This window comes from Thermostichus sp. OS-CIW-26, assembly GCF_054058395.1.
On sequence record NZ_JBSSAG010000023.1, the window covers coordinates 1 to 42,464 of the forward strand.

Annotated in this window: 35 protein-coding genes, 1 tRNA gene and 1 pseudogene; 11 read left to right on the forward strand and 26 right to left on the reverse strand. The window is 59.3% G+C overall.

Annotation, left to right across the window (positions count from 1 at the left end; all coding sequences use genetic code 11):
• Positions 1-54 precede the first annotated feature (54 nt).
• On the forward strand, positions 55-582 hold the full coding sequence (locus ACVW0C_RS09770) for an RNA-guided endonuclease InsQ/TnpB family protein (protein ID WP_457385207.1): 528 nt from the start codon (positions 55-57) through the stop codon (positions 580-582).
• Positions 583-633: 51 nt separating this feature from the next.
• Complete coding sequence (gatA, locus tag ACVW0C_RS09775) at positions 634-2,166, forward strand: Asp-tRNA(Asn)/Glu-tRNA(Gln) amidotransferase subunit GatA (protein ID WP_457385176.1); 1,533 nt, start codon at positions 634-636, stop codon at positions 2,164-2,166.
• A 17-nt stretch (positions 2,167-2,183) separates the two neighbouring features.
• Here gatA and psb28 read toward each other — a convergent pair whose 3' ends face one another.
• The 5 genes from psb28 to gyrA all read right to left on the reverse strand — a co-directional run bounded on the left by psb28 (position 2,184) and on the right by gyrA (position 8,437).
• Positions 2,184-2,498: a photosystem II reaction center protein Psb28 gene (gene psb28 / locus ACVW0C_RS09780; protein ID WP_011433213.1), complete on the reverse strand. Its 315-nt coding sequence runs from the start codon at positions 2,496-2,498 to the stop codon at positions 2,184-2,186.
• A 31-nt stretch (positions 2,499-2,529) separates the two neighbouring features.
• The gene (locus ACVW0C_RS09785; protein ID WP_457385178.1) at positions 2,530-3,747 is read right to left on the reverse strand and encodes a glycerate kinase family protein; all 1,218 of its coding nucleotides are present in this window, start codon (positions 3,745-3,747) and stop codon (positions 2,530-2,532) included.
• A 288-nt stretch (positions 3,748-4,035) separates the two neighbouring features.
• Positions 4,036-4,407, reverse strand: coding sequence for a DUF760 domain-containing protein (locus tag ACVW0C_RS09790; protein WP_011433215.1), 372 nt, complete (start codon positions 4,405-4,407; stop codon positions 4,036-4,038).
• A gap of 205 nt (positions 4,408-4,612) precedes the next feature.
• Positions 4,613-5,848 (reverse strand): RNA-guided endonuclease InsQ/TnpB family protein, encoded by a 1,236-nt coding sequence (locus ACVW0C_RS09795; protein ID WP_457385180.1) that lies wholly within the window; start codon positions 5,846-5,848, stop codon positions 4,613-4,615.
• A gap of 39 nt (positions 5,849-5,887) precedes the next feature.
• A complete protein-coding gene (gyrA, locus tag ACVW0C_RS09800) occupies positions 5,888-8,437 on the reverse strand; it encodes a DNA gyrase subunit A (protein WP_457385182.1) in 2,550 nt (849 codons plus the stop codon).
• 409 nt (positions 8,438-8,846) lie between these two features.
• On the opposite strand from gyrA, the gene ACVW0C_RS09805 reads away from it, so the two are divergent.
• The 3 genes from ACVW0C_RS09805 (at position 8,847) to ACVW0C_RS09815 (ending at position 11,819) form a co-directional block, all read left to right on the forward strand.
• Complete coding sequence (locus tag ACVW0C_RS09805; RefSeq protein WP_255344550.1) at positions 8,847-9,113, forward strand: hypothetical protein; 267 nt, start codon at positions 8,847-8,849, stop codon at positions 9,111-9,113.
• A gap of 90 nt (positions 9,114-9,203) precedes the next feature.
• Positions 9,204-10,910, forward strand: a complete 1,707-nt coding sequence (locus ACVW0C_RS09810; protein ID WP_457385184.1) for a SulP family inorganic anion transporter — start codon at positions 9,204-9,206, stop codon at positions 10,908-10,910.
• Positions 10,911-10,979: 69 nt separating this feature from the next.
• Positions 10,980-11,819 carry a DUF6671 family protein gene (locus ACVW0C_RS09815; RefSeq protein WP_457385186.1) on the forward strand — a complete coding sequence of 280 codons (840 nt, stop codon included), beginning with the start codon at positions 10,980-10,982 and terminating at the stop codon, positions 11,817-11,819.
• Between the two features lie 127 nt (positions 11,820-11,946).
• Here ACVW0C_RS09815 and ACVW0C_RS09820 read toward each other — a convergent pair whose 3' ends face one another.
• The 6 genes from ACVW0C_RS09820 to groES all read right to left on the reverse strand — a co-directional run bounded on the left by ACVW0C_RS09820 (position 11,947) and on the right by groES (position 18,367).
• On the reverse strand, positions 11,947-13,527 hold the full coding sequence (locus ACVW0C_RS09820; RefSeq protein WP_457385187.1) for an iron uptake porin: 1,581 nt from the start codon (positions 13,525-13,527) through the stop codon (positions 11,947-11,949).
• Between the two features lie 299 nt (positions 13,528-13,826).
• A tRNA-Val gene (locus ACVW0C_RS09825) sits at positions 13,827-13,898 on the reverse strand.
• Positions 13,899-13,938: 40 nt separating this feature from the next.
• Positions 13,939-15,102 carry a GuaB3 family IMP dehydrogenase-related protein gene (locus ACVW0C_RS09830; protein WP_457385189.1) on the reverse strand — a complete coding sequence of 388 codons (1,164 nt, stop codon included), beginning with the start codon at positions 15,100-15,102 and terminating at the stop codon, positions 13,939-13,941.
• Between the two features lie 101 nt (positions 15,103-15,203).
• Positions 15,204-15,998 (reverse strand): DUF429 domain-containing protein, encoded by a 795-nt coding sequence (locus ACVW0C_RS09835; RefSeq protein ID WP_457385191.1) that lies wholly within the window; start codon positions 15,996-15,998, stop codon positions 15,204-15,206.
• Between the two features lie 332 nt (positions 15,999-16,330).
• Entirely contained in the window at positions 16,331-17,965 is a 1,635-nt protein-coding gene (groL, locus tag ACVW0C_RS09840) for a chaperonin GroEL (RefSeq protein WP_011433224.1), read from the reverse strand.
• Between the two features lie 90 nt (positions 17,966-18,055).
• Complete coding sequence (gene groES, locus ACVW0C_RS09845) at positions 18,056-18,367, reverse strand: co-chaperone GroES (protein WP_414380983.1); 312 nt, start codon at positions 18,365-18,367, stop codon at positions 18,056-18,058.
• A gap of 244 nt (positions 18,368-18,611) precedes the next feature.
• On the opposite strand from groES, the gene ACVW0C_RS09850 reads away from it, so the two are divergent.
• Positions 18,612-19,424: a PhzF family phenazine biosynthesis protein gene (locus tag ACVW0C_RS09850; protein ID WP_457385209.1), complete on the forward strand. Its 813-nt coding sequence runs from the start codon at positions 18,612-18,614 to the stop codon at positions 19,422-19,424.
• 161 nt (positions 19,425-19,585) lie between these two features.
• Here the strand turns inward: ACVW0C_RS09850 and ACVW0C_RS09855 are convergent, their stop codons facing one another.
• Together ACVW0C_RS09855 and ACVW0C_RS09860 are read right to left on the reverse strand one after the other, a co-directional pair.
• On the reverse strand, positions 19,586-20,569 hold the full coding sequence (locus ACVW0C_RS09855) for an apocytochrome f (protein WP_457385192.1): 984 nt from the start codon (positions 20,567-20,569) through the stop codon (positions 19,586-19,588).
• Between the two features lie 122 nt (positions 20,570-20,691).
• The gene (locus ACVW0C_RS09860; RefSeq protein ID WP_414351678.1) at positions 20,692-21,210 is read right to left on the reverse strand and encodes a cytochrome b6-f complex iron-sulfur subunit; all 519 of its coding nucleotides are present in this window, start codon (positions 21,208-21,210) and stop codon (positions 20,692-20,694) included.
• Between the two features lie 183 nt (positions 21,211-21,393).
• Here ACVW0C_RS09860 and ACVW0C_RS09865 point away from each other — a divergent pair, with 183 nt between their 5' ends.
• Positions 21,394-21,711, forward strand: a complete 318-nt coding sequence (locus ACVW0C_RS09865; protein ID WP_011433229.1) for a DUF3067 family protein — start codon at positions 21,394-21,396, stop codon at positions 21,709-21,711.
• A gap of 123 nt (positions 21,712-21,834) precedes the next feature.
• On the opposite strand, the gene ACVW0C_RS09870 is transcribed toward ACVW0C_RS09865, so the two are convergent.
• The 4 genes from ACVW0C_RS09870 to ACVW0C_RS09885 form a co-directional block, all read right to left on the reverse strand.
• Positions 21,835-23,175 carry a hypothetical protein gene (locus ACVW0C_RS09870; protein ID WP_457385193.1) on the reverse strand — a complete coding sequence of 447 codons (1,341 nt, stop codon included), beginning with the start codon at positions 23,173-23,175 and terminating at the stop codon, positions 21,835-21,837.
• A 413-nt stretch (positions 23,176-23,588) separates the two neighbouring features.
• On the reverse strand, positions 23,589-24,101 hold the full coding sequence (locus ACVW0C_RS09875) for a hypothetical protein (RefSeq protein WP_457385195.1): 513 nt from the start codon (positions 24,099-24,101) through the stop codon (positions 23,589-23,591).
• Between the two features lie 16 nt (positions 24,102-24,117).
• On the reverse strand, positions 24,118-24,672 hold the full coding sequence (locus ACVW0C_RS09880; RefSeq protein WP_414400675.1) for a phycobiliprotein lyase: 555 nt from the start codon (positions 24,670-24,672) through the stop codon (positions 24,118-24,120).
• 154 nt (positions 24,673-24,826) lie between these two features.
• On the reverse strand, positions 24,827-26,104 hold the full coding sequence (locus ACVW0C_RS09885; RefSeq protein WP_457385197.1) for a S41 family peptidase: 1,278 nt from the start codon (positions 26,102-26,104) through the stop codon (positions 24,827-24,829).
• 199 nt (positions 26,105-26,303) lie between these two features.
• On the opposite strand from ACVW0C_RS09885, the gene petB reads away from it, so the two are divergent.
• The 3 genes from petB to leuB all read left to right on the forward strand — a co-directional run bounded on the left by petB (position 26,304) and on the right by leuB (position 28,885).
• Entirely contained in the window at positions 26,304-26,951 is a 648-nt protein-coding gene (gene petB, locus ACVW0C_RS09890) for a cytochrome b6 (RefSeq protein WP_457385199.1), read from the forward strand.
• 98 nt (positions 26,952-27,049) lie between these two features.
• Positions 27,050-27,562 (forward strand): cytochrome b6-f complex subunit IV, encoded by a 513-nt coding sequence (petD, locus tag ACVW0C_RS09895; RefSeq protein ID WP_011433236.1) that lies wholly within the window; start codon positions 27,050-27,052, stop codon positions 27,560-27,562.
• 207 nt (positions 27,563-27,769) lie between these two features.
• Complete coding sequence (gene leuB / locus ACVW0C_RS09900; RefSeq protein WP_414399133.1) at positions 27,770-28,885, forward strand: 3-isopropylmalate dehydrogenase; 1,116 nt, start codon at positions 27,770-27,772, stop codon at positions 28,883-28,885.
• An 81-nt stretch (positions 28,886-28,966) separates the two neighbouring features.
• Here the strand turns inward: leuB and dusB are convergent, their stop codons facing one another.
• From dusB to ACVW0C_RS09930, 6 genes and pseudogenes are all read right to left on the reverse strand, one after another.
• Positions 28,967-30,052, reverse strand: coding sequence for a tRNA dihydrouridine synthase DusB (gene dusB, locus ACVW0C_RS09905; RefSeq protein ID WP_414375158.1), 1,086 nt, complete (start codon positions 30,050-30,052; stop codon positions 28,967-28,969).
• Between the two features lie 16 nt (positions 30,053-30,068).
• On the reverse strand, positions 30,069-30,284 hold the full coding sequence (gene rpsR, locus ACVW0C_RS09910) for a 30S ribosomal protein S18 (RefSeq protein ID WP_011433239.1): 216 nt from the start codon (positions 30,282-30,284) through the stop codon (positions 30,069-30,071).
• A 29-nt stretch (positions 30,285-30,313) separates the two neighbouring features.
• The gene (rpmG, locus tag ACVW0C_RS09915; RefSeq protein WP_011433240.1) at positions 30,314-30,508 is read right to left on the reverse strand and encodes a 50S ribosomal protein L33; all 195 of its coding nucleotides are present in this window, start codon (positions 30,506-30,508) and stop codon (positions 30,314-30,316) included.
• Positions 30,509-30,600: 92 nt separating this feature from the next.
• Positions 30,601-31,464, reverse strand: coding sequence for an RDD family protein (locus tag ACVW0C_RS09920; protein WP_457385200.1), 864 nt, complete (start codon positions 31,462-31,464; stop codon positions 30,601-30,603).
• Between the two features lie 29 nt (positions 31,465-31,493).
• Positions 31,494-32,480: a ribonuclease Z gene (gene rnz, locus ACVW0C_RS09925; protein ID WP_457385202.1), complete on the reverse strand. Its 987-nt coding sequence runs from the start codon at positions 32,478-32,480 to the stop codon at positions 31,494-31,496.
• Between the two features lie 85 nt (positions 32,481-32,565).
• Positions 32,566-32,749: pseudogene (locus ACVW0C_RS09930) on the reverse strand (hypothetical protein); the annotation flags it as partial.
• 120 nt (positions 32,750-32,869) lie between these two features.
• Here ACVW0C_RS09930 and ACVW0C_RS09935 point away from each other — a divergent pair.
• Positions 32,870-33,226 (forward strand): HesB/IscA family protein, encoded by a 357-nt coding sequence (locus ACVW0C_RS09935; protein WP_457385211.1) that lies wholly within the window; start codon positions 32,870-32,872, stop codon positions 33,224-33,226.
• A 35-nt stretch (positions 33,227-33,261) separates the two neighbouring features.
• Here the strand turns inward: ACVW0C_RS09935 and ACVW0C_RS09940 are convergent, their stop codons facing one another.
• The 3 genes from ACVW0C_RS09940 to ACVW0C_RS09950 form a co-directional block, all read right to left on the reverse strand.
• The gene (locus ACVW0C_RS09940) at positions 33,262-34,494 is read right to left on the reverse strand and encodes a hybrid sensor histidine kinase/response regulator (protein WP_457385203.1); all 1,233 of its coding nucleotides are present in this window, start codon (positions 34,492-34,494) and stop codon (positions 33,262-33,264) included.
• A 337-nt stretch (positions 34,495-34,831) separates the two neighbouring features.
• The gene (locus ACVW0C_RS09945; RefSeq protein WP_457385205.1) at positions 34,832-39,154 is read right to left on the reverse strand and encodes a PAS domain S-box protein; all 4,323 of its coding nucleotides are present in this window, start codon (positions 39,152-39,154) and stop codon (positions 34,832-34,834) included.
• Between the two features lie 241 nt (positions 39,155-39,395).
• Positions 39,396-42,185, reverse strand: coding sequence for a cation-translocating P-type ATPase (locus ACVW0C_RS09950; protein ID WP_457385212.1), 2,790 nt, complete (start codon positions 42,183-42,185; stop codon positions 39,396-39,398).
• Between the last annotated feature and the right edge of the window lie 279 nt (positions 42,186-42,464).

A 42,464-nucleotide genomic window follows, 5' to 3' on the forward strand; every position in this document is an offset into this window, starting at 1 on the left:
CGAAAACAGAAGGGGTCACGAAACTGGGAGAAGGCACAAATCAAAGTTGCCAGAATGCACCATCGGATTGCGAACCGTCGTAAAGATTTCCACCTAAAGACGGCTCATAAGCTTTGTGACCAAGCGCAAACCATCTTTGCAGAAGACCTCAATGTCACAGGCTTGACAGGGGGAATGCTGCGAAAAGATTGTGTCGATGTCGCTTTTGGACAATTTCTGTCTCTGTTGGAATGGGTGTGCTGGAAACGTGGAGTGTACTTCGCTAAAGTCAACTCCAACGGGACTAGCCAAACCTGCCCAAGGTGTTTTGCCACTGTCAGTAAGGGGTTGAAGATTAGAGAGCATCATTGTCCTGAGTGTGGGTATCGAACTCATCGTGACCATGCAGCAGCAGAAATGGTTTTGCATCGTGGACTAGAGAATTTAGTAGCCCAGGGACTCTGGGGAACGGAAACAGCCTGCCAAGTCGTTCTGTCGGGGGTCTATGACCTAGATAAGTGGCGTGGGGCAGGAATGCCTGACCGCGAGGTTAGGAGGCCCGCGCTGTGCCGTAGGGTCAGCGTCGGGAGGATGTCACTCTAGAGGAACTTTGTCTGGCCTCACTGGCATTTGCCCTTCCCCACGAGTTTGCCTATGTCTGTCATCCGTGCCCTCCACAGGCAGTTGGTAACCAAAGAGCGCTCTGCCGAAGAGATCGCCCGCGAGTACCTGGAGCGCCTGGCCCAACTGGAGCCGCAGCTTAAAAGCTTTATTACTGTAACCGAAGAACTGGCTCTGCAACAGGCCAGGGCGGTGGACGCCCGCATTCGGGCCGGGGAGGCGATCGGCCCTTTGGCCGGGATCCCGCTTGCCGTGAAAGACAACCTCTGCACCCAAGGGATCCGCACCACCTGCGCTTCCCGGATGCTGGAGGGGTTCATTCCCCCCTACGAGTCAACAGTGACGGCGCGGCTGGCGGCTGCGGGCATGGTGACGGTGGGCAAGACCAACCTAGACGAGTTTGCCATGGGCAGCTCCACGGAAAACTCCGCCTTTCAGCGCACCGCCAATCCCTGGGATCTGACGCGGGTGCCAGGGGGATCCTCTGGGGGATCGGCGGCGGCGGTGGCTGCCGACCAAGCGGTGGTGGCCCTGGGCTCGGATACGGGGGGATCCATCCGCCAACCGGCAGCTTTTTGTGGGGTGGTGGGCCTGAAACCCACCTATGGGCTGGTGTCCCGCTACGGGCTGGTGGCTTTTGCCTCGTCTTTGGATCAGGTGGGGCCGTTTGGGCGCACGGTGGAGGATGTGGCCCTGCTGCTGCAGGGGATCGCCGGCCATGACCCGATGGACTCCACCAGCCTGAAGGTGGATATCCCGGACTATAGCCAGGCTCTGATCCCGGACATCAAGGGGTTCAAAATCGGGGTAATCCGCGACTTGCTGGGGGAAGGATGCGGCGAGGAGACCCGCGCTGCCGTGCAAACGGCCATTCAACATCTGCAGGAGCTGGGGGCCGAGATCCTGGAGATCGACTGCCCCAGTTTTCGCTACGGCCTTGCCACCTATTACATCATTGCCCCTTCGGAAGCCTCTGCCAATTTGGCCCGCTACGACGGGGTGAAATACGGCCTGCGGGAACCTGCCGACTCGCTGCTGTCGATGTATGGCAAGACCCGCGCCCATGGCTTTGGGCCGGAAGTGAAGCGGCGCATTATGATCGGCACCTATGCCCTCTCTTCGGGGTACTACGACGCCTACTACCTCAAGGCTCAGAAGGTGCGCACCCTCATCAAGCAGGACTTCCTCAAGGCTTTCGAGAAGGTGGATGTGCTGGTCAGCCCCACCACCCCCACCCCAGCCTTCAAGCTCGGCGAGCGGGAGGATCCCCTCAGCATGTACCTCTGCGACCTGATGACGATCCCGGTGAACCTGGCGGGTTTGCCGGGGCTGAGCCTGCCCTGCGGGTTTGCCGATGGGCTGCCCATTGGCCTGCAAATTGTGGGCAATGCCCTACAGGAGAGCAAGGTGCTGCGGGTGGCCTATGCCTATGAGCAAAGCACCGACTGGCACAAGCGACGGCCCCCGCTAGGGCAGCCCTCAGTTGAAGAGAGCCAGGGATCCGATCCCGGCCAACCTCAAGCCAAGCGCAGATCCGGCAAAAGGAGCAAAAAATCCAAAAGCTGAGGCGGGAAGGGCGGCAACTAGGCCATGCCCATCTGGTTGGCCGCTGAAAAGCGTTCCATAAAGCGCAGGAAGCGATCCCACTCTGCCTCGGTTTCCATGTCGTAGGTCACTTCCAGGGCTTTGAATTCCCCGTTCAGGAACTTGGCCCTGATGTTGCGGGTGGTCAGCTCCCCTTCCTCATCGATCATCCGCATGCCGAGGATGTTTTGCGTATCGGATTTTAGATCCTCGAAGCGGAAAATCGCGGATCCCCGGTTGCCGGTCTTGGATTTCAGCACCCGCACCTGGGTGGGCACCTCTTGGATGCCGGGGGAGAACTCGATACTGGCCATGATGTCCTACGAAACACGATTATTTAAGCCATTATAACCGGCCAATCCCCGCATCCTGCTCCAGAAAATCTCTCAGCTCCTGGGCCGTCATCTGCTCCAGGTGATGGCCGGCCTGCCGTTGGGCTTCTGCCACATCGGGGATCCGGTCGCACAGGGCGCCAACCCGAAGGGGAAGAGGCTGGGCTGCCAACCCAGCGCGCGCTGCCGGAGTCACCTGGCCACAGAGGATGAGCAGGGGTTTTTGGGCTTGGATAGCCTGCTCCAGCACGGCCCCCACCACCTTTCCCATCGTGCTTTGTTCGTCGAGGCAGCCCTCTCCGGTGACGACCAGATGGCAGCGGCGGATGCGCTCCGGCAGGGCCAATTGCCGCGCCAAGAGCTGGATCCCGGACTCCAGAGTGGCCTCCAAAAAAGCCACCAACCCTGCTCCCGCTCCCCCTGCGGCTCCGGCCCCCGGGATCCCGGCCACGGCCTGGCCCAAATCTCGCTCCACCACTTGAGCCCACTGCTGCAGCGCCTGCTCCAACTGCTGCACCTGGGAAGGGGTGGCGCCCTTCTGGGGGGCAAAGACGGCGGCGGCTCCCAACGGGCCAGTGAGGGGATTCTGCACATCGCAGAGGCCGCGGACCCGTTTCCCCTGCCAAACAGGCTGTTCGGGGGGCTCGATGCGCGCCAGCCGGGCCAGCTCCGCCCCACCCCAGCCGATGGGATCCCCAGCTCCATCCAACAGGCGATAGCCTAAGGCCTGCGCCATGCCCGCCCCTCCATCCACAGTGGCGGATCCCCCCAGTCCTATCCAGATCTCGGCAATAGGCTCTCGGCAGACGGCCCGCAGCAGCTCCCCCAGGCCGTAGGTGGTGGTGCGGGTGGGATCCCGCCGCTCCGGTGGCACCAAGGTCAGGCCGGCCACCTGGGCCAGCTCCAACAGGGCCAGCTCTCCCGCCACCCCATATTCCGCCCACACGGGATCCCCCAGGGGGCCGGTGACCCACAGACCCTTTTTCTCTCCCCCCAGCGTCGGCAGCAATACCTCTAGGGTGCCCTCTCCCCCATCGGCCAAGGGGATCCGCTCCACCTCGACTTCCGGCAGCACCTGTTGGATCCCGCGGGCCATGCTCTCTGCCGCCGCCGTGGCTGTTAGGGATCCCTTAAAACTATCCGGGCAAACCAAAATCCGCCGCGGTGGGCTGCTGAACTGGGATCCCTTTGCCTGGAAACCCGCATCCAGCATGGAACCTGATACATTCACGCTGAACTCTCCTGAACATGGTTCAGGAAAGAAGCGATCGCATCCTGCCTATCTCTGAGCAGGAAGGCGGTATCCCGCAAAGCCCTGAGGAATACCCCCCAAGCGCTTTCCCCCTTCACTTCCCGGCAACCGTTGCGGTGGACTCAAGGATCAGGGGGAAACTTGGTCTACTATATCCCTCTCAATGACTTTTGCCAAACCGCCTAAAGCTCAGTAAATTCAGCAAAGTTCAGGGTTTTGGGGGTTAGAGGCATGCTCCTCGGCGGCGCTAAAAGGTGGGTTGCAAGCCTAGCCCTCCTCCTCTGCTGGCGAAGGCTGATCCGCGCTGGCAGGCTGGGAGGCACTGCCCAAAGATTGCTCCAGGGCTAGGCGCTGCTCCATGACCCGCAGGAAATAGCCGCCCATCATCGCGCCGGAGAGCATTTTGGCCAAGCTCTCGCGGTTGGTGATGATCTGAACCCCGAATTGATCGGAGGGCAAGCTCCCCACCAAGCTGCGGATGTTGTGGCCCAAGATCTCCAGCACTTCCGGAGAAGAATTGCGGGCAATATCCTGAAAGACACTGGGATCCTGAGACTGCAAGTATTGCCAGAGCCGGTTGTCGGGGCTCGGAGTTTGCACTGCCTCAAAACCAGGGATGAAGTTCAACGGGCTCGCCATGGAGTAACCCAGCTCCACAAACACAGCAGGTGTAGCCCAAACTAGGGCGCTCGGCCTGATCCCACAGGCCTTTGCCGTTCCCGGAATTTGGGCTATCCCAAAGGTAACACCCCATCCTCACCCTCTCCGGTACGGGATCCCACCCTTCTGCGGCGGCAAATGCCGTACCTAAGTAACGGCCGGGGATCAAGCGCTGGCTTGTAAACTACCCGACTCCGACCGCTAAAGCGGTACGGAGCGGGCTTTCAGTAGCCCTGAGCCTGCTCTGCTCTACCAGAGAACAAAACAGGCCCGAACCTCTAGGCTGGTTTACGACAGCCCCCAAAAGCGCAATCACATTCGCACCATTCAAATCCGCATCCCCTTCCCATCCACAGTGCCCACACTTGAACGACTTACCACTGCGATAGGATTGCGCAGGGTCGGGATGGATGTGTAAACACTTGTGGCAGGTCTGCGACGTGTAGGCGGGCGGCACAAGAATCAGAGAAACCCCTGCAACCCTCGCCTTGTATTCCAGAAACTGGCGTAGCTGGTAGAACGCCCAACTGTTGGCCCTACGCCGCTCGGCTTTGCTGCGCGGCTGTTGATTGACTCTTTCCCGGATCCCTGTCAGGTCTTCCAGGGCAATAGCGCTGTTTGTCGCCTTTGCCCTAGAGACAATAGCTTTGGAGATGCGATGATTGACCCACGCCTGAAAGCGCCTCTCCTTGCCAGACAGCCGTTGCAACAGTTCTCTGCATCTGCGCCGCGAACTGCGTGTGCCCTTACTGGCTTTGCGTTGGAGTACCGCCCTCAACCGGGAGTAGTGGTCTCGGATTCGGTTCAACTGCTGTCCATTCCAGTTGTCCCCTTCTGACGTATGGGCAATATCTGTCCTCCCCAAGTCCACCCCCAGCACTCTACCCGTGCGTTGCGGTGGGGATGGCTCCGCTTCCACACAGATTTGAATGGAGTAGGAACCGTCTTTACGCTTGACCAGAGTGGCAGATTTGGGATTGGAGCCCGCCAGCCGTTCTCTCTGGTAACGGCCAATCGCCAGCTCAAAGCGCTCCCGACCCTCCACCGTGGTCAGCGACACCGTCCAGTCTTTCTCGCGGAACGAAAAGATACGAGCGTCGTAGGTAGCGAAGCCACCCTTGAACGCTTTGACGGGGCGGTTTTTCTGTTGGGCAACTTTACGGGCACCGGCCAGCCGTCTGCAGACCTGCTGGTCGCGTAAGCGGGACGTAGTCCTTGCCAAGTTACTGGACAAGCCGAACCGGGCACGGATTTCGCGGTAGCACAGAGACTGGAGCTTAACGGCGTTGGCGACTTTCTCCGGCGTGTTCTGGTTGACCCAGTTCAAGGCTTGGCCAAAAGCCTCCAAAGTCGCGTCCAATTTGGCGGCTTGCGACTGGGACACCTTGAGCTTGCAGGAGACGGTCAGGACTTGGGTCATGGTTCTATTGTGACTTCCGCATTCCTCCCGACACTGACCCTACGGGTACAGTGCGGGGCTCCTGCGATTTCTAGCTGAGGTCTCCCCCTCGGCAACCAAGGCAGCGGGTACCACTGTAACTCCCACAATGCTGTCTTCCGGATCCAGGCGCTGCACCAGCACCCCGGTCGCCTCGCGGGACTGGGTGGGAATGGCCTTGGCCAACTGGCGCATGACAATGCCCCTGGCGGTTACCAACAGGATCTCGTCTTCGGCATTGACGATGCGCAGGGCCGCCAGCTCGTCCGACGCCTGGCGGAACTTGGTGGCGATCACCCCCTTGCCGCCGCGGTTTTGCTGGCGGAAATGGTCGATGGCCGAGCGCTTGCCCCGCCCTTCTTTGGTGATCACCAGCACCCAAGGGTTAGCCAGCTTCTCCCCCTCTCGCTCGGCAGCCATCACCGATTCGGCAGAGATAATATCCATGCTGACGATGTCATCGCCGGCGTTGAGGGTAATGGCCCGCACGCCCCGGGTGGCCCGTCCCAGAGGGCGCAGTTGCTCGTCATCCGCCCGGAAGCGAATGGACATGCCTTGGCGGGTTGCCATCACCACATCGTCGCTGGAGCGGGCGCGGCGCACCCAGCGCAGTTCGTCGTTTTCTTCCAGAGAGATGGCAATCAGGCCGTTGGAGCGCACATTGGCAAAGGCGCTGAGGGCCGTTTTTTTGATGTAGCCGCCGCGGGTGAGCATCACCAGATATTCGTCGTCGCTGAACTGGCTCACCGGCACCATGGACGTAACCCGCTCTTCCCCGGTGATCGGCAGCAACTGAACGATGGCGCTGCCGCGGGCGGCGCGGCTCCCCTGGGGGATCTGGTGGGCGGGCAGGGTATAGACTACGCCCCGATTGGTGAAAAAGAGGATGGTGTCGTGGCTGCGACAGGCAAAAAACTGTTCGATGGCATCGTCTTCTTTGATGCGGGCGCCGGCTTTGCCGCGGGTGGCTCGCCCCTGCACCTGGAACTCCTCAAGGCCCATGCGCTTGATATAGCCCTGCTCGGTTAGAAAGATAACCGTCTCCCGATTTTCGATCAGATCATCCGTTCCCAGCTCCCCATCCTCCAAACAGAGGCGGGAACGGCGCGGGCTGGCAAAGCGGGCTTTGAGCTGCTGCAGCTCTTCGCTGATGATCTGCATCACCCGTTCTCGGCGGGCCAGAATATCCCGCAGGTCGGCAATTTGCCTCACCAAGTCTTCGTGCTCGGCCTGGATTTTTTCCGCTTCCAGGGCGGTGAGGCGGCGCAGCTGCATCTGCAGGATCCCGTCGGCTTGGGCTTCACTCAGGCCCAACACCGCCTGCAATTCCTCTCGGGCTGTGGCGGTATCGGCGGCTCCCCGAATGAGGGCAATCACCCGATCCAACTGCCCCAAAGCCAAGAGATAGCCCTGCAGCAGGTGATCCCGCTCTTCGGCTTTTTGCAGCTCGTAGCGGGTGCGCCGCTCGATCACCTCTTCCCGAAAATCCAGAAAAGCCTGCAGCGCGTCCCGCAGGGTCAGGGTGCGCGGCTCGCCGTTGAGGATGGCCAGCATGTTGACCCCGAAGTTGGCCTGCAGGGGGGTTTGCTTGTAGAGGTTGTTGAGCACCACCTGCGGCTGGGCATCCCGCTTTAGCTCGATCACCACCCGCATGCCGCTGCGGTCGCTCTCGTCGCGGATGTCGGCAATGCCTTCCAGCTTTTTCTCGTTGACCAGCTCGGCGATCTTCTCGATCATGGCTGCCTTGTTGGTTTGGTAGGGCAGCTCGGTGATGATGATGGCGTCCCGAACCGGTCGGCCCCGCTGCTCTATGGTTTCGACGGTGGCCACCCCCCTCAGGGTGATAGAGCCGCGCCCGGTGGTGTAGGCTTCGCGGATGCCCTCTTGGCCCATGATCAGCGCCCCGGTGGGGAAGTCAGGGGCGGGGATCCACTGCATCAACTCCAGGCTGGTCAGGTTGGGGTTGTGGATGAGGGCGATCAGGCCGTCCACCAATTCGCTCAAGTTGTGGGGCGGGATGTTGGTGGCCATGCCCACGGCAATGCCGGAAGAGCCGTTTAAGAGCAGTTGCGGGATCCGCGCCGGCAGCAGCAGGGGTTCTTGCTGGGATCCGTCGTAGTTGCCCACAAAATCGACGGTGTTGGCGTCGATATCCTGCAGCAGGGCTTCTTGGGCAAAGGCGGTCAGCCGACACTCGGTGTAGCGCATGGCTGCCGGCGGATCGTTGTCCACAGAGCCGAAGTTGCCATGCCCATCCACCAGCCGCTCCCGCATGGAGAAATCTTGAGCCATGCGCACCAGCGCATCATAGACGGCCTGATCCCCATGGGGATGGTATTTCCCGATCACATCCCCCACCACGCGGGCACACTTGCGGAAGGGGCGATCCGCCGTCAGGCCCAACTCGTGCATAGCGTAGAGAATGCGGCGGTGCACCGGCTTCAGGCCATCCCGCGCATCTGGCAAAGCCCTCCCGACGATCACGCTCATGGCGTATTCCAGGTAGGACTGCGACATCTCCCGCTGCAGGTCGGTGGAGATGATGCGCGCCGTCGATTCGTTGTCGCTCATGGGGTTGGGTTATCGTTGAGGGATCCCAGTCGGCCTTGGCGCAGTGGGTTCATGGAAGTTTATCGAGAAGCCAACCTTGGCCGTGGCAGAGTAAACTACTCGACCCTGACTGCTTCGCAGTACGGGGCGGGCTTTCGGTAGCCCTGCAGTTAGTAAACTAACCACGAGCCTCTGGGCTGGTTTACGGGCAGCCCCAATCGACCGTTACCAGTGCCCTAAACAGCCGTTTCTGGTGTCCGCAGAATTATTATAGCATTCCTCCCGACACTGACCCTACGGGTACAGTGCGGGGCTCCTGCGCTAGTAAGCTGAAGGTGATTGAATTGAGCAGAAAGCTTTTGTATTCCCAGTCTACCATTCGCCCTTTGTGAAGGCTGGCTGACTTCCAGTAGGAGAGGCTCGGTGGTTCATCGGCGGCCCTCTCTACAGCCTCATGGATCGAGATTTACAGGTGGGCCAAGCGGAGCTGATCATTACCCTGACCGGCATCGACGACACCTTTTCCCAAACCATCCATGCTCGCCACTCCTACTTGGCCGATGAGATTCTCTGGAACCACCGATTTGCCGATATTCTCCACCTGGACAGCAATGGGCATCGCTATGTGGACTACTCTCACTTTCACACAACTCTACCGGCTCAAGCCCCATGCCCTCGCTTGGAGGGGAATCCTTGAGGGAAACTATAGAAGAAAATCTATTCTCTAGCATGATCTCTATAGTAACGTTCAATGATAGGCTGCCCATAGCGTGGAGGGCTTTGGGGCATGCTGAGCCAAGCGAAAGAACAACAGTCCGGCGGCAAGAGATTTCTGGATTGGCACCGACGTCTGAGCCTAGACAACTGGCGCGGGGATCTCTTCGGCGGGTTGACGACGGCGATTGTTTCCTTGCCGATGGCCTTGGCCTTTGGGGTGGCTTCGGGGGCAGGGCCGGTGGCGGGCTTGTACGGAGCAGTATGCGTGGGCTTTTTTGCGGCTCTGTTTGGGGGTACGCCCACGCTCATCTCCGAACCCACCGGGCCGATGACTGTGATGATGACGGCGGTGGTTGCTAATGTTACAGCTCGTTACCCGGAGCAGGGGCTGGGGCCGGCCTTCACCGTGGTGATGCTGGGGGGCTTATTTCAGATCCTGTTTGGATCCCTGAAACTGGGCAAGTACATCACCCTCATGCCCTACAGCGTTATTTCCGGCTTTATGTCCGGGATCGGCTGGATCATGATTTTGCTGCAGATCCCGCCGCTGCTGGGCCACGCCAGCCAGGGGGGAGTGATTGGGGCGGTGCAGAACCTGCCGACCTACCTGCTCAACCTCAAGATACCAGAGCTGGGGCTGGGGCTGCTGACGCTTGCTATCCTTTTTGGCTATCCCAAGCCCTGGCGACGGGTGGTGCCGCCGCAGTTGGTGGCTTTGCTCGTGGGCACGCTGGCGGCCAGCTTGTTTATGGCCGATTGGGATTTGCGGCGCATTGGCCCCATCCCCACCGGTTTGCCGCAGTTGCAGTGGCCGCAGTTGCCCTTTGCTTCTCTAGCTAACCTGGTGCTGGATGGAGTGGTGCTGGGGATGCTGGGCTGCATCGATACCCTCTTGACGGCAGTCATTGCCGATAACCTCACCCGCACCCGCCACGACTCCGACCAAGAGCTGATCGGGCAGGGGATCGCTAACTTGGTGTCCGGCTTCATGGGAGGGCTGCCGGGAGCCGGCGCCACCATGGGCACAGTGGTGAACATCCAGTCGGGCGGACGTACCCCTCTAGCCGGCATTACCCGAGCGTTAATCCTGCTGATGGTGGTGCTGTTTGCCGCTCCCCTCACGCAAGGGATCCCAATGGCGGTGCTGGCAGGGATCGCCTTTAAGGTGGGGGTGGATATCCTCGACTGGAGCTTCCTCAAGCGGGCCCACCGCCTTTCCCTCAAAGGGGCAGCCATCATGTACGGAGTGATGTTCATGACGGTGTTTGTGGATCTCATCGCTGCAGTGGGAGTGGGAGTGTTTGTGGCCAACTTGCTCACCATTCAACGCCTCAGCGAGATCCACTCCGAAGAGGTGAAAGCCATTACCGATGCCGATGATGCGGTGGATCTCACTCCCCGTGAGAGGGAATTGCTGCGCCAGGGATGCGGCCAGGTGTTGCTGTTTTACCTGAGCGGGCCGATGATCTTCGGGGTTTCCCAAGCCATTTCCCGCCAACATCAGGCGGTGGCCTCCTGCCAAGCGCTGGTGGTGGATCTATCAGATGTGCCGATGCTGGGAGTTTCGGCGACGCTATCCTTGGAAAATGCCATCCGCGAGGCCCTGGATCGGGGCAAACAGGTGTGGATTGTCGGAGCTAGAGGTCGGATCCGGCAGCGCCTAGAAAGCCTGCATCTGCCACTGTCCCCAGAGCGGTTTGTGGACAGCCGTGAGGTGGCCTTGGCCGAGGCTGTTGCCCAGTTGGGCTTGCCGCTCGAGGCCAGTCCCCTGGTTTGAGTAACCCCAATTGGCCTGAGCCACAAAGCTGCGGGATCCGTTTGCCAGATCTAGGTTAAGTCTGAGTCTATGCAATGGAAGGGTCGGGTCGCCTACTTGGCAACCATGCATCGCAAAGAGCAGGTCATCGGCCCTCTCTTGGCCGAACATTTGGGGATTCAAGTCCAAGTAGCAACTTTTGACACCGACCAACTGGGCACCTTCTCGCGGGAGCGGCCCCGACCGGGGGATCCCCTACAGACTCTGCGCCTGAAGATTGAAAGGGCTCGACAAGCTCATCCCGTCTCCTTGGTTTTGGCCAGCGAGGGATCCTTTGGCCCCCACCCCCAGATCCCTTGGATCCCTTGGAATCAGGAGTGGGTCATGCTCAGGGTTTTTGAACCCGGCGCGGAGCCCTTGGAGCTGGTCGGCTATGCAGAGAGCACCCAAACCAATTTCAGCCATCGCTGGGTGCAGAGCTGGGCAGAAGCGCTGGACTTTGCCCAAAGGGCGGGTTTTCCCCAGCACGCCCTGATCGCCCTCGACCGGCCAGAAAAGCCTCAGGTCATCCACAAAGGAATCCAAGACGAAGCAACCCTGAAGCAGGTGGTGGGGGAGCTGCTGGCTCGGCAGGGTAGCCTGCATCTGGAAACCGACATGCGGGCCCTGTACAACCCAACCCGGCTCCAAGTCATCGCAGCCGCCACCCAAAACCTAATCGCCAAAGCCCAAAGCCTGTGCCCGGCCTGCGGCACTCCCGGCTACTGGCGGATCCGCTCGGTCTCTGGACTGCCCTGCGGCCAATGTGGCGCCCCCACCCCCGTGGCCAAGGCTTGGGTATATGGCTGTGCTCGCTGTTCCCACACCCACACCGAGCCTGTGGCAGAGCCCTGGGCGGATCCCGCTCAGTGTGCCTTTTGTAATCCCTAGCTTTGTCCCAAGCTTGACGTCAAGCCCAGGCTTTCATCCCCCCAGAGGGGCTGATGTAAGAAAATAGGGATCCAACCCAGTGGATCCCTACTTAGCAACTTGGATGTCAGCGCAGGGATTTTAAGAACTAGAAAGTAAACACAGCTCGCAAAGCCCCCACGCCAATGGTTGGGTCGTTGTCTCCGGGTCTGCCGCCATTGGGGTTGCTCACAAAGTAGGCAGCAGGCGTTAGAGTAATGTACTCGTTGACCGGGAAGCTGTAGTAGACGTCCACAACGAAGGGGCGAGTATCCCACACTCCGTCGTTGTCTGTGGTCACGATTGGCTGCCCAAATACAATCCCGCCTGTGGCACCCTCCACAAAGAGGTCAGGGAAAACAAAGCCAAAGAGGAAACCATTAAAGTTTTCCTCACCCGGATCCACAGTGCCAGCCGGTACCACGTTGGGCAAGTTGTAATCCACATTGCCAGCCGTAAACCAGCCAGACAAGGTAATTCGAGGGCTAAGCTCCCAGTTGGCTGCGACTGTAAAGGCGTTTACCCGCGCAGAGACATCGACCTGCGTTCCTCTTACCGGTCCACGGAAGAGACTTTTACCCGTGGCCAGGAAGGTGGGGCCGTCATTTGCTTGCTGCAGGTAGGTGGAAGCAAACTGAAGGTAAAACTCCAAGCCCTCGGTTGGCAAGAAGCCCAGCTCGACGGTGTGAGCGCTATCATCACCTGTTAAGCCACTGTCGCCAAAGCCTCTCCCCAAGGCTTGCCCTCTTCTGGTGCTGTAGGCGTAGGCTAAACGAAACTGGTCGCTCAAACGGAAGCGAAAACCAAATAGGGTTCCGCTGGGCACATCTGCCGTAGATTTGGGAGCATCGGCAAAGTCCGACAGGGCATCAAAGGGCGTGCTGTACTGCAGAACGCTCCCCACTCCCGTACCCGTAATGCCCGTGTAGATAGTAGCAGCGCGGTCGAAAGCAGGGAATTGATAAACCAGCTGGGCCAGGGTGAAAGTGCCACCGCCACCACCGCCAAAGCCAAGGCCGGGATCCCCCTCAAAGAACTCAGTCACAGCATCGCGAGCTTGGAGACGAATGCGCAGGCGATCGCGACCCACAAAAGAAGCATCGAAGTTCAAGCGTACCCGATAGGGAAGAGTCATGTTGGCTTGGTTTTGCTCTGCCACTACCTTCCCATCAACAACTCTGTCTTCCGTGAGAGCGCTGCCTACAACAGCAGCGATGACTTGGGCATTCAACTTGGTAACCGGGTTGAAGACCTTCCCTTTCAAGTCAGTAACATCGGCTTCCAGGGCATCCACCCGCCCGCGCAGGGCTGCCAGCTCAGCAGCAAATTCCTCTTGCAAGCGCTGCAGAGTGGCCAAGTCTTCCTTGGAGACTTTGTCGGCCAAACCGGCTGCAATCAACTCATTGATGCGATCCAAGCAGGCGTTCATACCGGCGGCAAACTCAAAGCGAGTCATAGCCCGGTTGCCGCGGAAGGTGCGGTCAGGGTAGCCGGCAATACAACCGTAGCGCTCCACCAAGGATTGCAGGGCTTGGAAGGCCCAGTCGGTGGGCTGCACATCCGAAAGCTCAGAGATGGAGGTGACCGGCCCGGTAGCTTGGGCATAAGCCACTCCAGGGGTCAAGACTGCCGCTGCACCCAGAGTGCCGGCCAGCAGCGTTTTCCAGTAGTTCGCGTGTTTCGCGGGCATGTTTCTCTCCTTGTTCTTTTCCTCACACCTTTTTGGCTGTAGGGATGTCCTCATAGAAGCGACAAACTGCCTACCTCAACAACGAGCCTGGCAATCGCGGACTCTGGGAAGACATGATACAGCCGAAGTCCACATCGTCTACCACTTTACACACTTTCTACGCGAGACTCAATGCGAGACCCAACTGCGGTAGATGATCGAGGCTCGATATCCACTACTCTACCTCAGGGATCCGGCTCTGGCTAGCGGGTGTATCCCAAACCAAGACAGAGCTCTCAAGCTGCAAGCTCCGGTGGGGATGGGCGGTACCGGACTCGAACCAGTGACATCCTGCTTGTAAGGCAGGCGCTCTACCGCTGAGCTAACCGCCCTGGGGGATCCCAGTCCACCGAGTTTAGCATTCCCAAAGAACTATTTCCCCATGCCCAGGCTTTGCGCCTTCTGGTACACCTTCCCCTCGGTCAGGAGGGAGGGGGCGATGCAGATCTCCACCTGCTGCATTTCTCGGAGATTGGCAGCCCCCAGGGTGGCCATGCTAGTGCGCAGAGCACCCCAGAGGTTGTGGGTGCCGTCATCGAGGCGGGCGGGGCCGCACAAGATCTCTTCCAGGGTGCCGGTGGATCCCACGCGGATGCGGGTGCCGCGGGGCAAAACGGGGCTGGGGGTGGCCATGCCCCAGTGAAAGCCGCGACCGGGGGCCTCATAGGCGCGGGCCAAGGGGGATCCGATCATCACTGCATCGGCTCCACAAGCGATGGCCTTGCAAATGTCGCCACCGGTCACCAATCCCCCATCGGCAATCACAGGGACATAGGTGCCGGTTTCCGCCAAAAACTGCTCCCGTGCAGCGGCACAGTCGGCAATCGCTGTAGCCTGTGGTACCCCCACCCCCAACACGCCGCGGGAAGTACAGGCAGCGCCAGGGCCGATCCCCACCAAGACACCGGCAGCTCCGGCCTGCATCAGCTCCAGAGCGACATCGTAGGTAACGCAGTTGCCCACCACAACAGGAATGGGCATTGACCGGCAAAATCGGGCCAGATCCAGCAGTTCCATGCCTTCGGGAACCTTGTGGTGCACCGAAACCACCGTGGCCTGGACGAAAAACAGATCCCCCCCGGCTTCAGCCACCAGGGGGCCATATTCAGCTGCGTGGGCGGGCACACAGCTAGCGGCCGCGATGGCGCCGGCCGCTTTGATTTGGCGGATGCGCTCTTGGATCAGCTCCGGCTTGACCGGCTCGCTGTAGAGGCGCTGCATCAGGGGAACGAACTCGTCTTTGCCGACCGCGGCAATCTGATCCAGCACCTCGTCGGGATCGGCGTAGCGGGTTTGGATCCCGTCCAGGTTGAGCACGCCCATTGCCCCCAGCTTGGAGAGCAAGATGGCCATCTTGACGTCCACCACGCCGTCCATGGCGCTGGCGATGATGGGGATGGGCCGTTGGATCCCTCCCAGGGTGAAGTGGGTATCCACCAGGCTGGGATCCAGCGTTCGTCTGCCTGGGGCCAGCGCGATTTCATCCAGCCCGTAAGCGCGTCTTGCCTGCCGATTGCGGCCCAGTTGCACGTCCATTTTTCCCCTGTTCTGCGGATCCTTGTTCTTATCATGCCGCCAAGGAGGGATCCAAGGCCAGCGAGAGTCTTGTTCTCTTGGCTGCGATCCCGGAGCGGGTCTCAATCCGCCCCAAAGGTTCGAGGGGGCAAGGGCGTGAAAATGTGCCCTTCTTGCAGGTTGCCGAAACTGCGGCAGCGCTCGGATCCCCAGCGGAACCCGTAGAGGGCGATGTAAGCACACATCAACGCATCCACTTGATCTTCGTAGTTTTTGAGTCGACGGCCCTTGAGGGATCCCACCTCCACTTGAAGCAGCTCCTCGTGGCCCTGGAGAGCCGGGTCAGCGGCAGCTAGAGAGCGCAGATGATGCTGGTAAAGCTGCCAGGCTTGTTGCCGTTCTGGCCAGGTGCGTCGAGGGCGGGCCTTGTATTTCAGGGTGCGGCTGAGGCCAAAGAGGCTGACCAAGGCGCTGTGGGGGAAGACCTCGGTCACTTGGCGGGTAAGCTTTCCTCGCTCGATGTTGGACTGCTCCCGAAAGCCATAGCGGGATAGGGCTTGCACCAGGGCTTCTCCTCTCACTTGGCCGTTTTTTTCTAGAAGCCGGCGGTTGGCTGGGTGGGCCCCGGCTGCATAGGCGCGAAACACCCGGTTCAGTTCGGCCTCGGCCCGTCGCTGTCCGCTGAGGTTGGGGACGCGCAGGGGGGCATCCACCGCCACCAAGCAGGGATCTTCGCCCGCCTGAGCTTGAATATAGTCCAGGATCTCCTCATCCGTTTGGAGAATGCGGCTATCGACCAGATGGCCTGTCAAGTTCTGCCTGCCGGGATCCCCAAGCTGGACTCGCAGCGTGGCCAGACCGGAAGGGTTGCGGGGCGACCAAGCCAGATCCAGGCCAATGCAAATCAACTGAGCCACACCGCCTTCCCCTTTTCCTCAAGTTCGACAGATCAAAGCCATTTCCAAGAGCCAGTTTGAGGCAGTTCCCGATTGCATGGCTCCGGCGCCCTCACCCCCAGCCCCTCTCCCAAAGGTAGAGGGGGATCAACGTCACAGACAGTTGCGCTGCTGTTGCATGGGTATTGGGAATGATCCCGCCGGATTGCCTGCGTCTTGATGAAAATCCACAAGAAAAGGGATCCCACCAGGGGATCCCGAAAGATTCATCCAAGATGCCTGGCCAGGAAGCGAAGTGCCCATGGGCTCTTCGGTGAGCCTCAGGGATCCACCTCGCTGTGGCGGTCAACGGATTAGTAGTCGTAGTCACTCATGCCGCTGCCGCTGCTTGCCGGCGTGTTGGTTTTGGGCTCGGGCTTGTCCACCACGATCGCTTCAGTGGTCAGCACCATCCCCGCAATGGAAGCAGCGTTTTGCAGGGCAGAACGGGTAACCTTGGCCGGGTCTACAATGCCCGCCTCGAACATATCCACGAAGGCGTCGTTCTGAGCATCGTAGCCGGTGTTGAAGGGCTTATCTTTCACCCGCTCCAGCACAATGGAGCCGTTTTGGCCGGCGTTCTCAGCAATGCGGCGCAGCGGAGCGCCCAGAGCGCGGGCGACCAGGTTGGCCCCCACCAGTTCATCGCCGGACAGGTTGGCTTGCGCCCACTCGGTTACCACTGGGATCAGGTGTGCCAAGGTGGTACCGCCGCCGGGAACGATCCCTTCTTCTACCGCCGCTTTGGTGGCGTTGATGGCATCTTCCAGGCGCAACTTGCGGTCTTTCATCTCGGTTTCAGTGGCCGCGCCCACTTTGATCACTGCCACACCGCCGGAGAGCTTGGCCAGGCGCTCTTGCAGTTTTTCTTTGTCGTAGGTGGAGTCGGTTTCCTCAATTTGACGGCGAATTTGCTCGCAACGAGCTTTCACGGCCGCTTCGTTGCCTTCCGCCACGATGGTGGTATTGTCTTTGGTTACCGTGACGCGACGGGCAGTGCCGAAGGAATCGAGGCGAGCGTTCTCCAGCTTCAGGCCGCGCTCTTCGCTGATTACCTCACCGCCGGTCAGGATGGCAATGTCTTCCAACATAGCCTTGCGGCGATCCCCGAAGCCAGGCGCTTTCACCGCCACCACGCTCAGCACACCCCGCAGCTTGTTCACCACCAGGGTAGCCAGCGCTTCTTTCTCGATGTCTTCGGCGATGATCAGCAGAGGACGACCGGCGCGGGCCACCTGCTCCAGAACCGGTACCAGGTCTTGCACCAGGGTGATCTTCTTATCGGTGATGAGGATGTAGGGGTTTTCCAGAACCGCTTCCATCCGCTCGGTGTCGGTGACGAAGTAAGGGGAGATGTAGCCCTTGTCGAAGCGCATCCCTTCCGTCACTTCCAGCTCGGTGGTCATGGACTTGCCTTCTTCCAGGGAGATCACCCCTTCGCGGCCCACCTTGTCCATGGCCTCGGCAATCATACGGCCCACTTCTTCATCGTTACCGGCGGAAATGGCCGCCACCTGGGCAATGGCTTTGGAATCTTCCACCGGGCGGGCATGTTCGGCGATTTTGTCTACCAAAAACTTCACCGCCTTGTCGATCCCCCGCTTTAGGGCAATCGGGTTGGCGCCGGCAGCCACGTTTTTCAGACCTTCCTTCACCATGGCGTGGGCCAAGACCGTGGCCGTGGTGGTGCCATCCCCAGCCGTGTCATTGGTCTTGGAAGCCGCCTGCCGGATCAAGGAAACGCCTGTGTTCTCAATGTGATCTTCCAGCTCAATTTCTTTGGCAATGGTTACCCCGTCGTTGATGATTTGGGGGGCGCCAAACTTCTTCTCCAGCACGACGTTGCGCCCTTTGGGACCCAGGGTAACGGCTACGGCTTCTGCCAAGATATCCATGCCGTGCTCTAGAGCGCGGCGGGCTTCTTCACTGAAGATGATTGATTTGGCCATAGTCAACCTCTCCGATGCAAACGCAGGTAAGGGTGAAACAGAATCTCAAGGATTCAATCGGTCGTTGAACTGCTGCTGAATCACTGACCATTACTGAACAATGGCGAGAATGTCCCGCTCGGCCAACAGCACATATTCGTCGCTGCCCAGCTTGACCTCGGTTCCGGCATACTTGGAGTAGAGCACTTTGTCGCCGGCTTTCAGTTCCATCGGGATCAGCTTGCCGTCGTCATTGCGCTTGCCAGGGCCAACAGCAACCACTTCCCCCACCTGGGGCTTTTCCTTGGCAGTGTCCGGCAAGAAGATCCCACCTGCGGTTTTCTCGTCCTGCTGAGCGATTTTGACCAGCACGCGGTCGCCCAGCGGCTTCAGGGTAGAGACGTTAAGAGCTACTGCAGCCATGACAAATGTCCTCCGTGATCCTAAAGCACGAAGCTGAAGTTTTCATCTCCATTAGCTCCACTTCCCCGAAGGGAAGCGACTTAGCACTCTCGACTTACGAGTGCTAGTTTATCAGCCAACTTTCTGGCCTGACAATAGCCTTTGTCGGTGGGATCCCGCTTTTGGCGGGTACGGTCGGGGTGCGGATCCCCCTACTTTGGGGTCTGCTGTGGGATCATGACCTGAGTTGGGCTTGGTTGAGAAGGTGTGGATCCCGTTGTTTCAGGTGGATGCGTTTACGGCAGTGCCTTTTGCAGGTAACCCCGCGGCGGTGTGTTTGCTGCCTCAGGAGCTGCCGCAGGCACTGATGCAGGCCATTGCCGCAGAGAACAATTTGTCGGAGACGGCTTTTTTACTTCCCCAGGGATCCCAGGGCGAGGTTCCCCACTATGGGCTGCGCTGGTTTACGCCGACGACGGAGGTGGATCTCTGTGGCCACGCCACCTTGGCTGGTGCCCATGTGCTGTTCACCGAGGTGCATCCTGAGGCGGAGAGGGTAGCCTTTTCCACCCGCAGTGGCCTGTTGCAGGTGCGGCGGCAAGGGGATCGCCTGGCCATGGATTTTCCTGCTCAAACTCCGGAACCTTGGCCAGAAGCCAAGGAGCAGGTGGCAGCAGCTTTAGGGATCCCACCCGTGGAGCTATACCGGGGGGACATGGGGGTGGCGGTGCTGGCTTCGGCGGGACAGGTGCAGCAGGTGCAACCGGATCTGGCCCAGGTTCAAGCACTCCCCGTTCCGGGGTTGATCGTCACAGCCTCTGGGGCGGCTCTGGGGAATGGGCCGGATTTTGTCTGCCGCGTTTTCGCTCCTCGGCTGGGGATCCCGGAGGATCCGGTGACGGGATCCGCCCAGTGTCTTTTGATGCCCTATTGGGCCAAACGCCTGGGTCGCTCTGAGTTACAGGCCCACCAGCTATCCAGCCGCGGCGGGGAGCTCTGGTGTCGCGATCTCGGCTCTCGCGTGGAGATTGCTGGGCAAGCGGTGCTGGTGATCAGAGGAGAGCTGAGGCTGCCTTAGAACCGTTGTCGACTAGGGTGCTAGCGGCAGGGAACAAGGCCTCCGGCCCGCTAGGGCGAGCAGTTGAAATAGATGGTAATAAAAACCACGACTGCTATCAGCCCTACAGAACAAAAAACACCTCGGATACCTCCGAGGTGCAGGCCAGGAAAGAGCTTGAGCTAGCCAAGGATTTCGGCGGCTTGAATGAGCTCCACCTGCTTTTTCTTCAGCACCAACAGCACCTGGGTAATGGTAATGGCTGCCAGGAAGGCCACCAGCCATTTCACCCGATCCGGGCTTTGCAGCACCAGATCCCGCTCCACCTGGCCAAAGCCGCCCACATTGGGATTGTTGGTGACGGGATCCCCTTCTTTGACGCTGTCTCCAACAGCAACCACCAGTTCCGGCCCAGGCGGCACCACCAGGTTTTGGATCCCGCTTTCGGTCTCGAAGCTGAGAACTCTCGTGCCCGGCAGCTCGTATTCCGGGGGCACCAGGCTGGCCAATTCAGCCGGCAGATCGCTGATATCGGAGTTGAGGGTGGCGATGTTGACTAGACGCCCGGTGGCCGGAGCGCGGAAAACGTTGTTGTTGCTGAGGCTGCCGTCGGGGTTAAGCTGACCGCGACCTCGGTTGGCCCCGATGTAAACGCGATACTTCATGAAGGCCACCGAGGGATCCTCTTTCGGGTCAGGGGCCACCACTGGAAAGACGATTTCTTGATGCTGCTCGCCCGGCAAAGGCCCGACCAAGAGGATATTGGGCTTCGCGTCGCTGTAGGGGGTGATGTAGGTCTCGGCAGTTTCTTGCCGTTGTTCCTCGGTCATCTCGGCTTCGGTGGCTAAACGGAAGCCCTCCGGCAAGACCACCACCGCGCCCACATTCAACCCACCCTTGCTGCCGTCTGCCAGCACCTGCTGCTTGCTCAGGTCATAAGGGATCCCAACTTTGATGGTAAACACCTGGCCGGGGGTGACGGCCTGGGGCACCTCGGCGCGAGTGGGCATGGCGTTCAGGTGGCAGTTGGCACAGACAATTTTTCCGGTCGCCTCGCGGGGGTTGTCGTAGGCCATCTGGGCATAGTAGGGGTAGGCTGCCGCCGGACGTGCCCCCATCCCCAGCAACAGCAGCAGCCCACAGAAGGCCAAGCAGATTCGCTTCATAACTCTCAGCTCAGAATGAATTTCCATCACAGGTTTAGGACACAGTCTTGGAACAGCCATCTCGACAATTTGCCCCAAATCGTTCGGCAAAAGCCGGCACAGCCAGCGGGATCCCTTGCCCTTTAGGTTTCCCGGAAATCGGGGCCTTGCCAAGGGCTGAAGCGGACGTTGTCGCCATCCACAGTGGCGCTCACCAGCTCCAGCGAGCGGGGAGCCGGCCCCCGAATCACCTTGCCATTGGCCGCGTACTGGGATCCGTGGCAAGGGCACTTAAACAAGTTTTCCCCCACATTCCAGGGCACCACGCAACCGAGGTGGGTGCAAACCGCGTTGAGGCCGTAGTTGGCCACCGCCCCATTGTCGATCACGATGTAGGTGGGATCCCCCTTCAAACCTTGGGCCAGCACCCGATCCGTAGCGGCATGGGTGGCCAACAGTTCACTGACGCTGATGGGCTTGCCGAGGGCGTCCTGAGCTATGAGGCCCTCACCCCCTCCACCGGAAGAGGGCGGGATAAAGTACTTCACCACCGGGTAGAGGGCGCCCACCACTACGACTCCCACAGAGCCGCTGAGCAGGGCATTGAGAAGAACCCGCCGGCTCATGGGGGGCGCTTCAAAGTTGCTAACCGCTTCCGTCATAATGGCAAATGCAGACCTGAGAAGTTTTAACGTTCGTTGACAAGCGACATCATCCTAACCGACCCCTCTGGCCAATATCGTTAAGAAATGCAACGCTGGAAGAGGCCGTGGCCTTCCTTCCCAAGGTGAGCGGCCCACCCAGCGCGATTGGAGCCAGATCCAAGCCAGCCTCAGACAAGTCTGATGAAGGGATCCGACTTTCAAGCTTTGTTGCGCGAGAAGTGGGGCTATTCCTACGACGTGCAGCTGCGGCGTATCCAGCAGAAGGTGGTGTTGCTGGTGATGTGGCGCTATCTGGAGCAGCCCTCCTTCCCCTTGAGCGAGGCCGAGTATTTGGCCCACTTGGAGAACGTGCTGGCCCATTTGCAGGCTTGGGGGGTGTGGGAAGCGGTGCGTCGGGAAATCGAAGCCACCCGTCAGAGACCCCGTATGGGCAAGGCGGTGGCCATTCCTCTGGATTTGCAGAAGGTGGGGGAGCGAGTCTCCGAGTGGTTGTTGTGAGTTCTCCTGGGGAGAAAGAAGTCCAAGCAAACCTAAGCGCCGGATTCGCCGGCTGGCCAAGAAACTCGAATGGGTCTCAGCTCAAACGGCAGACCGGGAGTTTGCCCAACGGCCATGACCTCTCTAGAGGGGACGCTGCTGGCGCACTTGTTCGGTTTCGGGGCGATCCTGCTGAGCTTTGGATTCCAAAAGCTGGCGGAACACCGGATCGTCCAGACGGTAGTCCCGCTGCTCGATCAAATCCCGGTCGGTTGAGTAAATGGTGTCCGACTCTTGCACAACTTCTTGACGGCGGAAGCGGCGGGCAAAGTTGAGTTTGCGCAGCAGCGCCTCTGTGGGATGCTGCAGATGCTCTCGCCAAAGCTGCCGGACACGATTGCGACGCTCCACTCCCTGGTTACGGATTTGCAAGGTCAACCAGCGAACGGCGGGCACCGCCAAAAACAGCGTGCCGTAGAGAAACAGAAACCCAATCAACGGGTAGATGAAGGCCAAAAAAGCATTGCTGCCGGCTGCCGCTGCCACCTCCTCCCGTGCCCCATAGAGAATGGCAGCCAGAAAGAAATTGAGAACTCCCAAGCCTCCTGCCAGGGTCAGTTGACCAGGCGTGGCCCGGCTGAACACCCAAGGTTTCTCCTGCAACACCTCAGGGATCCCCTTGGGCTTGCGCTCTGAGGCGGCCACCTGCAGTTCCGGAAAGCGGTAGACAATGTCCCCGTCCTCGCTGACCTCCGGCTGACCGTCGAACTTGAGCAAAATGGGCAGCATGTAATCTTCGTATTCCAAGGCCGGGGATCCCGGCTCCACATCCAGATAGGGCAACACCTGTTCCGCTGCGATCACCCCCCCATTGGCACGAATCAGTTGGCCAATGAGGGCATAGCGCTCCTCCTCCAGGTTGGCATTGGGATCCCCGTCCCCAAAGAGGAAGCTGTACACCGCTTCCAGGAAGTTCAGCTCGGATTTTTGCGGCTGGCGGGGGCGCGTCCGACCGGAGTAGCTGCCATAGTAGGGATAGGGATCCCAGAAGGGGTTGCCGATCCAAAGATTGGGGAAGTAGTAAAACCCTATCCCCCGCGACCGGCTGCGATTGTCCTGCTCGCGGCTGCTGGCCATCTGCAAGGCAATCAACGCTAGGACAATCAAGACAATCGACACCACCAGCAGAATGCCGAAGGAGATGCGCAGCCCATAGAGGAAGCCCCCCCACAGTTTGCGCCGCAGGGCTGCTAGCCGATCCTGCTGCTCCTTGCGCTTGAGAATGCTGCGAAAATCCGGTGGAAAAACGTAGGTAATCTCCCCCTGCCGGGAAACCTGGAGATGCCCCTCCGCCTTTTGGGCCAAATTCAGCAGCTCTTGTTTGGCCTCGTGTAAAGCTAAGCCCGTGCTGGATGCAATATCTCCCAAGGTGACCCGCAGGCCCAACTGTTCCACTGCATCCATCACCAATGTTTGTGTAGCCACTCTTAACCTCCGCTTTCTGCCCCAATTGCCGAGGAGCCTGTCGGGATCCCTGGACGCAGATCCGCTCCCCTGAGCTAGACCTAGCGTCTCCTCTATTCCCAGTATCTGATACATTCACGCTGAACTCTCCTGAACATGGTTCAGGAAAGAAGCGATCGCATCCTGCCTATCTCTGAGCAGGAAGGCGGTATCCCGCAAAGCCCTGAGGAATACCCCCCGAGCGCTTTCCCCCTTCACTTCCCGGCAACCGTTGCGGTGGACTCAAGGATCAGGGGGAAACTTGGTCTACTATATCCCTCTCAATGACTTTTGCCAAACCGCCTAAAGCTCAGTAAATTCAGCAAAGTTCAGGGTTTTGGGGGTTAGAGGCATGCTCCCCACTAACCCAGCAGCGGCGAGGGTTATACCCCCCTCTAGGGCAGCCAAGCCATCACGGCCAGCAGGGTCGAGAGGATCCCGATCAACACCCAGATGAGGGGCTTAGTGTCCAACGGGGGATCCGCTGCCCGGCGGCTGAGGGGATCCCCAGATCTTGGGGAAGGGCCTTTGCGTTGGGAGCGCCCATAGGCCAAGCGGTACTCTGGGGGATCAGCTTCCTCCAGCCGGCTGAGGTCGGGAATTTCGCTCAACCACTCCGCTGGACGCCGCAGACGAGGGGCTTGCCAGATACCCAAGACATAGCGAGCCTGCTGGGCAACTTCTGGATCTGGGTTGCGCAGCAAGGTTTGGGCCAACAGGATGGCCTCCTGCGTTTCGCCAAGGGCTTCTTGGGCCAGGGCCTGCCAGAGCCGTAGCTTACCCGACTGCGGATAGCGGCTTTGGGCCTGCTTAACCTCCTCTAGCGCCTGCCGGTATTGTCCTCGCTCGAACCTCAACTGGATCAGAGCCAAGTGCTGAGACAATCTCAGGTCTTCGGGAAGCGTCATGCTCAGGATCCGCAGGCTAGGTCAGCTTCTGTTCTACCCCAAACCCCACCAGCAACAGCTCCTGCAAAGGCTGACCCTGAGGGGGACGTTGGTAGGTAAGGATCTGCCGCAGGCGCAGGCGCGGATTCAGTAGAGTGATGGTATCTACAGCAACCACACGAGTGTAGGTGGTGGTCATCACCAGTTGCAGGGATCCGGGATCAAACCGGAAAGCCGCCACCATCGGGCGATCTTCCTCGTAGGCCCGATCCCGCAGGTAGTCTCCCTGCAGCCCCAGGGGGGTTTCCTGCCGAGGGACAAACAGCATGTTCAGCTCTTGCCCGGCCTCCTCCCCCGTTTCGGAAACCGTCTCAAAAGCCAAGTGAAAGCCCAAAAAACCATCCACGTTGTGGTTGGGGTAGTTGTTGTCGGTGAGCACCTTGTGCTTGAGCTCAGGGGTGAGGGTGCGAATGGTGAACTCGGTGCGGGAGCGCTCCACCTCGCCACGGTCTAGGTAATGGTAGGTGCGCTCTGTGCGCCAAGCCCCAATGCAGCAGTTGAAAAAGTGGTGAAATTGCTGGATGGCGTTCATGCGGGCGGGAGCGGACAGAGTCAGAAACCGGCGCTGGAGCCGAGAAGTGGCCCAGAAAACCCTGCCTCTGATCCTAAAACGAATTGAAAACAACCAGGAATCCAAATCCTAATGCCAACGATTGAGATCTGGGTCTGGAGCGGGATCTCCTCCCTCACCCGCTTTTGGCCACCGGGATCCCTTGGGTCTGCCCCAACAACTCCAAGGCTCGCTGCAGCTGGATGTCCTCCGGCCCGGCCAAGGTTTCTGCCGTCAGGGGAATGGATCCCTCCGCCACCACCACATCGGGCTGGATCCCCTGGCGATGAATGTCGTGGCCGCTGGGGGTGAGGTACTTGGCCGTGGTCACCGCCAGCCCCGATCCATCCGCCAGCTCCAGCAGGGATTGAATCAGACCCTTGCCAAAGGTGCGCGTTCCCACCAGTTGAGCTCGCCCACTGTCCTGAAGTGCCCCGGCCAACACTTCACTGGCACTGGCGCTGCCCTGATTTACCAAGACCACCAGCGGCGCCTCTGTGAGCACCTCGCCGGTGGCGGGAATGCTGTCTTGAATGCCGTGGCGATCCGTCACCAGCACAATGTCACCCTTGGGGATCCAGAAGCGGGCGATCTCAATGGCCGCCTGCAAGAGTCCCCCCGGATTGTTGCGCAAATCGAGAATGTAGCCCCGCACCCCTTGAGCTTCTGCGGCCTGAATGGCTTGGCGGACTTGAGCGGCAGCATTGCCGTTGAACTGGCTGAGGCGAATGTAGGCCACCGATCCCTGAGGCAGCTCAAAAAAACGGGTGCGCACGGGGTTGATGGTGATCGATTGGCGTACCAGCTCCACCTCCCAAATGCGATCCTGCCGCCTCAGCTTCAAAGTAACCGGCGTGCCGCTGCGCCCCCGCATCCGCTCGGCCACTTCGTCCAGGCTCAGCCCCGCCACCGGCACCCGATCCACCGCCAAAATCTCATCCTGGGGTTGGATCCCGGCCTGCTCGGCAGGAGTGCCTTCCATGGGGGCAATCACCCGCACAGCGCCTTGCTCGTCGATAGCAATCTGCAAGCCGACACCACTCAGCTCGCCGGCTGTGGAGGTCTGCAGGCTGAGGTAGTGCTCTCTGTCCAGAAAGCGGGTAAAGGGATCCCCCAGAGTGGCCAACATCTCCTCAATGGCCTGATAGGTCTGCTTGCGCTCCTTTAAGGGCCGGGAGAGAAACCGTTGCCGCACCTGCCACCAGTTTTGCCCGTTAAACCCCGGATCCACATAGGCCCGATCCACATAGGCCCAAGCCTGCGCCAGCAGTTGCTGCTCTTCTCCCCAACGGCTGGCCTGCCCTGTACAGGCGCCAATGCCCAAACTCGCCCAGAGCAAACACCCAAGCAAGACAATGCGGATCCCCCACCCTCTCCAGCGGATCCCTGTGTATCTCGGCTTCTGCACAACCATCGATCCCAAAAAACATTAAGAAACATTTAAGAAACATGAACAAAACGCAATATCGAAAACTTGCCTGGCCTCCTGGGATCGAGATCTTCGTCCCCAAGCTGAGCCCGACGCCAGGATGGTGTTAAAAGATTGTGTTACATTGCTGAGTGGAGTGGGCTTGCCCCGCCCTCGAGATCCAATTTCAAGAATTGCAGGCATTATGAGCAAAGTTTACGACTGGTTGGACGAGCGGCTGGAGATTACGCCTTTCGTCGACGACGCAACAGGGAAATTCATTCCGCCTCACGTTAACATCTTCTACTGCCTCGGCGGGGTGACGCTGGTGTGCTTCTTAGTTCAGTTTGCCACCGGCTTCGCCATGACGTTTTACTATCGTCCGACGGTGGCTGAGGCCTTTGAATCGGTGAACTACATCATGACCCAGGTGAACTTCGGCTGGCTGTTGCGCTCCATCCACCGTTGGAGCGCCTCCATGATGGTGCTGATGATGATCCTACACACCTTCCGGGTCTATCTGACGGGGGGATTCAAAAAGCCCCGTGAGCTGACCTGGGTAACCGGCGTGATCTTGGCGGTGCTGACCGTCTCCTTTGGCGTTACCGGCTACTCCCTGCCCTGGGATCAGGTGGGCTACTGGGCAGTCAAGATCGTCTCAGGTGTGCCCAGTGCCATTCCGGTGGTGGGCGACTCGTTGGTGCAACTGATCCGGGGCGGCGAAGCAGTGGGTCAAGCTACCCTGACTCGCTTCTACAGCTTGCACACTTTCGTGCTACCCTGGCTGACCGCAGTCTTTATGACCATGCACTTTTTGATGATCCGCCGCCAAGGCATTTCTGGGCCTTTGTGAGAAAGGTTTGACTCCCAGACGCCTTTGACTTTCCTGGTAACTGGGATCTCTAACTGCCCCTTTTTCAGAACTTTTGTCCCTAGATAAGGAGAACTCTCATGGCTGTCTCAAAACAGGTGATAGCGACCGAGGCCATTACCCGCAAGGTTGATCTAGACAACCCCAAAGTTGTAGCCAAGCTGAAGAAAAACATGGGCCACATGACCTATGGTGAGCCCGCTTGGCCCAACGATTTGCTCTTTATGTTTCCGGTGGTGATCTTGGGCACTATTGGAGTGATCGTTGGCCTGTCAGTCATGGATCCGGCAGGTGTAGGGGAGCCGGCGGATCCCTTTGCTACGCCTCTGGAAATTCTGCCGGAATGGTATCTCTACCCCGCCTTCCACATCCTGCGGATTGCTCCCAACAAGCTGTTGGGAATTGCTCTGATGTCTGCCATTCCTGTGGGTCTCTTGTTTGTGCCCTTCATCGAAAACGTCAACAAGTTCCAAAACCCCTTGCGCCGCCCAGTGGCGACAACGGTGTTCCTGATCGGCACCTTGGTCACCCTCTACCTGGGCATAGGTGCCACCTTGCCCTTGGATAAGTGGGTCACCTTGGGCTTGTTCTAAAAGAACATCTGGGACTCCCGCTTGATGGGTTGATCGTCATCATCACCATCAGAATCACCATCAGAGTGCAGCAGGTTGGTGGCCAGGCTGCACTTTGTTATTTGGAGAGCTTTTTAGAGGAGTTGTCTGCAAACCTGTGTGCCAAGGGATGGGCAAGTCCGCCGAAATGGTAGTATCTCTACGCCCTCATCTTCAGCTTGACCGCTCATGAGCACTTCTTCTTCAACTGCTCGAACCTATCGGATCACAGCCCTTGCCGGAGATGGCATCGGCCCCGAAATCATGCGGGTGGGACGAGCCGTTTTGGATGCAGTTGCCCGGCAGATGGGATTTGCTCTCCAGTGGCAAGAGGGCCTAATCGGCGGGGCTGCCTACGACCAGACTGGGGATCCCTTGCCGGCAGAAACCCTGAAAATGGCTCAAGAGAGCGATGCCGTTTATCTGGCTGCTGTCGGCGACTTCAAGTATGACGCTCTGCCTCCTGAGAAACGCCCGGAGCGGGCCTTGTTGGGCTTGAGGGCGGGGCTGGGGCTGTTTGCCAACTTGCGTCCGGTGAAGGTCTTCCCTCAACTGGTGGGGGCCTCCTCCCTGAAGCCAGAGGTGATCTCAGGGATCGACCTGGTGGTAGTGCGGGAGCTGACGGGGGGCATTTACTTCGGCCAACCTAAGGGAATCTTCACGGATGCCCAGGGATCCCGGCGTGGCGTGAACACCATGGTCTACAGCGAAGCTGAGGTGGATCGGATCGCCCGAGTTGCCTTCGAGCTGGCCCGCAAGCGTCGGCGCAAGCTCTGCTCAGTAGATAAGGCCAATGTCCTCGAAGTGTCGCAACTGTGGCGGGAGCGGGTCAATGTCATTGCGGCTGAGTACCCGGAGGTGGAACTTTCCCACCTGTACATCGACAATGCCGCCATGCAGTTGGTGCGCTGGCCCAAGCAGTTCGACGTCATCCTCACGGGCAATCTCTTCGGCGATATCCTCTCCGATGAAGCGGCCATGCTGACCGGCTCTATTGGTATGCTGCCCTCTGCCTCTCTGGGATCCTCTGGCCCCGGCCTATACGAGCCGGTACATGGGTCGGCTCCCGACATTGCCGGACAAGACAAAGCCAACCCCATTGCCCAGGTGCTCTCCGGCGCCCTGATGCTCCGCTACTCCCTGGATCAGCCGCAAGCTGCCGACCGCATCGAACAGGCGGTAGAAGCCGTTTTGGCGCAAGGGTACCGCACCCCAGACCTCTACTCTGAGGGAATGACTTTAGTGGGTTGCCAGGAAATGGGAGAAAAGTTGGTGGCAGCCCTGTCCCAGCAGCAGGCGCAATAGCCTTTTTCGGGGCCACAGGCTACAGCCAAGGCAGACGTGCGGCGATTTCCAAGCAATTTCCAATTGTGGGGAGCCTTGGAGCTACGCCCAACCGGCTTCAGGGAGAAGGTCGACCTCCTCGGTGGTTTTAATGGCCTCTTCCGGTCGAGGTGTGGCTTCTTGGCAGCGCTCCATGGCTTGAAGAAGCAGGGCTTCCCCTTCCTGCACCGTCTCAATGCGACAGAGGAGGGCACGGAATTGAGAGGCTCCGGCAAAGTCTTTGATGTACCAAGTCATGTGCTTGCGGGCCTGACGGATGCCACGTTCTCCCTTGTACTCCCAGAGACCGCGCAGATGCTCTAAGGCCATTTGAATCCGCTCCAGGGGAGTGGGGGCCGGTCTTTCTTGACCGGTTTTCAGGAAGTGATCGATTTCCCCCACCAGAAAGGGATAGCCCATGGTGCCGCGGGAGCACATCACCCCATCGGCTCCGGTTTCCTCCAAACACTTCACCGCTGCGGCTGTCGAGAAAATATCCCCATTGGCGATGACGGGAATGCGCAGGTGCTGTTTGACGCGGCGGATCCAGTCCCAGCGGGCTTTGCCGTTGAAGCCTTGGGCGCGTGTTCGGGCATGCAGGGTGAGCAGTTGCGCCCCTGCCTCCTGCAGACGGTGGGCAAAATCCAAAATGTTGATCTCCTGATCCGACCAGCCCAGGCGCGTTTTTACGGTTACGGGCACCTCCACTGCGTTGGCCACCGCCTCCACAATTCGCGCTGCCGTGTCGGGATCGCGGAGCAGAGAAGAGCCGCCGCCGTTTTTGGTAATCTTGTTCACCGGGCAGCCCATGTTGATGTCCACCAAGGTCGCCCCTTCGTCCACAGCCATGCGGGCTGCTTCCGCCAGAAAGTCGGGCCGACAATCAAACAGTTGGATGCCGATGGGCTGCTCCCCCTCGCCAACCTCCATGATGCGGGGCAACTGGCGGGCATAGTGCAAGCCGGTCGCGCTGACCATTTCCGTGTAAACCAAGCTGTGGGGGGCAAAACGGCGCACCAGCCCTCGAAAGACTTGGTCGGTTACCCCTGACAGCGGCGCCTGAAAAACGCGGCTCAAAACTTTTACCCCGCCGATATTGAGGGGCTGGGACAAGCGGGCTTGGAGTTCCGGCGAAAGCTGCAGGCCCATCGGGATCTGGAGAAGGCTATCCCTCTTTGTTGACAAAGTAAAGAAGACCCATGATGCGCGCTCGTTTGATCGCGGCAGTGAGCTCCCGCTGTTGTTTGGCGGTCAGGCCGGTGATGCGGCGGGGCAAGATCTTGCCACGCTCGGTCACAAATTTCTTGAGCAGCTCCACATCGGTGTACCTAATGGGTTCTCCCGGCTTAATGGGAGACAGGCGGCGGCGAGCGTAAACCATAGGTCAGGAGAACGGCGAAACGGCTTGAACTACTTAATCTCTTTGTGGACGGTGTGGCGGTTGCAGTGGGGGCAGAATTTCTTCAGCTCTAAGCGGGCTGTTGTGTTGCGGCGGTTTTTGGTGGTGGTGTAGCGGTTCACGCCTGGAGAACGTTTGTTGACGTTGGTGCGGCACTCGGTGCACTCCAGGGTGATGATGATGCGGGCACCCTTTGCTTTGGCCATATACGGATCCCAAGACGAAGGTAAACGGCAACGAGGAAACTGCAATCCCAGATCCTGAGGCTGGAGATGGGGGTTTACCTCGATAAGCGCGATCACCAATTATCCAACTTTTCCTTGACGGAATCAACCCAAGTTTTCACTTGCTTGCCCGTTTGTTGCCGTAGGCTACGGGCGTTGCGATCCACATCTTTGCTCAGGCGCTGCAACTGCTTGGACAGATCCCGCACGGCGTCATTGCGCTGGGCTTGGCGCAGCAGGTCGCGAGCAGCCGATTTGACGTCGTCAGCAGCGTCCCCCTCTAGGATGTCCTGCAAAAACCGCAAGACTTTTTCATCCAGGTGGTAGCCCCGCTCCGCTTCCACCACTAGGGTACGTCCGGCGCGGTCGTGAATGGTTTGGCGTTTTTCCTTGTCGAAGACGGCAAACAGCCCATCCGCAGCCAGAGGCACCAGCAGGGCCTCCGTGAGCACAAAGAGGGAGAGCACTCCCTCTCGAGCCAGAGAGCGAACCAGGTGCGGCGAGGCTTCGGTTTCGGGATCCAGGGTTTTGATGTTCAGCAGCCATTTGCCGAGGCTTTGGCCCTCAGGACGGGATTGGAAATAGCCGCGGTTCACCAGCCAGGTGGCGAAGAAGGCGAGATAGCCGGTCATGTCCACGGCGCCTGCATTGGCCCCTACCAGAGCAGCCAAGCCTTGGGCTAGGTAGGAGATCCCCAGCCCCAGCCCAAAGTCGAGGGCAAAGGCCCCAATTCGTTTGCTCCAGGGAGCCAATTTCGGCAGGGTTTCCCCCTCAGCAGCCGTTTGCGGGACTGGCCGCTCGGCTTGAACCGGGGGCAGAGAAGTGGCAGGGGGCAAAGCGCTGAAGGCTCGCCATTCGTTGGCAGTTTGATCCAGTTGTTCGGTTTTGGGCCGCTCTGGAAATTGGGGGCGTTCGGGGTAAGGTCTGGGATCCGTCATTGCCGGTTGAGACTGTCAGTTCTACCATTCTAGCGAGGCAAGCCCACACCCACCGGCAGAGGGGACGGGCTGCGACGGGGGATCTCGTAGGTCAGCCGATCGCGGGCCAGCAGGGTATTGGGAAAAATGGCCTGAGCTTCTGCCAGCAGGTCTTCCAAGGTAATGGGGGCTTCTGGGGTGTAGCGGGGGCTGAAGTGGGTGAGGATCAAAGCTTGGGCCTTGGCTTCGGCGGCCACTTGGGCGGCCATGGCGGCGGTGGAATGCTTAGAGCGGCGGGCCAGCTCCAAGTCAGCCTGAGCGTAAGTGGCCTCGTGGATCACCAAGTCGGCAGCCCGGGAGAGATCGACGGCGTTGCGGCAGAAAATGGTGTCGGTGCAGTAGGAGAATTTGCGGCCCGGAATGGGATCCCCGACATAATCCCGTCCGTGAAAGCAGCGGCCCTGCCAGATGATGGATTGGCCGGCCTTGAGCTGCCCATACAGAGGGCCAAAGGGGATCCCATCGGCTTGGGCTTTGGCTGCATTGAAGCTGCCTGGCCGATCCTGTTCCACCACGCGGTAGCCGAAGGCGGGCACCCGGTGATCCAAGGGCGCGCAGAAGACGGAGTATTCCGGCTCTTGCAGGATGAGACCGGTTTCGACGGTGTGAACGCGGAAGCCGTAGGGGATGCGCGTCTCGCTGTAGCGCAACACGGCCTTCAGGTACTCTTCCAGGCCCGGCGGGCCGTAGATATCGATGTGCTCAGGGGTGCTGCCCAAGCCACAGGAGGCCAACAGCCCCGGCAGGCCGTAGATGTGATCCCCGTGCATGTGGGTGATAAAAATGCGGCGCAACTGGCTGGGGCGCAGCTCATCTAGGCGCAGCAACTGGTGTTGGGTGCCCTCGCCGCAATCGAACAGCCACCATTCCGACCGCTGGGGAAACTGCACCGCCACCCCAGAGACATTGCGCTGGCGGGTGGGCATGCCGGAGCTGGTGCCCAAAAAGGTGATCCGAATGGCATTGGGATCTGTCACAGGGGCAAGACCTCAGGGATTGGGATCCCTAGCTTACCAATTGCTGATACATTTACGCTGAACACTGCTGAACATCACTGTTCAACTATGCAGCGATAGCATTCTGTTTGTTTCCAACCAGAATGGCGGTATCCCGCAAAGCTTTGAGTAGAATACCCAAAGCGCAGTTTCCGTGTCGTCTTACTACCAATTTTCTGCTTTGCTTTGGCTACCATGTTGGCAGACTCGAAAGTAAACAGAAAGATCAACTGGTAGTAATCCGTACTGAACATATTATACATTATTTTCAGTATAGTTGAGCTTATTATTGACTAGAGTCATGCTCTCGCTGGCCGAGAAAAAACCCTTGATAGGATGGGGAGTAGAACGTACCCTTGAGCCTTCTCGTCATGATCACCCTGACCGATAGCGCCATCCAAGAGTTGAAGCGCCTGCGCAGCAAGTACGAAAAAGAGGGATCCCAGCCCATCCTGCGTCTAGGGGTCAAGCCGAGCGGCTGCTCTGGCCTCTCTTATGTGATGAACTTCGAGTCTCAGGCCAACCCTGACGATCATACCTTCGACTTTGGGGATATCCAGGTGGCGGTGGATCCCTTGAGCATGACCTTGATCAGCGGCACCACCGTCGATTTTTCCGAGGATCTGCTGGGCGGTGGCTTCCGCTTCAAGAACCCCAACGCAGTCGCCAGTTGTGGGTGTGGCACCTCCTTTGCCACTGCTGAGACTGCTGCTGTCGTTGGTCACTAAAGTCTCAATCGCTGCCTCCCACCCGCCTTTGGGCGTCAACGGTTGGAGGGCTCTAGGCTGGGCAGCCAAAGGACAAACCAAGTCCATCTCTTCTGGCTGGTGACCCGGATTTGGCCCTGCAGATACTCCACCCAATGCTTCACCAAGGCCAGTCCAAGGCCGCTGCCCGGCTGCGCCCAGGGATCCTCAGAAGGCACACGGTAAAAGCGTTCGAAAAGGTGGGGCAGGTGTTCAGGCTCGATTTGGGCGGTATTGCCGACTCTTAACTCAACCCCACCGGGAAAGGCTTGCCCCTCCAAGCGGAGGGTTCCGCCCGGCTGGGTGAACTTACAGGCATTTTCCAGCAGTTCCTTCAGGATCAGGGTTAGCTGCTGCGGGTAGCTGTAGAGCACTGCGGGAAGTGAGGTCAGCTCCGCCATCTCCAGCTTCAGTTGCCGAGCCTGAGCCCGTTCTCGCACCCCGTCGAGCAGGCTTGTGCAAAGGCTGTGGAGATCGATGGCGGCAGCCGCAGAGCTCAACTCTTTGGCTTCTAGGCTCTGCAGATCCAGCAACTTGTTGATCAGCTCAATTTCAGCCTGACACTCTTCCAAAGCGATGCGGTGGTATTGGCACTGCTTCTCGTTGAGAGGAGTGCGGCCTAACAGTTCCAGGGCCAACTTGATCTTGGTGAGGGGAGTGCGCAGCTCGTGGGAAACGCTGGCCAGAAAGCTATCCTTGAGGCGGCTGAGCTGCTGCAAGTCCTGTACCTGGCAGACCAGCTGGGCGGTACGTTCCTGCACCTTGGCTTCTAGGGCTTGGTTAAGTTCCCGCAGGTGGCGTTGGGCTTGGCTGGCCTGGATCAGGTGGCGGATGCGCCGCTTCAAAACCGACCAGCGAATGGGTTTGGAAATGTAATCGCTGGCCCCGGCAGCAAAGGCTTCATCCACGCAGGACTCATCTTCCAGCGCCGTGACGATGAGAATGGGCAGATCCGAGTTTTGAGCATGGAGGCAGCGACAGCACTCAAACCCATCCACATCCGGCATGACCGCATCCAGCAAGACCATATCCACTGGGTGTTGAGCGGCTAGCTGCAGACAGACTTCGCCGCTGCTGGCTTCCAGGACTTGGTAGCCTTCTCGCTCAAGGGCGTAGCGAACCAAGAGTCGCTGGCTGGGCTCATCGTCCGCGATCAACAACAACGGCTTCTTTTCAGGAGAGGGGGATCCCGCCTGGGCCTCAGGAACCGCCGGCGAGCTGGCCGGAGGGTGGGGATTGGGCCTCAGCATAGGCATCGAGAGGAGAGCATGACTCTAGTCAATAATAAGCTCAACTATACTGAAAATAATGTATAATATGTTCAGTACGGATTACTACCAGTTGATCTTTCTGTTTACTTTCGAGTCTGCCAACATGGTAGCCAAAGCAAAGCAGAAAACTGGTAGTAAGACGACACGGAAACTGCGCTTTGGGTATTCTACTCAAAGCTTTGCGGGATACCGCCATTCTGTTTGGACTCCGTCCCGCTAACGCGAATGGAAACAAACAGAATGCTATCGCTGCATAGTTGAACAGTGATGTTCAGCAGTGTTCAGCGTAAATGTATCAGGGAGAAAAGCTCTGCACTCAGAGACTGAGGATAACTTGCCGATATGCCACCTCTAGCTTCTGCACGGCTTGCTCTATAGTATCCCATTTTACAGAACTGGCTGGCTCGGCATGAACCAGCTTTTCCAACTGCTGACACAGCTCGGCCAGACGTTTGGCGCCCAGGGTGCTGCTGCCGCCTTTGAGGCGGTGGGCCAACCGAGCAATGGCTTGGGGATCCCGCTGCTCTAGGGCCTGCCGCAGGGATCCCAATAGAGCTTCGCTGTCCTGCCGGTAGGTTTGGATCATCTCCTGCCAGGCTTCTGGAGAGCTGAAGACTGCCCGCATCTGGGCGAGGATAACGGGGTCGAGGGGCGGATCCTCTTCTTGGCTGGCCGGGATGGGAAGGGGAAGGGATCCCTGAAGAACCCGGACTAGGGCGGCTGGCTCCAAGGGTTTGGTTAGATAGCCATCTACCCCAGCAGCTTGGGCAGCAGCACGGCCTTCCGAAAACACATTGGCCGTGAGGACAACAATGCGAGGCTGGCGCTCAGGAGGCAGCTCAGCACGGATGCGACGGGTGGCCGAAAGACCATCCAGCTCCGGCATTTGCATATCCATCAACACCAGATCGTAGGGTCGCAGGCGCAGAGCTTGGACGGCTTCCAGACCGTTGCCGACTACGTCGGGCCGGTAGCCCAACCGCTCCAGCATGAGGCGAATCACCTTCTGGTTAACCGGGTTATCCTCTGCCACCAGGATCTGCAGTGGGTAGCGGCTGGCCAGGGTCGCGTCCCAAATGGAGGGAGGAGCGGCGGGAGAGGAAGATAAGGAGGAAGGAGCTTTTTCTCCCACAAGCCCCAGCAGCAGCTTCCGCAGTTGGGAGGCTTTGACCGGCTTGGCCAAAGTGGGGAGAGGGTCTGCTGTGGAGATGAAGTTGCGCCCCGTCAGCACTAGCGGTAACAGGCGGGGTTGCGCTGTCTGCAGGTCAGCCGCCAGGGTCAAGCCATCCCGGTCTGGCAGGGTGGCATCCAGAAGGGCCAGGTCAAAAGGACGAGTTCTAACTGCAGCCTGGGCTTCTGCCGCCAAGGCACAACAGGTTACCTCCATGCCCCAAGCGCTCAGCAGTCGGGATAGCAACTGCCGTTGACTGGCGTTGTCTTCCACCAGCAAAACCCGCTTGCCGGCCAAGCACGGATCCGGTGCGGCGGTTGGCAACAGCTCCTGGTCTGGCCTCTTTAGGGGGATGCGAAAGCGAAAAGTGGATCCCTGGCCCGGCTGACTTTCCACCCCGATTGCTCCCCCCATGAGCTGGCAGAGACGCTGGCTGATGGCCAAGCCCAGGCCGGTGCCCCCAAACTGGCGGCTGATGGAGCTATCCACCTGGCTGAAGGGCTTGAAGAGGCGATCCAATTTTTCCGGGGGAATGCCAATGCCGGTATCTTGCACCTGAACGCTTACCCACTGCTTTTCGGGATCCCTCTCCCCGGCCTCGACGGTCACCACTACCTCTCCCTGGGGGGTGAACTTGATGGCGTTGCTGAGCAGATTGGCCAGGATTTGGCGCAGCCGGTTGGGATCCCCTATCAAGGTTGGCGGCAGGTTGGGATCCACCCAGGCCATCAGCTCCAGCTCCTTGCTCTGGGCTTGGGCGGCCATCAAATCCAGCAGCTCTTCCACCAACTGCGGCAAGGAAAAGGGTATTTCCTCCAGTTCCAGCTTTTGGGACTCGATCTTGGAGAAATCGAGGATGTCGTTGATTAGGTTCAGCAGCACCTCGCCTCCATAGCGGATGGTCTGTACCCAATCCTGCTGCTGCGGATCCAAGGAGGTGTCCAGGAGTAGACTGGTCATCCCCAAAATGGCGTTGATGGGGGTGCGGATCTCGTGGCTGATGGTGGCCAGGAACTCGCTCTTGGCCCGGCTGGCGGCTTCGGCAGCTTCCTTGGCTGCTTTCATCTGCTCTTCTGCCAGCTTGGCTAGGGTGATATCCCGTCCGGCGGCGTAGAACAGGGATCCGGCCAAAGAGGCTCGCCACTCGATGAAGCGATAGCTGCCGTCCTGAGTGCGGTAGCGGTTGACAAAGTGATCCAGCCGTTTCTCTTCGATAAGCTGCTGCATGGCCGCCTGCGTGGCGGGGAGGTCGTCCGGATGAACCCACTCCAAAAACGGTCGGCTCTGCAGCTCCTGCAGAGAATAGCCCAGGGTGGTCTCCCAGGCGCGGTTGAGACGGCGAAAGTACCCTTGGGCATCGGCAATGCAAAGCAAATCCAGAGCCACCGAGAAAAACTGCTCCAGCTCCGCTTCTGCCGACTTGCGGGCAGTGATGTCCACCGCGGTAAACACCCAACACGGGATCCCGCGCAGGACAAGGGGCTGCACAAACACGTCTTCCCAGACAACTCGGCCATCCTGCCGCTGCCATTGCCACTCAAAGCGGGCGGATCCCTGCTGGCGGGCTTGCTCCAAGTAGGACTGCAGCGAGAACTCCCCGCCCCGAAGAGCCCGGCGATAGGGAGACTGCTCGCAAGCGTCGAAGGCCCGCAGCTCCTCCAGGCTGAAAAACCCGTAGGCGGCAATGGCTTGGGAGTTGGCCTCCAGGATCTCGCCGGTCTCGGCATGACGGATGAGGATGGCCACAGCGGCATTCTCAAACAGAGCCCGGAACTTCTGCTCGCTTTCCTGGACGGCCTGCTGGGATCGCACCCTGTCGGTTACATCGCGGACGATCACCACCACCTCTTGGGGGTTGAGGGGCACAATGCGCACCTCTTCGTGGCGGGTCTCCCCTTCAATCTCGATGCTTTGGTCGTAGCGCTGCCGCGTCTGGGTAGCTATAGCCTGCTGAACAAAGAAAAGCCGCCGCTCGGCCAACTCCGGTGGCAAAAGCTCCTGCAGGGATCGGCCCACGTAGGTGTCGGGTGAGCCATAGAGAAGAACCTCGCCCCCCGAGATAAAGCTCAAGCAAATGCCCTGGCTATCAAGGCGAAAGATCAAGTCGGGAATGGCTTCTAGAATGGCTCGCTGCAGCTGTTCAGCGGCTTTCAAGGCCAGCTCCGCCTGCTTGGCTTCTGTAATATCCCGCACGATCACCAGGACTTCCTGGCTGTTGAGAGGGACAATGCGGGCCTCTTCGTAGCGTACCTCCCCTTGAACTTCAATGCTGTACTCGTAGCGCTGTTGGGTTTGGGTGGCCAGGGCTTGCTGAACATAGAAAAGCCGCTGCTCGGCCAGCGCTGGCGGCAGAATCTCCTGGAGGGATCGACCTAAGTGGCGCTCTGCTGGGCAGTAAAGATGGACATCGCCTCCGGGAATAGAGCTCAGGCAGATGCCCTGGCTATTCAGGCGAAGGATGAGGTCGGGGATGGCTTGGAGAATGGCCCGCTGGGTGGCTTCCATTTCTCTAAGGGCCAACTCCGCCTGTTTCCGCTCGGTGATATCTCGCACCAGGATGTAAATTTTGTCTCTCCCGTGAGCGACAACGCAGGCTCTCCGATAGCAGCGGATCCCCGGCTCAATCTCAACTTCGTACTCTAGGTACTGCGGCGTCTGGCTGACCAAGGCCCCCTCCGCCAGAGATGGATACTGCTCTTTCAGCGAGCCAGTAAACACGTCTTGGGCGCGGCAACCCACGTAAAACTCAGGCGGATGTCGGGTGGGAACGTAAGGGGAAGGCTTGCAATGAAGAATGACTCCCTCGGCGCTGAGCTCAAAAATCAAGTCGGGAATGGCCTCGTAGAGGGCGCGGTAGCGAGACTCGCTTTCCTGTAGAGCCCGCTCCATCTTGACCCGCTCGCTGATGTCGCGGCTGGTGATGAGGATCCCATCGCCCACCGGCACCACTTGGTGATGGATCCAACTGGCCTTCAAGCCCGGCTGCCCCGAAATGGGGAACTCCTCTTCCAGAGGAATGCCGGTTTCCACCACTCGCTTGTATTTCTCAAAAAAGCCCCCCCAGCGGTTGATGGGCAGCAGCTCGCACAGCCGCTGGCCGATGATCTGCCGGCGCTGGAGGGAAATGAGCTCTTCCCCCTTGGCGTTGACATCCACAAAGACAAAGTCGCGGATCTCGCGGGTAACGGGATCCCGCACCGCCTCCAGCAGGTAAATAGCATCCAAGCTGGCTTCCAAGGCTGCCCGAAAACGAGCCTCTGGGCTGGGGGTGCCTCTAGGAGGTTGGAAGGGAAATCTTCGAGAAAGGGATCCCAGGATCCCTCTGAAGACAGAAAGCGGCTGACTTTCCCCCAGGCTGACGCCAAGCAGCAGGAGAGCCAAGAAGAGGGATCCCAGCAGCCAAAAGGCAAGGCCAGAGGGATCCACCAGGCCCACCGTTTTCCCTACCGCCCATAGCTCTCTGTGCATAGAACCCAGAGATTCCTGCCCCCTTTCCACAGTATCCCAGCAAGTCTTTCCAGCTTATCTTGGAGGTCAAAAGGGGAAGCTCAGCTAACTTGCGGAAATGGCCTCTATGCAATGGGCAGGATTCCTCAAGAGTGGCTTTTTGGGGAAATGAGTCTTGGCTCAAAGCTTTGTTTCTGGGTGCAGTAGGGAGAGAGACTCTTTATTGTGAAGATGCTTTATTGTGAAAAATAATTGTGAAGAGTCAGCGGGATCCCTTGCGCCAGCGGCAATAGAGTTTTTCCAACTCCACCCAGACCATAACCACGGTGCTAAAGCCCAAGCAGATCAAAAGTTCAGTGCGGGTTAGCTCCTCTGTGCCAAAGAAGCTGCGCAAGAAAGGCACATAGAGCAGAGCCAATTGCAAGAGCAGAGTGGTCAGGACCGCGCCCAGCAGGTAGGGGTTGGAAAAAGGGTTGGTCTCGATGGTGAGCTTCTCGTTGGAGCGCACGGCCAGCGCATGGCCCATCTGGGCGATACACAGGGTGGTGAAGACCATCGTGCGCCAGTGGGGGATGTAGGCTTCCACAATGGCCATCATGAGGATTGTGGAGATGGCAAAAACCACGCCGATGCGCACCATGTAGGCTCCCAGCCCCTGGGCGAAGATGCTCTCTTTGGGGTTGAAGGGGGGGCGCTGCATCACCCCTGGCTCCGCCGGTTCCAAAGCCAAGGCCAGAGCAGGCAGGCCGTCAGTCACCAGGTTCATCCACAGGATCTGTAGGGGTGTCAGCGGCACATCCCCCAAGCCCAGGATGGGGGCAGCAGCCACTGTCAGCACCTCACCGATGTTGCTGCCCAAAATGTATTTCACAAAGCGGCGGATGTTGCTGTAGACCACTCGCCCTTCTTCAATGGCTGCCACGATGGTGGCGAAGTTGTCGTCCAGCAGCACCATATCGCTGGCCTCTTTGCTCACATCGGTGCCCGTGATGCCCATGGCGATGCCAATATCCGCTTGGCGCAGGGCAGGGGCGTCGTTGACCCCATCCCCGGTCATGGCCACGAACTCGTTTTGCTTTTGCAAGGCCTGGACAATGCGCAGCTTGTGTTCGGGGGCGACGCGGGCATAGACCCTGACGGTTTGTACCGTTTGCAGCAGCTCCTCGAAACTCAAGCGGGAGAGGGTACGCCCGTCAATCGCCTGATCCTCCGACTCGAGAATGCCCAGCTGGCGGGCAATGGCAACAGCTGTCAGTTGGTGGTCGCCGGTAATCATCAACGTGCGGATCCCGGCTTCTCGGCAGCGGGCCACGGCCTCTCGTGCCTCTGGTCGCGGAGCATCGTGCATCCCCACCAAGCCCAGCCAAACCAGGTTGTGCTCCACCTCTTCCCCGTTGTCCGGGATCCGCTCTAGCCTCTGGGTGGCTACCCCCAGAACCCGGATACCTTGGGCGGCCAGGCGGTTGTTGGTGCCGAGGATGGCTTGGCGATCGGTTTCCGACAGTTCCTGCCAAGTGCCCCCTTTCTGGATGCGATCACACCGCTCCAGCACCAGCTCTGGGGATCCCTTGGTGTAGACGCAGTAGCCGCCGTTTTCTTGGATCACCACGCTCATGCGCTTGCGTTCTGAGCTGAAGGGGAGCTCCTGCACCCGTGGGTAGCGCTCCTGTAAAGAGCCTTTGTGGAGGTTGGCCTTGGCGGCTGCCACCAGCAGGGCGGCCTCGGTGGGATCCCCCAGGATGGACCAGGTGGGCGTTGAAGGGGGAGAAGAAACTGCAGACCTTGGGTTGCGACCGGCAACGGGTTGGAGGCTGGCCTGCAACAGGGCATCGTTGCAGAACACCACGGCCCGCAAGATGGCCTGCAGATCCGGGGCGCTCCCGGGATCTACGGGCTGGCCGCCGCAGTAGAAGGATCCCTTGGGAATGTAACCGGTGCCGCTGACGTGGTAATGGCGGTCGGGGGTAATGATGTCGGTTACCACCATTTTGTTTTCCGTGAGGGTGCCGGTTTTGTCGGAGCAGATGGTGGTGACGGATCCCAGGGTCTCTACTGCCGGCAGGCGGCGGATGAGGGCGTGGCGGCGCACCATGCGTTGGGTGCCAATGGCCAGGGTGACAGTGATAACCGCGGGCAGCCCCTCTGGTACCACGGCCACGGCCATGCTCAAGGAAGTTTCCAAAAGCGAGGTAAAGGGGGCCATGCTCCCGGCTTGCAGCAGCCCTATCCCCACCACCAAGGCCACCAAAGCCAGGGATCCCGACACCAGCACATTGCCCAGTTGGCTCATGCGCTTCTGCAGCGGGGTGGGCTCGGTCTCCACCGTTTGTAGCAGCTTCGCCACCTTGCCCAGCTCCGTGTTCATGCCGGTGGCAGTAACCAAGAGGATCCCTCGCCCCTGAATCACTTCGGTGCCCATGAAGGCCATGTTGCGCCGTTCCCCCAGCTCGATGTCCGGCGGGAGTACGCAATCTGCCTGTTTGGTTACAGGGGTGGCTTCTCCGGTCAAAGCTGCTTCCCGCACCTGCAGGTTCACGGCCTCGGCCAAGCGCCCATCGGCTGGGATCTGTACCCCGGCTTCCAGCAGCACGCGATCCCCCGGCACCAGTTGGCTGGCTGGAACTTCTTGCCACAGGCCATCCCGCTCCACCCGCACAGTAGGGGAGGCCAGTTTTTTCAGGGCCGCCAGCGCTTTTTCCGCCCGACTTTCTTGCAAATAGCCCAGGCCACCGTTAAGGCCAACGATCAACAAAATGGCCAGGGCATCTTTGGGAAACTCGCCTTCTTGCAAGTCCAAAGTGGCTGAGATCGCCGCTACGGCGATCAGCATCAGCAGCATGATGTTGCGGAATTGATCCAGCAGGACTTGCCAGGAGCTACGGCCAGAAGTGGTGATCAGCTCATTGGGGCCATATTGCCGCTGCCTCTGGATCACCTGCTGAGTGGTGAGGCCGCGATCGGGATCGGTCTGCAACTTCTGGATGGCAGCGGCGAGGGTGAGGCTATGCCAGGCAGGAACAGAAGCAAGGGGGGATCCATCCGGTGGGATCATCGCGACCACTCGAGGGTTCTTGCCGCATTTTGACATACTCCCCGCCCTCGAGGGGGAGGATTCTTGTCATCTCCCCAGTTGTTCGGGCCATAGCTCTTCTGGCGCCAGCGGCTGGGATCATCTTCAGCTAGAAATCGCAGGAGCCCCGCACTGTACCCATAGGGTCAGTGTCGGGAAGAATGCGGAAGTTATGATAGAACCATGACCCAAGTCCTGACTGTAGCTTGCAAACTCAAGGTGTCCCAGTCCCAGGCCGCAAAGTTGGATGCGACAATGGAT

Excerpts from the sequence above, each read along its gene's own strand:
- psb28 (WP_011433213.1), bottom strand. The coding sequence starts at position 2,498 with ATGGCCAGTATCGAGTTCTCCCCCGGCATCCAAGAGGTGCCCACCCAG.
- ACVW0C_RS09865 (WP_011433229.1), top strand. The coding sequence starts at position 21,394 with ATGAAGGGATCCGACTTTCAAGCTTTGTTGCGCGAGAAGTGGGGCTAT.
- ACVW0C_RS09920 (WP_457385200.1), bottom strand. The coding sequence starts at position 31,464 with ATGACGGATCCCAGACCTTACCCCGAACGCCCCCAATTTCCAGAGCGG.
- ACVW0C_RS09875 (WP_457385195.1), bottom strand. The coding sequence starts at position 24,101 with ATGACGCTTCCCGAAGACCTGAGATTGTCTCAGCACTTGGCTCTGATC.
- gatA (WP_457385176.1), top strand. The coding sequence starts at position 634 with ATGTCTGTCATCCGTGCCCTCCACAGGCAGTTGGTAACCAAAGAGCGC.
- ACVW0C_RS09790 (WP_011433215.1), bottom strand. The coding sequence starts at position 4,407 with ATGGCGAGCCCGTTGAACTTCATCCCTGGTTTTGAGGCAGTGCAAACT.
- groL (WP_011433224.1), bottom strand. The coding sequence starts at position 17,965 with ATGGCCAAATCAATCATCTTCAGTGAAGAAGCCCGCCGCGCTCTAGAG.
- ACVW0C_RS09855 (WP_457385192.1), bottom strand. The coding sequence starts at position 20,569 with ATGAAGCGAATCTGCTTGGCCTTCTGTGGGCTGCTGCTGTTGCTGGGG.
- rpsR (WP_011433239.1), bottom strand. The coding sequence starts at position 30,284 with ATGGTTTACGCTCGCCGCCGCCTGTCTCCCATTAAGCCGGGAGAACCC.
- gyrA (WP_457385182.1), bottom strand. The coding sequence starts at position 8,437 with ATGAGCGACAACGAATCGACGGCGCGCATCATCTCCACCGACCTGCAG.
- ACVW0C_RS09830 (WP_457385189.1), bottom strand. The coding sequence starts at position 15,102 with ATGGACGTGCAACTGGGCCGCAATCGGCAGGCAAGACGCGCTTACGGG.
- ACVW0C_RS09880 (WP_414400675.1), bottom strand. The coding sequence starts at position 24,672 with ATGAACGCCATCCAGCAATTTCACCACTTTTTCAACTGCTGCATTGGG.
- ACVW0C_RS09950 (WP_457385212.1), bottom strand. The coding sequence starts at position 42,185 with ATGATCCCACCGGATGGATCCCCCCTTGCTTCTGTTCCTGCCTGGCAT.
- petD (WP_011433236.1), top strand. The coding sequence starts at position 27,050 with ATGGCTGTCTCAAAACAGGTGATAGCGACCGAGGCCATTACCCGCAAG.
- ACVW0C_RS09885 (WP_457385197.1), bottom strand. The coding sequence starts at position 26,104 with ATGGTTGTGCAGAAGCCGAGATACACAGGGATCCGCTGGAGAGGGTGG.
- dusB (WP_414375158.1), bottom strand. The coding sequence starts at position 30,052 with ATGGGCCTGCAGCTTTCGCCGGAACTCCAAGCCCGCTTGTCCCAGCCC.
- ACVW0C_RS09945 (WP_457385205.1), bottom strand. The coding sequence starts at position 39,154 with ATGCACAGAGAGCTATGGGCGGTAGGGAAAACGGTGGGCCTGGTGGAT.
- ACVW0C_RS09935 (WP_457385211.1), top strand. The coding sequence starts at position 32,870 with ATGATCACCCTGACCGATAGCGCCATCCAAGAGTTGAAGCGCCTGCGC.
- ACVW0C_RS09815 (WP_457385186.1), top strand. The coding sequence starts at position 10,980 with ATGCAATGGAAGGGTCGGGTCGCCTACTTGGCAACCATGCATCGCAAA.
- petB (WP_457385199.1), top strand. The coding sequence starts at position 26,304 with ATGAGCAAAGTTTACGACTGGTTGGACGAGCGGCTGGAGATTACGCCT.
- ACVW0C_RS09770 (WP_457385207.1), top strand. The coding sequence starts at position 55 with ATGCACCATCGGATTGCGAACCGTCGTAAAGATTTCCACCTAAAGACG.
- groES (WP_414380983.1), bottom strand. The coding sequence starts at position 18,367 with ATGGCTGCAGTAGCTCTTAACGTCTCTACCCTGAAGCCGCTGGGCGAC.
- ACVW0C_RS09940 (WP_457385203.1), bottom strand. The coding sequence starts at position 34,494 with ATGCTGAGGCCCAATCCCCACCCTCCGGCCAGCTCGCCGGCGGTTCCT.
- ACVW0C_RS09820 (WP_457385187.1), bottom strand. The coding sequence starts at position 13,527 with ATGCCCGCGAAACACGCGAACTACTGGAAAACGCTGCTGGCCGGCACT.
- ACVW0C_RS09810 (WP_457385184.1), top strand. The coding sequence starts at position 9,204 with ATGCTGAGCCAAGCGAAAGAACAACAGTCCGGCGGCAAGAGATTTCTG.
- ACVW0C_RS09795 (WP_457385180.1), bottom strand. The coding sequence starts at position 5,848 with ATGACCCAAGTCCTGACCGTCTCCTGCAAGCTCAAGGTGTCCCAGTCG.
- rpmG (WP_011433240.1), bottom strand. The coding sequence starts at position 30,508 with ATGGCCAAAGCAAAGGGTGCCCGCATCATCATCACCCTGGAGTGCACC.
- ACVW0C_RS09860 (WP_414351678.1), bottom strand. The coding sequence starts at position 21,210 with ATGACGGAAGCGGTTAGCAACTTTGAAGCGCCCCCCATGAGCCGGCGG.
- leuB (WP_414399133.1), top strand. The coding sequence starts at position 27,770 with ATGAGCACTTCTTCTTCAACTGCTCGAACCTATCGGATCACAGCCCTT.